Source organism: Dyadobacter sp. CY323 (genome assembly GCF_021390245.1).
Classification (GTDB): Bacteria; Bacteroidota; Bacteroidia; order Cytophagales; family Spirosomataceae; genus Dyadobacter.
Window position 1 is genome coordinate 1 of sequence record NZ_JAJUXH010000003.1, and the last position, 57671, is coordinate 57671.

At 43.1% G+C, this 57671-nt stretch carries 56 protein-coding genes and 1 tRNA gene (1 of these 57 running past the window's edge); 40 read left to right on the plus strand and 17 right to left on the minus strand.

Annotated elements, in window-relative coordinates:
- Positions 1–516 precede the first annotated feature (516 nt).
- The 5 genes from LZG72_RS06115 to LZG72_RS06135 form a co-directional block, all read right to left on the minus strand.
- Complete coding sequence (locus LZG72_RS06115) at positions 517–759, minus strand: hypothetical protein (RefSeq protein ID WP_233868911.1); 243 nt, start codon at positions 757–759, stop codon at positions 517–519.
- Between the two features lie 121 nt (positions 760–880).
- Positions 881–954, minus strand: a tRNA-Asn gene (locus LZG72_RS06120).
- An 84-nt stretch (positions 955–1038) separates the two neighbouring features.
- Positions 1039–1320 (minus strand): hypothetical protein, encoded by a 282-nt coding sequence (locus LZG72_RS06125; RefSeq protein WP_233868913.1) that lies wholly within the window; start codon positions 1318–1320, stop codon positions 1039–1041.
- Positions 1321–1342: 22 nt separating this feature from the next.
- Complete coding sequence (rsmG, locus tag LZG72_RS06130) at positions 1343–1963, minus strand: 16S rRNA (guanine(527)-N(7))-methyltransferase RsmG (protein ID WP_233868915.1); 621 nt, start codon at positions 1961–1963, stop codon at positions 1343–1345.
- Positions 1954–3084: a glycosyltransferase gene (locus LZG72_RS06135; RefSeq protein WP_233868917.1), complete on the minus strand. Its 1131-nt coding sequence runs from the start codon at positions 3082–3084 to the stop codon at positions 1954–1956. Before LZG72_RS06135 ends, rsmG begins: the two co-directional genes overlap by 10 nt.
- Positions 3085–3194: 110 nt before the next feature.
- Here LZG72_RS06135 and tgt point away from each other — a divergent pair, with 110 nt between their 5' ends.
- The 13 genes from tgt to LZG72_RS06200 all read left to right on the plus strand — a co-directional run bounded on the left by tgt (position 3195) and on the right by LZG72_RS06200 (position 19975).
- Positions 3195–4328 carry a tRNA guanosine(34) transglycosylase Tgt gene (gene tgt / locus LZG72_RS06140; protein WP_233868919.1) on the plus strand — a complete coding sequence of 378 codons (1134 nt, stop codon included), beginning with the start codon at positions 3195–3197 and terminating at the stop codon, positions 4326–4328.
- Between the two features lie 223 nt (positions 4329–4551).
- Entirely contained in the window at positions 4552–6006 is a 1455-nt protein-coding gene (locus LZG72_RS06145; RefSeq protein ID WP_233868922.1) for an OmpA family protein, read from the plus strand.
- Positions 6007–6118: 112 nt separating this feature from the next.
- Positions 6119–7222: a UDP-galactopyranose mutase gene (gene glf / locus LZG72_RS06150; protein WP_233868925.1), complete on the plus strand. Its 1104-nt coding sequence runs from the start codon at positions 6119–6121 to the stop codon at positions 7220–7222.
- A 139-nt stretch (positions 7223–7361) separates the two neighbouring features.
- Positions 7362–9689: a tyrosine-protein kinase gene (locus tag LZG72_RS06155; protein ID WP_233868928.1), complete on the plus strand. Its 2328-nt coding sequence runs from the start codon at positions 7362–7364 to the stop codon at positions 9687–9689.
- Positions 9690–9697: 8 nt separating this feature from the next.
- Positions 9698–10699, plus strand: coding sequence for an N-acetylneuraminate synthase family protein (locus LZG72_RS06160; RefSeq protein ID WP_233868931.1), 1002 nt, complete (start codon positions 9698–9700; stop codon positions 10697–10699).
- A gap of 1 nt (position 10700) precedes the next feature.
- On the plus strand, positions 10701–11852 hold the full coding sequence (gene neuC, locus LZG72_RS06165; protein WP_233868934.1) for a UDP-N-acetylglucosamine 2-epimerase: 1152 nt from the start codon (positions 10701–10703) through the stop codon (positions 11850–11852).
- Complete coding sequence (locus LZG72_RS06170; RefSeq protein WP_233868935.1) at positions 11852–12550, plus strand: cytidylyltransferase domain-containing protein; 699 nt, start codon at positions 11852–11854, stop codon at positions 12548–12550. Before neuC ends, LZG72_RS06170 begins: the two co-directional genes overlap by 1 nt.
- A 32-nt stretch (positions 12551–12582) precedes the next feature.
- On the plus strand, positions 12583–13911 hold the full coding sequence (locus LZG72_RS06175) for a CDP-glycerol glycerophosphotransferase family protein (RefSeq protein WP_233868937.1): 1329 nt from the start codon (positions 12583–12585) through the stop codon (positions 13909–13911).
- Positions 13899–15302: an O-antigen ligase family protein gene (locus LZG72_RS06180; protein ID WP_233868939.1), complete on the plus strand. Its 1404-nt coding sequence runs from the start codon at positions 13899–13901 to the stop codon at positions 15300–15302. The genes LZG72_RS06175 and LZG72_RS06180 overlap by 13 nt, the downstream gene beginning before the upstream one ends.
- Positions 15292–16269, plus strand: a complete 978-nt coding sequence (locus LZG72_RS06185; RefSeq protein ID WP_233868940.1) for a hypothetical protein — start codon at positions 15292–15294, stop codon at positions 16267–16269. Before LZG72_RS06180 ends, LZG72_RS06185 begins: the two co-directional genes overlap by 11 nt.
- Positions 16270–16622: 353 nt before the next feature.
- A complete protein-coding gene (locus LZG72_RS06190) occupies positions 16623–17375 on the plus strand; it encodes a TerC family protein (protein WP_233868942.1) in 753 nt (250 codons plus the stop codon).
- Positions 17376–17379: 4 nt separating this feature from the next.
- The gene (gene dnaG / locus LZG72_RS06195; protein WP_233868943.1) at positions 17380–19410 is read left to right on the plus strand and encodes a DNA primase; all 2031 of its coding nucleotides are present in this window, start codon (positions 17380–17382) and stop codon (positions 19408–19410) included.
- A 22-nt stretch (positions 19411–19432) separates the two neighbouring features.
- Positions 19433–19975, plus strand: coding sequence for a DUF4136 domain-containing protein (locus tag LZG72_RS06200; RefSeq protein ID WP_233868944.1), 543 nt, complete (start codon positions 19433–19435; stop codon positions 19973–19975).
- 56 nt (positions 19976–20031) lie between these two features.
- Here LZG72_RS06200 and LZG72_RS06205 read toward each other — a convergent pair whose 3' ends face one another.
- Positions 20032–20334 (minus strand): YtxH domain-containing protein, encoded by a 303-nt coding sequence (locus tag LZG72_RS06205; protein WP_233868945.1) that lies wholly within the window; start codon positions 20332–20334, stop codon positions 20032–20034.
- A 133-nt stretch (positions 20335–20467) separates the two neighbouring features.
- Between LZG72_RS06205 and LZG72_RS06210 the strand changes: the two genes are divergently transcribed.
- A complete protein-coding gene (locus LZG72_RS06210; protein ID WP_233868947.1) occupies positions 20468–21541 on the plus strand; it encodes an oxidoreductase in 1074 nt (357 codons plus the stop codon).
- Positions 21542–21550: 9 nt separating this feature from the next.
- Here LZG72_RS06210 and LZG72_RS06215 read toward each other — a convergent pair whose 3' ends face one another.
- Positions 21551–22558 (minus strand): YpdA family putative bacillithiol disulfide reductase, encoded by a 1008-nt coding sequence (locus tag LZG72_RS06215; RefSeq protein ID WP_233868949.1) that lies wholly within the window; start codon positions 22556–22558, stop codon positions 21551–21553.
- A gap of 119 nt (positions 22559–22677) precedes the next feature.
- Between LZG72_RS06215 and LZG72_RS06220 the strand changes: the two genes are divergently transcribed.
- The 8 genes from LZG72_RS06220 to LZG72_RS06255 all read left to right on the plus strand — a co-directional run bounded on the left by LZG72_RS06220 (position 22678) and on the right by LZG72_RS06255 (position 30238).
- Positions 22678–23682 (plus strand): aminodeoxychorismate synthase component I, encoded by a 1005-nt coding sequence (locus LZG72_RS06220; RefSeq protein ID WP_233868951.1) that lies wholly within the window; start codon positions 22678–22680, stop codon positions 23680–23682.
- Entirely contained in the window at positions 23660–24262 is a 603-nt protein-coding gene (locus tag LZG72_RS06225) for an aminotransferase class IV family protein (protein ID WP_233868953.1), read from the plus strand. The genes LZG72_RS06220 and LZG72_RS06225 overlap by 23 nt, the downstream gene beginning before the upstream one ends.
- Before the next feature lie 39 nt (positions 24263–24301).
- On the plus strand, positions 24302–24532 hold the full coding sequence (locus LZG72_RS06230) for a hypothetical protein (RefSeq protein ID WP_233868955.1): 231 nt from the start codon (positions 24302–24304) through the stop codon (positions 24530–24532).
- Positions 24523–24819 carry a type II toxin-antitoxin system RelE/ParE family toxin gene (locus LZG72_RS06235; RefSeq protein WP_233868957.1) on the plus strand — a complete coding sequence of 99 codons (297 nt, stop codon included), beginning with the start codon at positions 24523–24525 and terminating at the stop codon, positions 24817–24819. The genes LZG72_RS06230 and LZG72_RS06235 overlap by 10 nt, the downstream gene beginning before the upstream one ends.
- 35 nt (positions 24820–24854) lie before the next feature.
- Positions 24855–27350: a primosomal protein N' gene (gene priA / locus LZG72_RS06240; protein ID WP_233868959.1), complete on the plus strand. Its 2496-nt coding sequence runs from the start codon at positions 24855–24857 to the stop codon at positions 27348–27350.
- Between the two features lie 25 nt (positions 27351–27375).
- A complete protein-coding gene (gene pyk / locus LZG72_RS06245) occupies positions 27376–28815 on the plus strand; it encodes a pyruvate kinase (RefSeq protein ID WP_233868961.1) in 1440 nt (479 codons plus the stop codon).
- Between the two features lie 145 nt (positions 28816–28960).
- Positions 28961–29584, plus strand: coding sequence for a Uma2 family endonuclease (locus tag LZG72_RS06250; RefSeq protein ID WP_233868963.1), 624 nt, complete (start codon positions 28961–28963; stop codon positions 29582–29584).
- A gap of 30 nt (positions 29585–29614) precedes the next feature.
- Positions 29615–30238, plus strand: coding sequence for a Uma2 family endonuclease (locus LZG72_RS06255; protein ID WP_233868965.1), 624 nt, complete (start codon positions 29615–29617; stop codon positions 30236–30238).
- Between the two features lie 196 nt (positions 30239–30434).
- Here LZG72_RS06255 and LZG72_RS06260 read toward each other — a convergent pair whose 3' ends face one another.
- The 4 genes from LZG72_RS06260 to LZG72_RS06275 form a co-directional block, all read right to left on the minus strand.
- A complete protein-coding gene (locus tag LZG72_RS06260) occupies positions 30435–30584 on the minus strand; it encodes a hypothetical protein (RefSeq protein WP_233868967.1) in 150 nt (49 codons plus the stop codon).
- A gap of 132 nt (positions 30585–30716) precedes the next feature.
- Positions 30717–30926: a hypothetical protein gene (locus tag LZG72_RS06265; protein WP_233868968.1), complete on the minus strand. Its 210-nt coding sequence runs from the start codon at positions 30924–30926 to the stop codon at positions 30717–30719.
- 178 nt (positions 30927–31104) lie between these two features.
- A complete protein-coding gene (locus tag LZG72_RS06270) occupies positions 31105–31545 on the minus strand; it encodes a hypothetical protein (protein WP_233868969.1) in 441 nt (146 codons plus the stop codon).
- A 12-nt stretch (positions 31546–31557) separates the two neighbouring features.
- Positions 31558–32130, minus strand: a complete 573-nt coding sequence (locus tag LZG72_RS06275; protein ID WP_233868970.1) for a Panacea domain-containing protein — start codon at positions 32128–32130, stop codon at positions 31558–31560.
- A gap of 207 nt (positions 32131–32337) precedes the next feature.
- On the opposite strand from LZG72_RS06275, the gene LZG72_RS06280 reads away from it, so the two are divergent.
- From LZG72_RS06280 to LZG72_RS06295, 4 genes are all read left to right on the plus strand, one after another.
- Positions 32338–32712 (plus strand): BlaI/MecI/CopY family transcriptional regulator, encoded by a 375-nt coding sequence (locus LZG72_RS06280; RefSeq protein ID WP_233868971.1) that lies wholly within the window; start codon positions 32338–32340, stop codon positions 32710–32712.
- Between the two features lie 12 nt (positions 32713–32724).
- On the plus strand, positions 32725–34482 hold the full coding sequence (locus LZG72_RS06285) for a M56 family metallopeptidase (RefSeq protein WP_233868973.1): 1758 nt from the start codon (positions 32725–32727) through the stop codon (positions 34480–34482).
- A 3-nt stretch (positions 34483–34485) separates the two neighbouring features.
- Positions 34486–36348: a TonB family protein gene (locus LZG72_RS06290; protein ID WP_233868975.1), complete on the plus strand. Its 1863-nt coding sequence runs from the start codon at positions 34486–34488 to the stop codon at positions 36346–36348.
- Between the two features lie 91 nt (positions 36349–36439).
- Entirely contained in the window at positions 36440–37471 is a 1032-nt protein-coding gene (locus LZG72_RS06295; RefSeq protein ID WP_233868977.1) for a Gfo/Idh/MocA family protein, read from the plus strand.
- A 61-nt stretch (positions 37472–37532) separates the two neighbouring features.
- Here LZG72_RS06295 and LZG72_RS06300 read toward each other — a convergent pair whose 3' ends face one another.
- Together LZG72_RS06300 and LZG72_RS06305 are read right to left on the minus strand one after the other, a co-directional pair.
- Entirely contained in the window at positions 37533–37925 is a 393-nt protein-coding gene (locus LZG72_RS06300; protein ID WP_233868979.1) for a biopolymer transporter ExbD, read from the minus strand.
- Positions 37926–37936: 11 nt separating this feature from the next.
- Complete coding sequence (locus LZG72_RS06305; protein WP_233868981.1) at positions 37937–38617, minus strand: MotA/TolQ/ExbB proton channel family protein; 681 nt, start codon at positions 38615–38617, stop codon at positions 37937–37939.
- 267 nt (positions 38618–38884) lie between these two features.
- Here LZG72_RS06305 and LZG72_RS06310 point away from each other — a divergent pair, with 267 nt between their 5' ends.
- The 4 genes from LZG72_RS06310 to LZG72_RS06325 all read left to right on the plus strand — a co-directional run bounded on the left by LZG72_RS06310 (position 38885) and on the right by LZG72_RS06325 (position 42511).
- Positions 38885–39220, plus strand: coding sequence for a DUF6787 family protein (locus tag LZG72_RS06310; protein ID WP_233868984.1), 336 nt, complete (start codon positions 38885–38887; stop codon positions 39218–39220).
- A 128-nt stretch (positions 39221–39348) separates the two neighbouring features.
- The gene (gene ffh / locus LZG72_RS06315; RefSeq protein WP_233868987.1) at positions 39349–40671 is read left to right on the plus strand and encodes a signal recognition particle protein; all 1323 of its coding nucleotides are present in this window, start codon (positions 39349–39351) and stop codon (positions 40669–40671) included.
- 2 nt (positions 40672–40673) lie between these two features.
- The gene (locus tag LZG72_RS06320) at positions 40674–41177 is read left to right on the plus strand and encodes a hypothetical protein (protein ID WP_233868990.1); all 504 of its coding nucleotides are present in this window, start codon (positions 40674–40676) and stop codon (positions 41175–41177) included.
- A 92-nt stretch (positions 41178–41269) separates the two neighbouring features.
- The gene (locus tag LZG72_RS06325; protein WP_233868993.1) at positions 41270–42511 is read left to right on the plus strand and encodes an alkaline phosphatase family protein; all 1242 of its coding nucleotides are present in this window, start codon (positions 41270–41272) and stop codon (positions 42509–42511) included.
- Between the two features lie 4 nt (positions 42512–42515).
- Here LZG72_RS06325 and LZG72_RS06330 read toward each other — a convergent pair whose 3' ends face one another.
- Positions 42516–43181, minus strand: a complete 666-nt coding sequence (locus LZG72_RS06330) for a hypothetical protein (protein ID WP_233868996.1) — start codon at positions 43179–43181, stop codon at positions 42516–42518.
- A gap of 103 nt (positions 43182–43284) precedes the next feature.
- On the opposite strand from LZG72_RS06330, the gene LZG72_RS06335 reads away from it, so the two are divergent.
- Both LZG72_RS06335 and LZG72_RS06340 read left to right on the plus strand, forming a co-directional pair.
- Entirely contained in the window at positions 43285–44742 is a 1458-nt protein-coding gene (locus tag LZG72_RS06335; protein ID WP_233869000.1) for an NADH-quinone oxidoreductase subunit N, read from the plus strand.
- A gap of 102 nt (positions 44743–44844) precedes the next feature.
- Positions 44845–45150, plus strand: coding sequence for a LuxR C-terminal-related transcriptional regulator (locus LZG72_RS06340; protein WP_233869004.1), 306 nt, complete (start codon positions 44845–44847; stop codon positions 45148–45150).
- Here the strand turns inward: LZG72_RS06340 and LZG72_RS06345 are convergent.
- The gene (locus LZG72_RS06345; RefSeq protein WP_233869007.1) at positions 45134–45994 is read right to left on the minus strand and encodes a TraB/GumN family protein; all 861 of its coding nucleotides are present in this window, start codon (positions 45992–45994) and stop codon (positions 45134–45136) included. The genes LZG72_RS06340 and LZG72_RS06345 overlap by 17 nt on opposite strands.
- 8 nt (positions 45995–46002) lie before the next feature.
- Entirely contained in the window at positions 46003–47595 is a 1593-nt protein-coding gene (locus tag LZG72_RS06350) for a M28 family peptidase (protein ID WP_233869011.1), read from the minus strand.
- 125 nt (positions 47596–47720) lie between these two features.
- On the opposite strand from LZG72_RS06350, the gene LZG72_RS06355 reads away from it, so the two are divergent.
- Both LZG72_RS06355 and typA read left to right on the plus strand, forming a co-directional pair.
- Positions 47721–47990 (plus strand): DUF2442 domain-containing protein, encoded by a 270-nt coding sequence (locus tag LZG72_RS06355; RefSeq protein ID WP_233869014.1) that lies wholly within the window; start codon positions 47721–47723, stop codon positions 47988–47990.
- A gap of 207 nt (positions 47991–48197) precedes the next feature.
- Positions 48198–50012, plus strand: a complete 1815-nt coding sequence (typA, locus tag LZG72_RS06360; protein WP_233869017.1) for a translational GTPase TypA — start codon at positions 48198–48200, stop codon at positions 50010–50012.
- A 101-nt stretch (positions 50013–50113) separates the two neighbouring features.
- Here the strand turns inward: typA and LZG72_RS06365 are convergent, their stop codons facing one another.
- Entirely contained in the window at positions 50114–52555 is a 2442-nt protein-coding gene (locus LZG72_RS06365) for an outer membrane beta-barrel protein (RefSeq protein WP_233869020.1), read from the minus strand.
- A gap of 241 nt (positions 52556–52796) precedes the next feature.
- On the opposite strand from LZG72_RS06365, the gene LZG72_RS06370 reads away from it, so the two are divergent.
- The 6 genes from LZG72_RS06370 to LZG72_RS06395 all read left to right on the plus strand — a co-directional run.
- Positions 52797–53834 carry a sensor histidine kinase gene (locus LZG72_RS06370; protein WP_233869023.1) on the plus strand — a complete coding sequence of 346 codons (1038 nt, stop codon included), beginning with the start codon at positions 52797–52799 and terminating at the stop codon, positions 53832–53834.
- Position 53835: 1 nt separating this feature from the next.
- Complete coding sequence (locus tag LZG72_RS06375) at positions 53836–54243, plus strand: LytTR family DNA-binding domain-containing protein (RefSeq protein ID WP_233869026.1); 408 nt, start codon at positions 53836–53838, stop codon at positions 54241–54243.
- An 82-nt stretch (positions 54244–54325) separates the two neighbouring features.
- Complete coding sequence (locus tag LZG72_RS29325) at positions 54326–54553, plus strand: LytTR family DNA-binding domain-containing protein (RefSeq protein WP_233870464.1); 228 nt, start codon at positions 54326–54328, stop codon at positions 54551–54553.
- Positions 54554–54819: 266 nt separating this feature from the next.
- Entirely contained in the window at positions 54820–56094 is a 1275-nt protein-coding gene (locus LZG72_RS06385) for a Glu/Leu/Phe/Val dehydrogenase (RefSeq protein WP_233869029.1), read from the plus strand.
- Positions 56095–56309: 215 nt separating this feature from the next.
- On the plus strand, positions 56310–57401 hold the full coding sequence (locus tag LZG72_RS06390; RefSeq protein WP_233869032.1) for a cell wall metabolism sensor histidine kinase WalK: 1092 nt from the start codon (positions 56310–56312) through the stop codon (positions 57399–57401).
- Positions 57402–57430: 29 nt separating this feature from the next.
- Positions 57431–57671, plus strand: partial view of a Dabb family protein gene (locus LZG72_RS06395; RefSeq protein ID WP_233869035.1) — the 5' portion only. Its footprint extends 59 nt past the window's final position; the window shows 241 of its 300 coding nt (coding positions 1–241); its start codon is at positions 57431–57433; its stop codon lies off the right edge, out of view.

Below are 57671 nucleotides of genomic sequence, written 5' to 3' on the forward strand. Positions count from 1 at the left end.
ACAGGCCTCATCTTAGTCTCAAAATGATGACCCCGAATGCAGTACATAAAAAAGCCTTGGAGAAACACCCCAAGGCCTAAACTCAATCTAAAACCGTCAACTTATTTTAGGACGCGACAGTTAAAATGATTTCTATAAATTTCTGTTGAGTTTGATAGATTGATATACCGTAGAAAGAACGATTTATCAGCATCGATTTGCAATGATACTTTTTCCAAAAAGCGAAAGGCTTCAAAAAAATAAACGAGCGTGCATTGAAAGGTTATACGCCTTCGAGATAATTCCGATTTAGGATGTCGACAAACGTATTCATTTTATTTTTTGGAAATTGTAGAGTAAACCCCATATTTAATTAACGGTAAATTAGTTGAGTGATGATCAATTAATTAAATTTTATCGCTCCGTTAGATAAGTGGGATTTTCATTCGGCTTTGACTTACATATTCTTATAGTCATCAAAGTAAGTTTGTGCCGGCGTTAAACCTCGGTGATCCAGCTTTACTGATCATTGCCATATTAGCCCCTGACTGCAACCTGATCGTCCTGAATGAATGCTGGGCTGCATAGGTTGTAGGTTCCTCTCATTCCAAGACGCCGCGCAATCTTTGCCATATTCTTGTTTGCGAGGCAAATGAATTGCTGAATGGCTTTACGGATCCTTGATTGGCCCTCTTTTACTTGTGAGATAATAGAAAGCTCCGTCACGACAGCCGCTATTGTCCCAAAAAACAGGGTGGTGGCAATCGTTGTTTGCTTCATAATCTTCCATTTTTAAAGATTTCTCCGCTTACGGCTCGTAGGTTTAATTGCCACATAACAAAAAAAGCACCTAGCAAATTAATGCTAGATGCTTTCGGAGCGGCGAACCGCATTCTCAGGGCTCCCGAAGTTGGGCTCGAACCAACGACCCTCTGATTAACAGTCAGATGCTCTAACCGGCTGAGCTATTCAGGAATCTTAATCCGGTTGTTTACTCGAATTCTGGTGCAAATCTAAGAATTCAACTTATACAGCGCAAGAATAAGCGTTAAAAAAATCTCACGACTGCACCCTTTGCAAGATTAACTCCTTGACTTTCTTGGCATCTCCCTTTGTAAAATTATTGATAATAATTTCCGGGCGCATTCTCGGGATCACCCGAATCGTCGAAAAAAACATGCCGGTATCTACTTCCACCCCCGAAATGTCGGAATAAAATACAAAGTTGTCAGTACTTCTGAAAAGCTTGCTGACCTTGAATGTCACGCCTTTTTCTCCGAAAGTAACTTCATCAGGAAAAAATGGATTCATTAAACCGCTGGCGCTATAACGTTCGCTCATAAGGATAGGTAATTTTAAATTTTCACAAAGGTACGTATACGACCTTTTTGGTCTCAAAGAATTCTTCGTTAAAATAGCCCGAAAGCTCGTAAATACGTGATTTTTGGTTCAACTCGGCAAGTTCCTCACCCAGGTCACCACCTTTAAGATATAAAATACCATTCCTGAGTTCGTGAAAGGAATTACGGCTGATGTTTTTTTTCACCCAGCCCACGAACGGTGTTATGCGGGTCACGGCCCGGCTCACAACAAATTCGTAGCTGTCATCCAGTCTTTCCGCGCGGATCTGCTCCGCTTTTACATTGTCCAGTTTCAATGCCGCTGCAATTTCCTGTACAACGCGTATTTTTTTACCGATACTATCAACCAAATGAAATTGCGTCTCCGGAAAGAGGATCGCCAGCGGAATCCCGGGAAACCCTCCACCAGTACCTACGTCTAGTACATTCGTACCCGACTTAAATGCCTGGACTTTAGCAATTCCCAGTGAATGCAGTACATGTCTTTCATATAATGTATCAATATCCTGCCTGGAAATCACATTCACGCGTGCATTCCAGTATTGATATAGTTCTTCCATTTCTCCAAACTTGCTGCGTTGCTCGTTGGTGAGGTCTGGGAAATATTTGTTGATTAATTCCATGATTTACGGGGTCTTCTTCTTGTAAATGTCCGTATTCCGAAGACGAAGTAGTATACGAACAAAGCAAAGTCCATTAACAAAAAGCTGAACCATTCTACAGTTTTATCGAGCTTGATGTTGATAATAATTAGTAAAAACCATTGTATGATCCACCTGACGCCGAATAGGATCCCGAGGTACTGAAGAAACAATATATCTCGCGTAACCAGACCAAAGGCTAATGCAGCAATTCCGACCAGCCAAGCGAGAACATGTGTGCCGGAAAGCATTCCCAACAAAAACTTATTCCGCGGCTTGTAATATCTGCTCACGGAAATATGCCGCTGTTTCTGACGAAACCAATCCCGCCAGGTGGTTTTTGGGATGGAGTATACAAAGGAATCTTCTTCTATAGATATGGTTGTATTCGAGCTTGTTGAAACCTCGTTCAGAAAAATATCATCGTCTCCACCGAAGACGTGTTTATGGGTATAAAATCCTTTATTCGCAAAAAACACGGAACGCTTATATAATATATTGCGGCCAACGCCCATATAAGTCATTCCAGCGAGTGCAAAGGACAGATATTGGACAGCGGTATAAAATGTTTCACACCGGATAAACCAATTGAGCAACCCGGCCCGCCTCGCATAGGGTGAAAATCCCAATACGATTTCCTTGTCATCTGCAACCCGCGAGGTCATTGCTGTGATCCAGTGATTTGACGAGGGGCGGCAATCTGCGTCGGTCATTAATGCGATCGGATATTTGGCCTGCTTCATTCCGACCGTTAATGCATATTTTTTGGGGGTAACGTGGTCGAACTGGTCGTTGATGCGGATGTAGCGGATGTGCTTCCATTGCTGGATACTGGCTCTGATAAACTCTTCACTGCCATCGTCAGACCGATCGTCCAGCAGGATTACCTCAAATTCCGGATATTCCTGCGCATCGAGTAGCGGCAGCAATTCCGTCAGGTTTTCTCTCTCGTTCCAGGCACATACAAGTACAGTTACACCGGGCATTGCACTGCCATAATTTGCCCCTTTTCCGTAAAATGCCAGTCTTGTAAAAAAGAACAAATAGTAGAATAACTGAACACACACAAACGCTGCAAGCGCATAGAGTAGATAATCGGCCACAATAGAAGAGAGAAGTAAAATTTTACCATATTATACACAAATATACGGTCATTGTCAGGAATGTTCGAGACCTTCAACCTATTTTTGCGCATCAGCAATTTAAAACTTTAATGAAGTTTACACTACAAACTGAGGATCCCCAATCGAAGGCACGGGCAGGGTTTATAGAAACGGACCACGGGATTATTCAGACGCCGATATTCATGCCTGTGGGCACCGCAGGAACCGTAAAAGCGGTACATCAGCGCGAACTAAAAGACGATATTAAAGCTCAGATCATCCTGGGGAATACCTATCACCTGTATCTGCGTCCCGGTATGGACATTATGAAAAGAGCCGGTGGGTTACATGCCTTCAATGGCTGGGACCGACCAATACTGACAGACAGCGGCGGTTACCAGGTATATTCACTCGCCGGGACGGGCAGGAAGATAAATGAAGAAGGTGTGGTATTTAAGTCACACATTGACGGTGGGGTACACACTTTCACGCCGGAAAATGTGATGGATATTCAGCGTACAATCGGCGCAGACATCATTATGGCATTCGATGAATGCACCCCCTACCCATGCGATTTTACCTACGCGAGAAAATCCATGGAGATGACCCATCGCTGGCTGACCCGCTGCTGTGACAGGTTTGATAGTACGGAGCCGATTTACGGCCACAGCCAGACCCTTTTCCCGATTGTCCAGGGCAGTGTCTATAAAGATTTGAGAAAGCAATCCGCTGAGTTTGTTGCCTCTTGCAACCGGGAAGGCAATGCAATCGGTGGCTTATCGGTGGGTGAGCCAGCGGAAATGATGTATGAGCTCACAGAAGTTGTCTGCGATATTTTACCAAAAGACAAGCCACGCTATCTCATGGGTGTTGGAACACCTGCCAACATCCTTGAATGCATAGCGCTGGGTGTCGATATGTTTGACTGTGTAATGCCTACTCGCAATGCCCGTAATGGCATGATTTTTACAACAGAAGGGGTGATCAATATCCGCAATGAAAAATGGAGAGATGATTACTCTCCGATTGATGCCGGACTCGGGGGATATGTTAGTACTTTTTACAGTAAAGCCTATCTGAGACATCTGGTAAAATCGGGAGAAATGCTGGGGGCACAGATTGCCAGCGTTCATAATCTCACTTTTTATTTGTGGCTGGTGAATACCGCCAGGGAAAAAATTATCGAGGGTAGTTTTATATCGTGGAAGCAGGAAATGGAAAAAAAATTAATTCAACGACTTTGAAAGTTCACAAAAGGAAGTTTCTTTCGAGTAAAATTTGAATGATTTCTTAGGAAACTTTCCCATTTGAGTCAACTTCGGTTGATTAAATGATATTGTTAACCTATTTTTGTCGCACTAGGCATTTGGTTATTGTACAATTGGCCATGATCTAAAATATATAACTTTACTCATAATTGACTACCGATCAATCCTAGTTAATCTTAATAACGCTAACTTGAATAGTATGAAAAAAGTATCCCAGTTGATTTGTTCGTTTGCCTTGGGGGCAATGATGGCGCTGCCTTCATTGGCGCAACCACTAGTGCAACCGAATTCTCCGGATTACAATCCCAAAGCAACGTATGATGGTCCTTACAAACTGAACACCTGGTCAGTTTCTGCACATTTCGGCCCATCCATGTTCTTTGGAGATTTGAGAGAATATGATTTCTGGCCTGTTACAAAAACTACTTCTGACAGCCACAAAGAATCCGGAACATTTCAGGGTGGTTTGACTGTCAATAAGCAACTTTCATACTGGTTCGGAACTCGCCTTGATGCATCCGTAGGTGGATTAAGAGGTATGAAGCGTCGTATGTACAACCGTTATTTTGAGGGTAACTACTTTGATGTTTCGCTTGCAGGAACTGTGAACCTGAAAGGTCTTTTAATGGGGCCTAATAAAATGAAACGCTGGAAAGTAGACGCGTATGTTGGTGTAGGTCAGGTGTTTTATGACGCTACTGCATACGATCTTACAGGTGGCGTAAAACTTCGTGAAACGGGCAAAATGAATGATTGGATTATTCCAACAGGATTGAACGTGAATTATGAAGTAACCAAAAGAATTGACATCGGTCTTGACTTCCGTTTGAACCATACAAACTCTGACTATCTGGATGCTACTTACGGTGGTGACTACGACAGAACTCCAAACAGTTTTGTTATCGAAGATCAGAAAACTTCACGTAAGGGAAATTCTGAACTTGACAGCTACGGATACGGATCTGTTCAGGTGACATACAAATTGGGTAAAAACCCATTGAAAGTTGCGAAAGTAGATGGCAAATGGGATTACAAACCTGACGAGGGTGGTTATTATCACCTGCGTTACACAGATCCTAAAGTGTTGATCAAACCACCGAAAATCCTTACTCTTGAAGAAATGGATTCTGTGGCAAAAGCTAACCGTCCAAAAGATATCGACCCAAGATTGCTTCTTGATACAGATGGTGACGGTGTTTCTGACTTCTTCGATAAAGAACCTAATTCACCAGCAGGAAGTGTAGTTGACGGTAGCGGTCGCGTTCTTGATTTTGATTCTTACGTTAAAAATGCACTTGCATCCGGAGCAGCTTGCAGCGAGATCTTTGCTAACGTAACCTTCGATACGGATAAAAATACGCTCAAACCTGAGGCACAAGAAATGCTTAAAAATGTTGCGATGCTGATGAACAAAAACGGTTGCCGTCTGCAACTTGCAGGTCACACGGATCGTCGCGCTTCTGATCGTTACAACATCGCACTTTCTAAACGTCGTGTTGATGCAGTTAAAAACTTCCTGATCAACGAAGCAGGATTGTCTGACCCAAGCAAAGTGATCGTTGATTACTTCGGTTCATTCAAACCAATCGCTGACAGTGCGAAACGTGAAGGTCTTCAGAAAAACCGTCGCGTAGAATTGAAACTTCTTCCATAGTAACTGGAAAGCTTATAAAAAGAAAGGCTCCCTCACAGGAGCCTTTCTTTTTATAGACCCGGTAAATCCGTATTCAACAGTATCCATTTCACACATATTAAAAAACCAGTTAATGAAAGATTACGATTACCTTATTGTAGGCGCCGGATTATGGGGTTCAGTTTTTGCTCACGAAGCAACTAAAAAAGGAAAAAAATGCCTCGTTATCGACCGCAGGGAACATACTGGTGGTAATGTTTACTGCGAAAATGTGGAGGGTATCAATGTGCACAAATACGGCGCGCACATTTTCCATACGAATGACAAAGACATCTGGGATTATGTAAATTCGTTCGTCGAGTTCAATCGTTACACCAATTCCCCGGTAGCGAATTTTAATGGCGAACTGTATAATCTGCCTTTTAATATGAACACCTTTTACCAGTTGTGGAAGGTGCGTACCCCCGAAGAAGCAAAAGAAAAAATCCGGCAGCAAGTAGAAGAAGCTGGCATTAAGGATCCACAAAACCTTGAAGAACAAGCTATTTCACTTGTTGGGACGGATATTTACGAAAAGCTGATCAAAGCTTATACAGAGAAACAGTGGGGAAGAAAAGCGACTGAACTACCGGCATTTATTATCAAACGCTTGCCGGTTCGGTTTACATTCGACAATAATTATTTTAATGACAAATACCAGGGCATTCCAATTGGCGGTTACAACAAGCTGATCGAAGGCCTTTTGGATGGTGTGGAAGTCAGACTGGGTGTGGACTTCTTTAAAGATCGGGAGGCTTTAAGTGAGCTTGCAGATACCGTGGTTTACACCGGCCCCATTGACGAGTATTTCGAATTCCGTTTCGGACAATTGGAATACCGCGGATTACGGTTTGAAAATCAATTACTTGACCAGGAAAATTACCAGGGTAATGCGGTTGTGAACTACACAGATGGCGAGACTCCATTTACCCGGATCATCGAGCATAAACATTTTGAATTTGGGACACAACCCAAAACGGTGATTACCCACGAATATCCTGAGGAGTGGGTAAAAGGTGCAGAACCATATTACCCGGTAAACGACGACAAGAATACCGCAGTCTTCAATCAATATAAAGCTCTGGCAGAACAAGAAGAAAATGTGATCTTCGGTGGCCGGCTTGCCGAGTACCGATATTACGATATGCACCAGGTTGTAGCCTCGGCATTAAAAAAAGTAAAAGTACATTTCGCTTAAAAAGCCTGCATACGCATTCCCGACCCTGTTTATCCTTAAAAAGATCAGCAGGGTTTTTTATTTGAAAAAAAGTTTAAAAAAGTGCGTTACTTATTTTGCCTCCTTCCGTCTAAAACATACTACCATTTAAAAGTATGTGATGAACGGACCGAATTTAGAAACAGTCACAAGTCATAACGGGAAAACCGCTCCTCTGAACTTCCCTGTTTTCAGAGAAGTCCTGGCAAATTGGTACTGGTTGTTGACTTCCGTTGTCACCTGTTTCTGCATTGCGACTTTCTTTCTGCGTTACACGACGCCTGAGTATCTCGTTACCGCATCTCTGCTTATCCGGGACGATTCGCGCGGCGCGGAATTCAATGATACTGCATTACTGGAAGATCTGGGACTTTCACCCAATACAACAAGTGTGGACAATGAGTTGGAGATCCTGAAAAGCAGGAAGTTAATGGAAGAGGTAGTGGACGACCTTCAACTTCATATTCGCTATTACGCGACCGGGAGGCTCAAAACGGCCGAAATCTATGACAAGTCCCCCATTCGACTGATCCTACTTGGAAAGTCATCCATCGAACAGCCAGGCATTTATCGTCTTGACATTTTAGATCGCAACCACTATCGGTTATCCAACCACAAGAACCGTTTTAACGGTTGCTTCGATGATACCATTTATTTGCCCGAGGGTCCCGCGATTTTGAAAACCACTCATTACCAAAAGGCTGCAGAAGATCAGTATAGCATTATTATTTCGCCCAGGGACGAAACAGTCAGGGAACTGCAAAAGACTTTTTCGATAACAGCCACCAACAAACTGGCCAGTACAGTTGACCTGTCGGTTACGGAAATACTTCCTGTCAAAGGAGAAGATATTATTGAGAAACTTATCGAGATCTATCTGAAATTCAGTATTAAGGATAAAAACAGGTTAGCCGATAGCACTTTGGCTTTTATCGACGCGAACCTTACCGACGTTTCGAAGGATCTGGCGGAAGTGGAGAGAAATATAGAACGATTCAGAAAAGAAACGCAGCTTGTGAATTCCGAGGAAAGTAGCAGGCTGATGCTCCAGAATGAAAATCGCTATCAACTTGAAAAAGAAGAACAGGTTTTGAGATTGAAGATTGTGGAAGAACTGGAATTGCATTTGAGAGAAAATCCCAATCAACTAGTTCCTTCTGCATTTTTCAGATATGAATTGAGTTTCATTGAACTCGCCCGGAAATACAATGAGGTTCAGCTTTTGCGGGAAAATTCATTAACAACTACGCCGGCTTTTCACCCATTGATGCAATCGCTGGATGTTCAGATTAAAACTTTAAAACGAGATCTGCTGGCAGCTCTCAAGTCTCAGAAACGAGATCTCGAAATCAATCTAAAACTTATCAATCGCCATCAAAATCACGTAAAATCGCGAATTAATAAGATTCCCAGTTTCGACAGGGTATATGTAGACTACTCGCGACAACAGCAAACAAAACAAGAATTATACCTCTTTCTGCTTAAAAAACGGATTGAAACCGCTATTTCAAGATCATCTAATGTCGCAAATGCCAGGGTAATCGATCGTCCCAAAGCCGATACAAATCCGGTAACTCCCAAAAAGCAATTGGTACTCTTGCTTTCCGGATTTATCGGAATGGCATTTCCCATTGCATGGATTTATCTAAAGGATATTCTTAGCAACAGGGTTAAGAGCAAAAGTGAGGTTTTTGCACAAATTAATGCACCGATCTTATCCGAAATCAGTCAGCAGCAAGGTTCCACAAAAACCTTTACATCTAATCCACATAGCATAGTTGCGGAACAGTTTCGGGCACTGAGAACCAATATTCAATTCTTGTCAGGCCCCAAACCGCATCAGATTATATTAGTCACATCGAGTATGGGTGGAGAAGGAAAGTCATTCGTTGCCGCGAATCTCACCTATTCCCTGGCATTGACCGACAAAAAAGTGTTATTGGTTGAGTTGGATTTAAGGAAGCCTACACTTTCAAGACTTCTAAATTTAAGGGATTCAGGCTTTACCGACTTCATCCGGTCAAATCAACCAATATCGGGAGTCATTCAAAGCTGGCAATGCGATCATCCTTTTGATGTGGTGGTCGCGGGCACTATCCCTTCCAACCCTGTTGAATTGCTTTCTTCTCCTAAACTTTCAGATTTCCTGACCCGGCTCCGTCAGCAATATCAGTATATCATTATAGATACTCCGCCGATTGGTCTTGTAGTCGATGCACGCATACTGGGCTGCCACGCTGATCTTTCGCTTTATGTGATCCGTCAAGGCAAAACCTTTCTTCACCAGCTTGAAGATATCAGCCAAATTCATCGCGAAAACCAATTACCCAACCTCAACCTGATTCTGAATGGTAAAGAACGTCTCGGAAGTTATCAATATGACTATGGATATAAGCCAAAACAACGGACCCGGTTCTTTTCCAAAAAATTGACAAAACAAAACTTTTAACAAACCAAATGGACAACATTTACATAATTGGAGAAGTAGGTCAGGCACATGAAGGAAGTATTGCGCTGGCACATTCGTACATCGCAGCTCTGGCCACCACCGGTGTCGACGCCGTTAAGTTTCAAATGCACATCGCGGAAGCTGAAAGCAGCATTCACGAGCCATTTCGACAAACCTTGCCGTATCAGGAAAAGACAAGGTTTGATTATTGGAAAAGAATGGAATTTTCTAAACAACAATGGCTTGAATTAAAGCAGCATTGTGAGTCGAGAAAGCTGGATTTTATCGTTAGTCCGTGCTCGATCGCGGCAGTAAATATCCTGGAAGAAATTGGAATGCTGACTTTTAAAATCGGTTCGGGGGAAGTCGGCAATATATTAATGCTGAACAGAATTGCCCGATCCGCAAAGAATGTGATCCTCTCATCCGGAATGAGTTCGCTTACTGAACTGGACCAGGCCGTAGATATTTTAAAAACAGGCAAATCCGACATTTCCATCCTGCAATGCACTTCCGCATATCCGTCAAGACCGCACCAATGGGGCATTAATCTCATCGCCGAATGGACAGACCGTTATCAGTTACCAGTGGGGTTTTCAGATCATTCGGGTGACATTTTTGCTGCTCTTGCGGCCGCAACTGCGGGGGCGAAGCTTATTGAATTTCATGTCGTGTTTGATAAAAGGATTGCCGGGCCGGATTCCTCATCTTCACTAACGGTAGATCAGGCGATCACATTGGTTACCGGCATTCGCCAGATAGAAATCGCACTTAAAAATCCGGTCACTAAAACAGATAATGAGCATACCGAGAGGTTGAAATGCATTTTTGGAAAATCCCTGGCTGTGAATAAATCCTTAACGAAAGGGCATATACTAACCGAAAGTGACCTGGAATCGAAAAAACCGAAAGGATATGGAATCGCGCCGAGCCAGTATGAGCGCATTCTTGGAAAACCTCTAAGAAATGATCTGGAACAATGGGATTTTCTCACTGAATCACACATATAACATGCGAAAAATTTGCGTAGTCGTCACAGCGAGAGCCACTTACGGGAGAATAAAAACAGTATTGAGTGCCATTCAATCTCATTCTCAGCTGGAATTACAACTGGTGGTCGCAGCCAGTGCATTATCAGACAAGTTTGGCTCGGTGGTCAATTACATCGAAAAAGATGGCTTTGACATTACTTCCCGAATATCCAATCTGATGGAGACGGGACATTCGACATTCGCTGCTAAAACGACGGGTTTAGGGATCATCGAGCTTGCCGGTATTTTCGAGAATATCCGCCCGGACGTAGTAGTCACCGTTGCCGACCGTTTTGAGACCATGGCAACCGCCATTGCTGCAGCGTATATGAACATTCCGCTCGTGCATATCCAGGGTGGAGAGGTTACCGGTAATATCGATGAAAAAGTGAGGCACGCCATAACCAAACTGGCTGATTTCCATTTTGTTGCAACCGCAGCTTCTCGCCAAAGGGTGATCAGGTTAGGTGAATCTGCCGAAAGGATTTTCTTTACCGGCTGCCCGTCCATTGACATTGCCATTAAAATATTGAATAATAAAGACTTACCATTTGATCCTTATGAAATTTACGGAGGTGTGGGACCGAAACCCGATCTTTCTAAACGCTATCTGGTCGTCATGCAACATCCTGTAACAACCGAGTCCGGATCGTCCAAAGATCAGATCGACCAAACGTTGGCTGCGATCCTGGCGATGGATATTCCAACATTATGGTTTTGGCCAAATGCAGATCATGGCACATATGAAACGTCCCACGGCATCCGGGTTTTCCGGGAAATGAATGAGCACGCTCCCATTCATTTCTTCAAAAATATGACGCCCGAACATTTCCTGGTGCTACTGAAACAATGCTCCTGTCTTGTTGGCAACTCCAGCGTGGGAATTCGGGAAGGTGCTTGCCTAGGTGTGCCCGTTGTGAATATTGGAAGCAGACAAAATGGGAGGGAAAAAGGCAGTAATGTGATTGACTGCCGGCCAGCTGCAAACGAAATCACCCAAAGCATTTGGCGCCAGCTTAACCATGGCCGGTACGAACCAGATTTTCTGTATGGAAAGGGAAATTCCGGTTCTAGAATCGCGGACCTGTTGGTAGAAATTCCTCTTTTGTTTGACAAAAAAATCACCTACTAATGGCGGGCTTTCCTATAATTCTGGCCCTCATTCCAGCCAGGGCCGGCTCAAAAGGTGTTCCCGGCAAGAATATGAAGCAGCTGGGCGGGAAACCACTCATTGCCTACACCATAGAATCGGCGCTGCATTCCGAAATGCTCGCCCGGATTGTCGTATCCACAAACTGCATGGAAACCATTCGTTTCGTCAATGGATTTCCGCGCATTGAAACGCCGTTTGTGCGGCCGGATGCCATTTCGCGGGATGAAACGCCCATGCAGGAAGTGGTCTTGCACGCGCTGGAATACTTTGCAGATCAGGGCATTCAGTTTGAATACGTGCTTCTGCTTCAACCCACTACCCCATTCCGGACTGTTGATCTGATTGACCGCGCAATCCAAAAAATCATTGAATCCGAATCGGACAGTCTGGTTACCATTCAAAAAATTCCCGACAAGTATAATCCATATTGGGCTTTTGAGTACCAAAACGATACACTAATAACCCCGGTAATTCCTGATAAACGTCTGACTTCGAGGCGACAAGATCTGCCTGAAACCTACTATCGCGATGGGAGAATCTACATTTCTAAAACCTCGCTGATTAAACAAGGAACCTTTCTGGGCGGGAAGATCTACGGAATGCTTACAAATGAAATCGACATAAACATAGACACACTGGAAGATTGGAAAAAAGCCGAAATGTACGTGAAAGAGTAATTCTAATAGTGATTACTAACAGTTTTGCCGCCATGAACCTGATTCACAGTGGTTTGCTGAAAAGGCTTAGTGAAAAATACCGGATTCATCTGCTTTCGACTTTGATCGGAAAACCAGAAATCCAACAGTTAAACCGATATCACGAAATGAATGTGAATCTGATTGACGCTAAAATAGCGCATGAGCATTTCCTGTTAAAAATACTCCGCCGATGCGAAAAGCTATTGTTTTCCTTTGTTTTCGAGATCGAAACCCAGGAAATCAAATTGCTGTGTAGGAACAAAATGTTTCAAAAAGGGTTTTCCTGCGTGAGAAATGCTCGAATCCTGCGTTTTATTGCTGACATCTCGCTACGATGGTTTAGGAACGCCATTATTCTTTTGTCAAAACGCCTGACTTCCTTGCCGGAACTTGCAGGTTACCATTTCGACGGGGTTATTTCAACCTCACCACTCGACATTCGCGAGAATTGTATTGTTAACTTCCTCGTTACAAACAAAATACGATCAATGGCAATGGTCATTAGTTGGGATAATCTGACTTCGAAAGGGATGATGAACGCCAATCACGAATACGTTTTGGTCTGGAATCAACTCATGGCTGCCGAGTACCACCGGTTCTACAATGCATTCGGTTTCCCGGCGAAAGTCTGCATTACAGGTATTCCCAGATTTGACAGGTACTTCGAAACTTCAAATGATACTCGATCAAAGAAGGATTTTTGTCGCCAATTTCAAATCCCCGAAACACACAAGATCATCCTTTTTGCTACAAGTGCACGAAAGCATTTTCGATCTCAAATGCTCATTGCCAAACACGTAATCGAATATCTTCAATTACATACAGATCTGACGCTCGTTATCCGATGCCACCCCGACGATCCAATCGATGCTTATCAACAGCTGGCGGAGCCAAGAATTCGAATCTGGCATCCTGGAAATCGAACATATCTTAATGCGCGAACTTTTTCCGATTGGCTACCACCATTCGACTTCTTGCATTCACTTCACGAAATGCTTAGAAACTGCGATACATGTATTCAGGTAGCTTCAACGATCCGGCTCGATGCAGCAGCATGTGGCAAACCCATTATCAGCATCGCATATGATGATCCCGAAGACACTCCATACACGGAATCGGTGAGAAGACTTTATGATTATTCACACCAACTCCCTCTCAATCAGCTCCATGTCGATACAATGGTGCACAGGAAGCAGCAGTTGTTTAATGCATTGAATAACGCATTGGCAAGAACCGAGCTCCTGAACAAGCCCCAGGATAAAATCAGGCTTTTTACCCATTTCACCCAGCCAAAGTCAGTAGAAACGGTTCTGAAATACGTGGACGAATGGTTGAAATAGCACTTGAAATGATCCGCAAGCTTCTGATTGCACTGACCCTGGTGGCGGTTTCAGGAATCTTATTCGAGGATTTACTGAGCTTTGGGGAAGGTCCCATTCAAACGAGTGTTGTGCTTTCGTTCTATGTATACTGCTTGTTATCCCTGTTTTACCGGACAAAACACCGGCTATTCCATGTGTTGAGCATTCCCATTCTGACTCAATTTCTCCATTTATTCCAAAAATATTCATTCGCTGCCGGTGCCAATTCGCTGTGGCGGCTGCTTCCATTTGTTTTGCTTGATATTTACTTTCTAAACTTTCTATTCACTAAAAATTTTCGGCTGTCTCCCCGGGAAAAACTTTTCATAACATGCTGGATCGTCTTCAATCTTGGATTTATGATCATTTCACCTAATCTCGAAAATATACTTTTGGGCGGCCCACTCCTGTACCTGGTCACGCTACCGATGTATTTTTTGTATTTGCAAAATGCATTTTCGGCTAAGGATTTCACTTTGGAGATCGAAAAATACTTTTTCCTTTTATACCTGATTCTCGGGGTCGGCACGTTTGGCCTTGTGATTACAGGTGCTGCATATAAAGGCTCAGATAATTTGCTGGTAACGCGTAATATTTCTGACACGAATGTTACAATGGCGTATTTCATTTTGCTATGGCCACTCGCATTACTTTTTGCCCGACGGTGCCAGGCTGCATTACCAATCATCCTGGGACTTGTGGCCATTTTTTCGGGAATCGTCATTTTTTCTTTTTCGAGAGGCGCCGTTTTCATTATCATACCGTACTTGCTAATCTCTATATCCTTGGTTTTCAAGGCAAAGAATATCAGGTGGTTAGCATTTATTTCCTATATTATACTGTTACTTATTCCCGGGTCGGGTATCTCTTTCACCGATTCAACCCTGGCTTATTCCTGGAACCTCAGATTCGGTGATTTTCAGTCGATCAACAACCTTGTTCAGAAGCTGCAACTGGCAAGTGGTCGCGATGAAATACATGCGACTGCCTACCAACTATTTTTGGAAAATCCGGTTTTCGGACATGGAATTGGGAGTTTCGAAATACTGGGGCCCGGGTATCGTGAGGCGCATTCCTTGTGGTACACATTACTTGCAGAACAAGGACTACTGGGTTTGCTTCTCATCTACCCGCTATTTGCATTTCTGGCAATGTGCTTTTTAAAAGCAATTTACGTCGACAAACTGTACCTGGTACTTCTTCTTTCACTTTGCTTTTATCTGCTTTTTATTCATACCGTGGGCTCTGTTTTCGTCATTATTCCCGCCAAAAGCCTCACAATAAACTGCATTGCCCCTATCCTTTTGCTCTGCCTTTATTTTTATTGTAAAAGTGTGACGATAAAAAGCGAACATGAGAATGGCCGCTAGCATTCTGATCCTGGGGAGTATTCCGCCACCCATCGGAGGAGTGACTACGCACGTGAGCAGGTTGCTAGCAAATCTTGGGAAAAGCAATTTTACCAGGTATGCTTTCTGTGATTTACGCAACTCAAATCGTCTTGAAGTTTGCATTAACATATTGAGATACAAAACCATACATCTTCACATCTCCCAGCCTTTCTTACAATTGGGGCTGGCTACCTTCTGCATGTTGGCCGGGAAAAGACTTTTGATCACCTACCATGGGAACTGGGGCCGTTACGGAGCTTTAGGTAACTGGGCAATCAACATTTCAGCGGGATTATGTGCAGTGCCCATTGTGCAGAATGGTGAAAGTTTCAGGAGAGCATGTTTTTGGAATAGAAAAGCGGCACTCATCTCTACACACCTTCCCGCCCCACCAATTTCTGAACTGGCTGACTCCATTCTACATGCATTAATGGATTTTAAGAAAAGTTATAAAACAATTCTTTGCACAAATGCGTGGAACGTCACTTTTGACAAGAACGGAAAGGAAACTTACGGCGTTTTACCAATTATAGAATGCATTGAAAACTTAGTGCAAACTGCACTGATCATATCCGACCCATCGGGACAATATTCCAAATATGCAGCAAAAATGCTCGGAACGTTGCCTGGCAACGTCTTTTTCGTCAGCGAGCCGCACGACTTCCGGAACATCCTGAGTTTGTCGGATGCATTCATTCGCAACACCACGACGGACGGTGTTTCCTTATCTATTCACGAAGCGATGGAGCTGAACGTACCTGTGCTGGCGTCGAATGCGGTCGAGCGGCCGGTGTTCTGCAAAACGTTCGACAAAATAAATCAGGTAAGTTTTGAAAAAGATATTCCTCTGGCCAGGAATTTGCTAGCGTGTGGTCCGCCGGATTTAAAAGCTTGTGACCCGGTAAAACGCTTGATAGAGATTTACTGTGAGCAACTTAGACCGTGATATGGGATTTTATAGGGTGGATAGCAAAAAACAAAGGCATAGAAAAATTTCCATGCCCTGTTTCACACTATACACACACTATATTTTTAATATCTATATCTCGTATCTTGAAGATTTCTTAATCATGTTTCAATACCGCAAAATAACAAACTAAAGTAATTAGAAAAAAACTTTCGTTTGTGAATTTCCAAATTCTAATAAGAAATTAACAGACAATTCTTAAGAACTTTTTGGCACACACTACCCTGACTTTTGATCAGGGCACCAAATTTACGGAAATATTATTTAATTATTGTTCAAAGTCTGATACCTGATTACTTTCGTACATCCAATAAATCCCATTATTTTCATCCATGGAAGCATTTTTTACGGCTGATGCTCTGATAAGCCTGCTTACCCTCACGTTATTGGAAGTCGTTTTAGGAATTGACAATGTCATTTTTATTACGATCGTAGCCGGGAAACTTCCTGAATCACAACGAAAAAAAGGGCAGAATTATGGGTTACTGATCGCGCTTGTTCTTCGGATCGCGCTCCTTTTTGCGATTTCATGGGTTATCGGACTGAAACAAGACCTCATTACACTGTTCGGACAAGGTTTGAGTGGCCGCGATTTAATCCTGTTGTGCGGCGGACTTTTCCTTTTATATAGTTCAACAAAAGAAATCCATCACAAGCTCGAAGGCGAACCAGAAGATCTGCCTTCTGCCAATCTGCCTAAAAAAGGAGCGTTAACATTTCGCAGCGCGCTGGTTCAGATTGCATTGCTTAATATTATCTTTTCTTTCGACTCGGTTTTAACGGCCGTCGGATTAGTAAAAGACATTCCGATTATGATCCTGGCAGTAATCGCATCCACGTTTATTATGATTCTTTTTGCCAGCAAAATCGGTGATTTTGTGAATAATCATCCCTCGATTAAAATTTTAGCGCTGTCGTTTTTGTTAATGATTGGGACCTTGCTGGTAGCAGAAGCATTCCATTACGAGATCCCAAAAGGATATGCCTATTTCGCGATGGCATTTTCGTTCATCGTGGAGCTGCTGAATATGCGTTTGGATAAAAATATAAAGGAACCCGTAAAACTACATGACCAAGTAAGCTGATATCATGCGCATTAACCCCGAGACAGTCGACCGAATTAAGCAAACTGCGGATATCGTAGAAGTTGTCGGGGATTTTGTATCTCTTAAAAAAAAAGGAGCTAATTATTCTGCATGCTGTCCTTTTCACAATGAAAAGACGCCATCCTTCAATGTAAATCCGGCCCGACAGATCTATAAATGCTTCGGATGCGGTGCCGCCGGAGACTCCATTAAGTTCGTCATGGACGTTGACGGGATCGGATATGGTGAGGCATTGCGGTATCTGGCCAATAAATACAACATTGAAATACTTGAAGAAGAAGTTACAGATGAAGAAGCTTTGCGCCAAAATGAGCGTGAAAGCCTCTACATTGTTCTTAATTATGCCAAAAATTTCTATCAGCATCAGCTTCTGAATAGCGATGAAGGTCAGGCGATCGGACTGACTTACTTCCGCGAAAGAGGTTTTACAAGCGAGATCCGCAAAAAGTTTGAACTGGGTTATAGTCTTGATACCTGGGATTCGTTCTCAAAAGAAGCATTGGAAAAAGGGTACTCGGCTCAATTGCTCGAAAAAGCAGGATTGCTCATCCATAGGGAAGGAAACCGCCCGGCAGACGGACATTCCGCTGGTTATGACCGGTTTAGAGGAAGGGTGATTTTTCCCATCCATAATATTGCAGGAAAGGTAATTGCATTTGGCGCACGGATTCTCAAGTCCGATAAAAACAATCCCAAAGCTGCCAATCAGCCTAAATACCTCAACTCACCCGAAACGGACGTTTATCACAAGAGTGAGGTTTTGTATGGGGTTTTTCAGGCGAAAAACGCGATTCGTCAGCAAGACCATTGCTATCTGGTAGAAGGATATACCGATGTAATTTCACTCCATCAGGCTGGGATTGAAAACGTGGTAGCCTCTTCCGGGACGTCACTTACGGTGGAGCAAATACGTTTGATCGGACGATTTACACCAAATGTGACAATTCTTTATGATGGTGACATGGCGGGCATTAAAGCCGCATTGCGTGGGCTCGACCTGGTTTTGGAGGAAGGACTGAATGTAAGTGTCGTGCTTTTTCCGGATAACGATGACCCGGATAGTTATGTTCGTAAGGTAGGTGCTGAGGCGTTCAAAGCCCATTTAAAGAACGCCACAAAAGATTTTATCACTTTTAAAACTGAGGTTCTTTTACAAGACGCAGGAAATGATCCTTTCAAACGGGCGGAACTGATCGGTGAAGTTGTAAACAGCATTGTAAAAATCCCTAACCCGATCAAAAGGCAGGTATTTTTTCAAAGAACATCCGAAATGCTGCGCGTGGATGAGCAAATGCTCATTACCGAAGGCAACAAACTTCTCCGCAAACAACAAAGCGCACAAAAAACCCAGGATCGAACCTCCCGTCAGTCCGGTAATGCGCCAGATTCGCCAAATGAGTTCATAAATGCATTTGAAGGTGGATTTCAGGGAGATAATGCGGAAATCCCAGTCGATTTTTTTGCTCCGGATAAAGACCAGTTCGAGGCTCCGCAGCGAAGCAAATTGTCTTATCAGGAAGAAGCATTTGTGAAATTACTGGTGATTTACGGGACGAAGGAACTGGAACCGACCATTACGGTTTGCCAGTATGTTTTAGGGCAGATAGAAGGAATTGAGTTTACAGATACGATCAGCCAGCACATTCTGACCTTGTTCAGGGAAAATTACAGCCGCGGACGTATTTTGCCTACCGAATATTTCCGGGACCACCATGAGTCCGAAATTCGCTTCAAGACGATAGACTGGCTCACGCCGAAATACGAATTGAGCGAATTGTGGCAGCAGAAGCACGAAATTTACGTGCCGTTGGAAATTGATGTTTTGGATAGGACCGCTTTTAATAACATTCTCCGGCTTAAAAAGGCTTTTATCGAAGAAAAGATGAAAGTATGCCTGCAACAGGCGGTCCATGCCAGATCGGAGGAAGAACAAAGTGCCATTATGACTGAATTCATGCATTACAAATCAATTAGTATGGCTGCCGCGAAAGAACTGGGCAGTGTGATCGGATAATTAACTTCAATCTTTTCCGGCTATGAAAAACGTATTTTTTTGTCTCGCTTTCGCTTTGATTCTTTCGGGTTGTAATTCTTCTTATAAAATCCTGAAACCGAAACAAGAAGCTGATTTCAGGCTTTCGGGTTATCCCACTTTTGGATTTTACGACATTGAGGCGGCTGGGGACACCATACCTAAGAATTTTGCGCAAAATGTTGAAATCATTAAAACCGCGATTGCAAAAAATATGCAGGCCCGTGGTTTGGATGAGGCCCGTGATGCTACTCTTAAAGTCAATATTGCGATAACGGTGAAAGACCAGGTTCAAACCCGCCAAACTGATTTTCGGACAGATGGCCTGCCGCGTTATATGGGGCAGCGGAGATATAGCTGGAAAAGTGAGGAGGTAGTGGTCGGCAGATACCGGGAAGGGACGATTATGATCGATCTGGTCGATGCAACTACGAATAAATTGGTATGGCAAAGTGGCGCTTCCGGAATTATCCCCTCGAAAAGCAAAAATTTTGAATCCGATATCAATCAGGCGATCAGCGAGATCGTAGCAAGCATTCCAAAATGACATAAAAAAGGCTGTTCCATTTGCGAAACAGCCTCTTTTTTATGTCATTTTAAGATTTATACATTGTTGTTCACAACGCTGCGAACTTTATCGCTCGCATTATCAGCAACACCTGTCGCCTTATCTTTCACAGTATTTACATTTTTCAAAAATCCGTCCTTCAGTTTGTCTGCCAAAACCGACAATTCTTCAAGGCTCTTTTCATAAGTATCCTTTGCGCTGCCACTCAGGTCAGTAGCTTTGTTTTTAATTAACTTACGAGTGTCTTTTCCGTTTTTTGGAGCGACTAAAAGGCCAATTGCAATGCCTGTAATCAATGCACCGATTGAGCCTATCAAAAATTTTTGATTCTTGTTCATACAATTTCCTATTTTGTGATTATAATTTCCTAGAACTGTATACGATAAAAATACTGTGCCAATTTATCAAAGAAATTCTCTCTTTCAACCATTTGGATGGCTTTTCTGGCTGACATTTTTGCTTGCAAACATCATGTCCGGAGAAGCATCTGCACAATGGAAGGTAATCGATCTTAAAACCGGCATTCATATGCGTGCGGTTCATGCTGTAACTCCGGGTACGTGCTGGATCGGCGGTACAAACGGCACGGTGCTGAGAACTACGAACACAGGTAAGACCTGGAAAACCTGTAAAGTTTCAGGGGCAGATTCGCTCGATTTTCGGGACATACATGGCTTTGATAAGAATGTCGCGGTCGCAATGAGCGCAGGGTTGGCAGAAGCCGGAAAAGCAAGGATTTACCGTACTGAGGACGGCGGAGATAGCTGGAGTCTTGTGTACCAAACTACACAAAATGGGGTTTTTCTGGATGGAATCGACTTTTGGGGTAAAAATAAAGGCATATGTGTCGGCGATCCGCTGCAAGACCATCTGTTTATTCTAACTACTGAAGATGGCGGTAAGACCTGGCAGGAACTACCAATTGAAAAACGTCCCGCAACCGAGTCAGGCGAAGCATGTTTTGCTGCGAGTGGTACTTCCATTATCGTAAATGCCAGGAGTTCCGTTTTTATTGGAACCGGTGGCAGCAAATTCGCACGGGTTTTCAGATCTGATGATTATGGACAATCGTGGGAAGTCTCGGCCACGCCACTTGCAGCCGGACCCACCAGCGGTATTTTTGGGTTACGTTTTTGGTCTAAAAAACGCGGGATGGCAGTGGGCGGCGACTATAAAAAGACTGTAGATTCCACTCAAAACGTATTAATGACACAAGATGGTGGTGTTACCTGGACGCTCTCGGGAATGACCAAGCCCGGCGGGTTAAAAGAGTCGGTTGCACTCTATCAAAGCACTACCGCAATATGGAATGGCGAATCCCAGGTCCGGTTGGATGATTATGCATTGGTAGCATCCGGCCCCTCAGGCAGCAGCGTATCCGTTGACATGGGAAAATCCTGGAAAGCACTTGGGAATGAAGGTTTTCACGCCCTGAGTTTTGCCGGACCCGTGGGCTATGGCGTAGGTGCCAAGGGTTTGATCGGGAAAATTGAAAAGATCTCGATGAAAAAGAAAAAGAGAAAATTGGTGTTGGTTGAAGAATAAAACGGCTTGTTAAATCCTGTCGATCAGCTCTTTTACTTTCCGGATTTCCTTTCCGGTTAAATGGTCTGCAATGGCAGCAGCGTGTTCGCGTCCATTTTCAATAAAAACTTTTTCCGTAAATACTCCCGCCATAACGGTACCACACAGATAAAGGCCAGGGACATTTGTTTCAAAATTATCTGGATTATAGGTAGGTACTTTCGTAATGGGATCGAGAGTAACCCCGCAGCGTGCAATCAAATGTTCATCAGGCAAATAACCTACCAGCAAAAAGACAAAATCCGCAGGCAGCCATTCCATTTTTCCTGTTTCTATATTCCTGATCTGAATGCGACCCGGCTCGATGGCCTCGGTAACGCAGTTAAAACGCGTATGAATCTTGCCTTCCTTCACCCGGTTTTTCACGTCGGGCACCAGCCAATATTTTACTTTCGTTCTGAAATCAGCTTCTTTATGCACAATGGTAACATGCGCATCGTGGCGGTATAATTCAAGCGCAGCCTCGACCGAAGAGTTAGAGCCGCCCACCAAAACCACATTGGTGAAGGAGTATTTAAATGGCTCATCGTAGTAATGCGAAACGTGCGGCAGGTTTTCGCCGGGCACATTCAGCATGCGCGGAACATCGAAATAACCGGTTGCGAGGACTACGTTTTTAGACTGAAACACTTGTCCATCATTCGCATAAGTCAGAAAAGTACCATCGGCCTGCTTTTCAGTGCGATCTACATCGACAAAAAGTTTGAAGTTAAGGTGGTAATAACCAGCGACTTTACGATAATACTGCAACGCCTCATTCCGGTTTGCTTTTACTTCCGAGATTGCAAAAGGGATTCCTCCGATTTCAATATTTTCAGCGGTTGAAAAGAAACGCATCCGCCTCGGGTAGCGGCGAATGGATTCGGTAAGATTCCCTTTTTCGAGGATTAAATAGTCGAGGCCGCTTTTGGCGAGCTCCACGCCCATCGCTAATCCGCATGGTCCGCCTCCGATAATGATAACGTCGTGAATGTGCATTTTTCTAGGTCAACCGGCTTTCTGCCGTCGGTTTATTAACCCCCTAATTTAGATATTGGTTTCTGAACTTTGTAAATTAGCTGACTGTTCAAAATGTTCAAATCTATCGTTTTTCGAGGTTGACAGACACTGTTCGCAATTTCGTTGGGAATCTGAATGCGTGGGGAAAGTCAAAAACCCCATTTGTTTTTTTTGTGGATTATCAGATTCAAAATCCGGTTGCGATGAAACTGAGTGAAGTCGATCCATTACAAATGCATTTTGATTTTAATGGCTTTACAAATCTTCCCGCAGATACTAAAAAAGAACTACCTGCCGATTTCTATTTCAACAAATTTCCGATACCATTTAAGGTTTATCAGGAAAAATTCGAGCACGTACTCCGGAATCTCAAAGCCGGGAATTCCTTTCTCGTGAATCTGTCCGTACCCACGCCAGTTGACACAAATCTCAGTCTTTCAGATATTTACCAAAACAGTGAAGCACTTTACCGATTGTGGTACCGAAACCAGTTTGTTTGCTTTTCGCCTGAAATTTTTGTTAAAATAAAAGGTAACCGCATTTCAAGCTTCCCAATGAAAGGTACCATAGACGCCTCCATCCCGGATGCTGAAAATGTGATACTGAATGATTATAAAGAAGCTGCCGAGCATGCTACGATTGTCGATCTGATCCGAAACGATCTCAGTATGGTTTCGGAAAAAGTGTGGGTAAACCGGTACCGGTATATCGACCGCATTCAAACCAGCGACAAAACACTTTTGCAGGTCAGCTCCGAAATTGCGGGCACGCTTACAACTGATTTCGACGGACAGTATGGCAGCGTTTTGTTAAAATTACTGCCAGCAGGATCAATAACCGGCGCACCCAAACCAAGTACGCTGCAAATTATCCGGGATGCAGAAGGCTATGAAAGAGGCTATTACACCGGCGTAATGGGGTACTTCGATGGCGAAAATTTCGAAAGTGCGGTAATGATCCGGTTTATAGAAAATCAAAATGGCAAGCTGGTTTTCAAAAGTGGCGGCGGAATTACTGCATTAAGTAATGCCCAAAATGAATATCAGGAATTAATCGATAAAGTTTATCTTCCATTCAGTCATGTCCCACACGCTGTGTATTGAAACGATTTGTGTTAAAAATCGTGAGCTCAAAAATCTGCATTATCACCAGGCTAGGTTGAATAAAACCAGAAAAGAGCTTTGGGGCTATTCGGATAAATGGGACTTGCCGGAACTGATCATTATCCCGGATAGCATTGAAAATGAGTTATATAAATGCAGAATCGCATACGGAAAAGAAATCGATAACATTAAATGGGAACCGTATTCGCCGCGAACCATTCGTAAGATCCAGAAAGTGTACGACGATACCATCGACTACTCCTATAAATACGACACCCGCGACGAACTGAACACTTTATTTGCCCAGCGGGAAGATGCGGATGAAATACTGATCATCAAAAATGGCTTGGTAACCGATTCATTTTATTGTAATGTCGGTTTTTTTGATGGTGAAAAATGGTTTACTCCCACCAGCTACCTTTTGCCTGGTACGCAACGGGCATTATTACTGGATTCCGGGATTATTTCAGAAAGAGAAATCGCTGAAAATGATATTCAGAATTACAGTCATATCAAACTTTTCAATGCGATGGTCGGCTGGGGAAATGCGGCGATGTTGCCGGTTAGCGCGATTGGGTAGTAAGTGAACGAGACATTAAATAATTGTATATTTGATATTATGGATATACAGACCGAAAAAATCGAATTGGCCAAACGGCTGCTAGATACTGAGGATCAGAACATTATTAATGCTGTCAAATCAGTATTTAAAAATTTCGATATCGAAAACAAATGGGGTGATTTACCCGAAAAAGTGGTATTGGATATTGAAGAATCGCTGAAACAGCTCGACGCGGGAATAGGCATACCACATGATAAAGCCAGAGAAATTTATACGAAATGGCTTTAGACATTATCTGGTCTCCCCGGGCACTCGATAATTTTCGAGATGTAATAATTTATCTGGACGAGAATTGGACGGAGCAGGTAAAACGAGACTTTGTCAAGCGAACAGAAAAAATACTTGATCTGATTGCTGAGCATCCACATATGTTTAGACAAGTTTCAGAAACTACTTCTGTTCGTGAAGCAGTGATTACAAAACACAATTTATTGATATACAAAATTCAGAAAAATCAGATTCTAGTTTTGGCAGTGTTTGATACTCGTCAACACCCGAAAAGAAAAAGTATTTAGTAAGAGTTTATCTCCATTAGAATCCTCAAAATTCAATGACCTCACTTTTCGAGGAAGAAATCACATTATTTGCCGACCTGATTTTGCCGGTCCCGGTACCTGCGTTGTTTACATATCGGGTGCCTAGGGAGATGAGCGGTGCCATTAAAGTTGGCGCACGGGTAATTGTTCAGTTTGGACAAAAACGGGTGATTACTGCAGTAGTTGCCAAAGTACATTCCACGCCACCCGTCAAATATCAGGCGAAGTACATTCTAGAATTACTTGACGATCAGCCGATTGTAACATTGCATCAACTTGAACTTTTCAGTTGGGTATCAGAATATTACCTGTGCAACATTGGTGAAGTTATGAATGTGGCATTGCCGGCCGGACTCAAAATTTCTAGTCAGTCGAGAATACAGGTTAATCCTGAATTTGAATATGATGATATTCTCACGGACGAGGAGCGGATCGTCATAGATGAAATCAGGCGGCAGCAAACCTTGTCGTACGAGGAAGTCGAGCGTTTGTTGCAAAAATCGAATATTACCAAAATCATCAAATCGTTGGTCGGCAAACGGGCGGTCATTCTATTTGAGGAAGTAAAAGAAAGATACAAACCCAAAGTGCTGAAAAAGATAAGGTTAACAGCATCTTACATTACCAATGAGGCACTCTCCAAGCTGGCAGTATTGCTCGAAAAAAACCAGAAACAACAGGAAATCCTGTTGAAGTATTTAAGTTACATTCCAGTCTATAACAATCCCCACCTCAACCAGAAAGGATTGGATAAAACGATTTTCGGCCAGGATGATTCTATTTCGAGTGCATCTTTAAACACATTGATCAAAAAAGGCATCTTCGAGCAATTCGAAATTTTTGTTTCCCGGTTTGATGATCTTCCCGCGGGAAATATGGCGAACATTACATTGACCGAATCTCAAAAAGAAGCTTCCAGTCAGATTGAGGCTCTTTTTAAAGAAAAAGAAGTAGTACTACTTCATGGAATTACGGGTAGCGGTAAAACAGAGGTTTATATTGAATTAATAAAAAAAGTACTGGAAGGCGGCTCGCAGGTACTTTTTCTTTTACCTGAAATTGCATTAACGACTCAAATCGTAGTCCGGCTGCGGAAAGTTTTCGGCGATGCAATGGGTATTTATCATTCCAAATTTTCGGATAATGAGCGTGTAGAGGTTTGGAAAGGGATTTTAGACGGAAAATTTCAGTTTGTCGTCGGTGTACGGTCCGCTATTTTTCTTCCTTTTGACAATCTCGGATTGATCATTGTGGACGAGGAACATGAAACTTCCTACAAACAACACGATCCGGCGCCCAGATATAATGCGCGCGATGTGGCGGTGGTCATGTCTTACATGCATAAAGGAAAAACGCTACTCGGCTCCGCAACTCCCTCACTGGAAAGCTATTATCATGCAAAAAGCGGCAGATATGGATTGGTGGAAATGAAGCAGCGTTTCGGAAATGCGGCATTACCTACTTTTGAACTGATTGACACTAAAAAGGAGAAGAAACAGAAGAAAATGAAAAACGAGTTTTCTTCTGTTCTGATCGAACAATTACAGCATAATCTAGATCACAAAGAACAAACCATCCTTTTCCAAAACCGCCGTGGTTACTCTCCGTATTTGCAATGCGAGGAATGCAGCTGGATTTCGGAATGCCCGAATTGCGACGTGAGCCTTACTTATCACATGAAAGTGAAGGAGTTACGTTGCCATTATTGCGGACATAAAGAAGAAGTGCCCAGAACCTGCCCGAATTGTGGTTCACCAAAAGTGAAGACAATGGGTTATGGTACCGAAAAAATTGAGGATGAACTTCATATAATGTTTCCCGAGGCGCGCGTGCAACGAATGGACCTGGACACGACCCGCGCGAAGAATGCATACCAGCAGATAATTCAGGAATTTGAGACTGGTGGCATTGATATTCTCGTCGGGACTCAGATGGTAAGTAAAGGTCTGGACTTCGATAATGTAAGTGTGGTGGGCATTTTCGATGCGGACCGCATCATCCATTTCCCCGAATTCCGGGCTTCTGAGCGTGCTTTTCAAATGCTGACGCAGGTGAGCGGCCGGGCAGGACGACGTGCCGATAAACCTGGAAAGGTGTTGATCCAAACTGCCAATCCTTCTCAGCGACTTCTCGGCAGGATCGTCGAAAATGATTATGAGGGAATGTACGAATCGGAGATTGTGGAACGTGAGAAATTCAATTATCCGCCATTTACGAGACTTATAAAGGTGACTGTCAAACACATAGACGAAGCTGTTTCGAAGAGAGCCGCCGAAATATTGGCAGGAAGCTTGACGGCAAATTTAGGCGCGAGCCGGGTTTTGGGACCGCAGCCTCCATTGGTCGAAAGGGTAAGAAATCAGTTTTTGTTCGACATTCTCATCAAACTTGAAAGAGAAAAGATTAATTTTAAGGCGGCAAAGTCCTTTATACAGGAAAAAGTAATAGACTTGTTAACCGATAAGACTATCAGAAGCATCCAGGTCGTCATCGACGTGGACAGTTTATAAATCATTTCTTACTGCAAATCCATCTATGTCTTCCAAAAAAACCAGAATTGTTGCAACCGTAGGCCCCGCCTCCGAATCAAAAGAAACTTTATACGCATTAGCAAAAGCAGGTGTTAACGTTTTCCGTCTGAATTTTTCGCACGGAACCCACGCAGATCACCTTATGAGACTGAACACCATACGTGAAATTAACGAAGAATATGGCTTGAATCTGGCAATCTTGCAGGATTTGCAGGGACCAAAAATCCGGATCGGCCTCGTAGCCGAGAAAGATGGTGTGCTGATCGAACCAGGCAAAAAACTGATCCTTTCCAATACAGAAGTTCTTGGTACCGCCGAAAAAGTAAGTACACCATATGACGGGATGTACAATGACGTGAAGATCGGCGACCGTATTTTAATGGACGACGGAAAACTGGAAGTTCTGGTAACCGGAATGGACGGAAGCGACGTGGTGACCGAGGTGATTTACGGAGGTTATCTAAAATCCAAAAAAGGTGTCAACCTGCCTAATACAAAGGTTTCCATGCCGTCGGTTACCGCTAAAGATTACGAAGATCTTGACTTTGGACTGGAACATGATGTGGAATGGGTGGCACTTTCATTCGTGCGTACCGCTGCGGAAATCACCAAAGTGAAAGAATACATCGCAAATAAAGGTAAAACGGCTCGCGTTGTCGCGAAAATCGAGAAGCCCGAAGCGATCGTTAATATTGACGAAATCATTGAAGTAACGGATGCGATCATGGTTGCCCGCGGTGACCTGGGAGTGGAACTTCCGGCAGAAGAAGTGCCAATGATCCAGAAAATGATCGTTGACAAATGCAACAAAGCCGGCAAGCCGGTAATTGTTGCCACTCAAATGCTGGAAAGTATGATCGACAGTCCGCGCGCGACACGTGCCGAGCTGAATGACGTTGCGAACTCGGTACTGGATGGCGCCGACGCCGTGATGTTGAGCGCAGAAACGGCCTCGGGAAAATACCCGCTTTTGGCCGTTGAAAGCATGACGCGTACGATTGAAAGGGTTGAATCAGAGACGAATAGCATTTATTTCAAGCACCACGCCATGGTGAATGATAAATCAGGAATTTACAAACTGAATGATAATGTAGTGATGAGCGCGTGCCGATTGGCCCGTGATACGCAGGCGGCTGCCATCATCGGAATTACACGTTCGGGATATACTTCTTTCCGTTTGTCCCACCACCGCCCGAAAGCGAATTTGCTGATTTTTACCTCTAATAAGATGCTTATGAACCAATTAGCACTTTACTGGGGGACGAAAGTGTACTATTACGACCGCGATCAGGGAGTTTCTACGGATGATCTGATCGAAGACATTAAAGTATTCCTGGTTGAAAAAGGCGAATTGCAAAAAGGAGATGTGTTTATCAACACATTGAGCATGCCAGTTTCGAGACAACGTAAAACGAATACTGTGAAGTTGAGTGTAGTGGAATAAACAGTATATAAGACTAAGATTAAAGCAGCGGGCCAGCCTCGCTGCTTTTTTTATATACCAAATGTTCAAAAATGACGCCGGCAGCTAACTGGATAATTCTTGAATTCAAGAATCGTTATATTTGGTAAAGTAAAAAGACTCGACTATGATGGCTTCCCCAAATCCGCGCAATGTTTTGCCAAAAGTTTCGGCGAAGAGAGTACCTGACGTTCTGGTTCATGAAATAATCGATGGCATTCCTTATTACCGCAAAGGTTATAAAGAGGTTTTAGCCAAAACCAAAACGATTCAGGACATAATGGGTTCAAGTTCCTTGCAGGCTTTTATTATTACCTACCTGATTGTCACGATCGGAAAGCAGCTGGACGAGGCACTTTATAGCTTACTCGCGAACGAAGCCGGACTGCATCTTGATAAGAGAAATAACGTAGCTGGCGATCTGTTGATTTTCGATAACAAAACACTTACAATCAATCAGATCAATAAAAAATACGCGGCCGTACCTCCAAAAATATGCATGGAAGTAGACGTTGATATCGTCACGGAACATGCAGACGAAAGCATTTATATTATGTTGAAAACCAAAAAACTCCTCGATTTCGGAGCGGAAAAAGTGATCTGGTTTTTTACTGAATCGAAAAAAGTAATGATCGCAACTTCCGATGCAGACTGGCAACTGCACGATTGGAACAACGAAATTGAAGTTTTGGACGGGATTACTTGTAATGTAGGTAAGTACCTGAAAGATAAGGGTTCAGAGTTTGCGTAAGTATATTATCGAGCCAAATAGCTAATTCCTATGATCGCTTCACCAAATCCAGGAAAGGTTTTTCCAAAAGCTTTTTCCAGCAAAATACCCAACGTTCTGATTCATGAAATAATAGACGGTAGGCCTTATTATCGAAAAGGCTACCGTGACGTTTTGGCCAAAACAAAGACCTTAGACGATATTATGGGTTCAAGTTCGTTGCAGTGTTTTATCATTGAATACTTCCTCAGGCTACTTTTTGTTGGCTTAGATCCTCAAAAATATCGTATTGCGACAAATGAGGCCGGCCTGCATTTAGATCGCAGGAATAACCTGGCTGGCGATATCCTGATCTTTGATTCGCAGGTGCTCACCATTGATAAAATCGACAAAAACTATACGAAGGTACCTCCGAAGATAAGTATTGAGATTGATCTGAATATTGATCTGGAAACCACCACCGAAAACAGTTACATGAATCTGAAAACCAGAAAACTCCTGGATTTCGGTGCCGAAAAGGTAATCTGGTTCCTGACAGAACCAAAAAAGGTAATAGTAGCGACTTCGGATGCGGAATGGCTAACACTTGACTGGCACAACGAAGTCGAAATTTTGGACGGAATCACTTGTAATGTAGGTCAATACCTGAAAGACAATGGCTCCGAGTTCGCGTAAGTGTATCCTTTGAGCGAAATTTTTAAATGCAGCTCAGTCGCGCCAACAACGCGACTGAGCTTTTTTGTGTCAAATGCTTTTAAGCTTACCATGATTTTCACCCAACTGAGCGACTAACGTCGCGCGAAGCTGGTTTACGATGTGGATCCGCATTTCGGGTGTAACTTCTCTTAGATTTGGAGTAAACAGGAAATCCTCAACCATCCTGAAGTGATCCGATCATTTCACCTACGCCGTCGGTTTTGAAAAACTGTTCGACAATGCGGGACTGATTGGCCAACGCCCACTCCCGACTATTAAAATTCATTTTTCCACCATTGTTTGTTGACTCTGAAAGTGTGTTCATTGATTTTTGAAGGTTTGATTGTTAAATTGATTTAACCGACCCGGGTTTCGTTGTTGGTTGACGTAGTTCCGGGTTTTCTCTTTTATATAAATTGTCTATTTTCCGACAAAAATTTAATAAATAAAAAAGCCATTAAGGCTCGTAGGCGATAGACGTTTGTATCTTAAAGTGACCAAACTCTATCAAAATTTCTCTCATGCGTTTTTCAGATATTCCCTGCTTATAGGTATAGTCTTTCCATGCTCTAACGGCTTTGCCCTTCTTTAAATCGGGACTAAGTGACGGATAAAGGTTCTTGATCCACCAGTCAAAAGCCTCAGGTACTGTCTCGAATTCCTTCATTTCTCAAATAAAGTTATTTGTCTAATATCCGACAAATATTTTCTTATTCTTTTTGATAACTTGGTTATTGCTGAGATGCATCAGCTCCCGAAGATAAGGGGGTTTGCCGTTTAATACAATTTACAGTCCAAACTGCTAGCTACTTACAAAACTCGTTGATATCCTAAGATCATCAAGATTAATCAACCAAAAGCATCCTCACTTCATCCTTAAACTCCTCGTCAACCCGCCTGCTCACCAGAAATCCCTTTATAATTTTCTGAAATTCAAATACTGTCACTGCTCCGCAAAAGGGAATATTTCGCTTGGCATTTAATGACAACAATTCAGCCTCTGTGTAAGCGAAATAACCATTACAATTGACATATGTAAAGTCATGCAACCCATTATCCGATGTTTCATGATCAATACTAACCAATGTATCCAGACTTTCGCGAACCCGGGTAATGTGCTTTAGATTTTTCTCAAACTGAGAAGTGCAGCAAACGGTCGTCAAATAACCACCATCGATTTTCTTGATGAAAATGTGATAATGCGGAATACCGTTGGCGATTTGCGGGTCTGATATATAAAGGATGTTTCCCGAGATGAAAGCGCGTCTTAATTCTTCTGCCGTCATTTTATCCGGCTACTAAGCGTTTGCAGTTTCGAAAAATAGCTCCTTTGCTATTTCCAAATCTTCTTTATCGTCGTTGAATAAGCCTTTATCATCAATGTAGTTTTCGAAAAAATCATTGATATCCATTTTATAGCTGGAACCTGATCTTTCAATTTTTTCCTGAAATCGTTTCCATTCCGGAAAATAATGGGAGTAATTGGCTAGCTCAAACTGGTCTAACCCGTTATAATTTTTCAATATCTCATCTGCAATTTCCAGGTCAGTTTCTGAAAAAACTTTTGCATTCACTTCCTGGACAGAAATGATCATATGCCCGCTCAAACTCAGGTATTGATCAAAATATTGCTTTTCGATCGACTGGGGATCAACTTTCCCTTCAACAAAATTTTTGGTATTGGATGGAACCGCGCCCCATTCCATCGCGTAATGAGTGTCGCCGGTCACAGTTCGGGCGTATCTCCTGAGATGTAGCCTGTTAACCAACCAAATTAATTTGAATGCTTTCATTTTATTGATAGCACCCTGATTGTAGGCGGCAAAATAGTTGATTAACTGAGCTGCCTTCTTATGGTTATAGTCTTTCATAATTTGTGCGTGATTTTGAAGCGCAAATATATCATTTCCCACACAAATAGCTGCCATTTCCCCCAGCAAACCAATTACTCAAATTTAGATATAACGGATCATCCATTGTCATTTAAGCAATAACTAATAAAATAGTTTTGAAACTAAATAAATAGTCTTAACTTTGATTTACTGGATTTCGAAATCTCTAACAGAACACAATTGAATATGGACATTCGCACGCTTACAAGAGCAGAAGAAGAGATCATGAGGATTCTCTGGCAACTCAAAAAAGCATTTGTAAAAGATATTCTGGCCGAAATGCCCGAGCCTAAGCCGGCTTATAATACGGTTTCCACAATCGTCCGCATCTTGGAAAAGAAGGAAGTGGTGGGCTATACTGCTTACGGAAAAACGCATGAGTACTTTCCATTGATCACCGAGGAAGAATACAAACGTCACGAGATGAAACAATTGATGGTCAATTACTTCGATAATTCGCTCTCCAATCTGGTTTCTTTTTTCGTGAAAGATAATGACCTCAAAACCAAAGATCTGGACGAGATTATGCGACTGATCAATGACCACAAAAACGAACAATAAAATCGATTAGCCATGGACACTTTCATCTATATCGGCAAGGTCAATTTGTACTGGATTATGCTTTATGCCTGCTACTGGCTCATGTTGCGTAATCATACGTTTTTCAAATGGAACCGGCTTTATCTGCTTGGCTCTCTGATGGTTGCATTTGCATTGCCATTTGTTATCTATCCTGAAACGGCACCGGTCCTGGTGCAATACGAGATCTCCGCGGAAGCATTTACATTGGCTGCCGAGGAAACTGTCGAACAACCGTTTATTACCTGGACACAGATTGTCTGGCTGCTCTATGGAGCTGGCTTTTTAGTGGCGGCAATGCGATTAATCCGGCACAGTATTGAGCTCAAAAACTTTTTGAACGCGGGTGAAATCATAGACCTGGACGACTGCAAGGTGGTTTTAATTGATTCGGATAAAATTGGCTCATTTTCATTTCTTAAATGGATCGTGATCAACCGGAGTGATTATGAGAATCATTTCGACGCCATTCTCCGCCACGAAATGGTGCATACCCAGCAGCTGCATAGTCTGGATATTCTCTTCATTGAGATTCTCAAAGTGGTATTCTGGTTTAATCCATTTTTGCTGCTTTACAAAAGGTCTTTCCAGGAAGTGCACGAATTTCTGGCTGACGAGCAAGCGCCGAATCGCGAGAAATATGCCCGTTTTCTAGTAGCATATGCATTAAATGCACCCGTAGCCTCTCTTACCAATCATTTTTTCAAACCATCTCAAATTAAAAGCCGGATCAAGATGATTTACAAGAACAGAACATCGAAATGGATGCTGGGCACCTACGCCATTGCATTGACATTAATCGGAACCGTCGCGCTCGTTGTTGCGGGTTGTGAGCAAAAAGAAGATTCGGCAATAACAGAATCGGAAAAAGACGCGAAAACAGTTGAAGTGGTGGAAATGAGAGGTGACAAGGTTTTTTCCGTTGTTGAGGAACAGCCAGAGTTTCCGGGCGGCACGCAGGAAATGTACAAGTTTATGGCAACTAAGATCAGATATCCTTCGGCGGCCGTGAAAGCAAACATTTCGGGTAGGGTATTCCTTTCGTTTATCGTAACCGATGATGGCAATATTTCTGAGGTGGAGGTGCTGAAAGGCATTGGTTATGGCTGTGATGACGAAGCTGTGCGTGTGTTGAAAATGTTTCCTAAATGGCAACCCGGACGTCAAAACGGAATTCCTGTAAATGTGAAGTACAACTTGCCGATCAATTTTCAATTAGAAGATACAGATTCGAAAAAATCCGCATTGAAATTGAAAACAGATCCTGCAAAAGAGCCATTGATGATTGTGGACGGAAAAACAATGAACGCTGCCCAGGTTGAAAAGCTGGATCCGAATACGATAAAGAGTGTCAATGTTTTAAAAGATAAACTCGCCTCAACGACTTACGGTGAGAAAGCCAAATACGGTGTGGTGGAAATTCAGACGAAGGGTGGCAAACTGGCGGCAAACTCCAAACCTGCATCCGTCGAGAATCAAGGCACAGTGGTCACCGCGTTCCGGTCCGATCTTGGATTCACCAACGCTGACGCTGGCCTCGCGAAGGTGACAATCAAAGGCAATGCAAATATTGGCTCGTTACCGCTAGTTATTTTGGATGGTGTTACACAGGAAAAACGGGGTGAGGCGGCGTTCAAAGACATTAACCCTAATGATATTCAAGCGATTAGCGTACTCAAAAATCAAAGCGCGGTTTCAGCCTACGGAGAAGAAGGTCGGGACGGTGTTGTTGTGATCACCACAAAAAAATAGATCATGGAAACGCTCCTCTATCTTGTAAAAATCAATGTATTTCTAACCGTTTTTTACCTTGCTTACTGGCTGCTTTTTCGCAATCATACCTTTTTTGTATGGAACCGGTTTTATCTTTTGGGCTCGCTGATCCTGGCTTTGATACTTCCATCCATTACTTTCACGGAAACGTATCGTCCCGAAATTGCGGAAGAAGCAAATGCGATTCCCGCTACACAACCTGCGACGGTTTCTCTCCCATTGCAGGATCAGGGAATTGATTGGGTGACGATCATTCTGATCTGTTACGCGATTGGTGCGGCGATTATGTTTGGCAGACTAGTGGCTTCATTTTATAAGATGTTTACGGTTGTAAAACGGGGTGAAAGTTTTGAAACCGGCGAATACACCTTGATCTTACTTGACAAAAAACAACCCGGAAACAGCTTCGCCGGCTCTTTCTCTTTTTTCAAATGGCTCATTGTTTCAAGGGACGACTATGAGCACAATCCAGACGTAATTCTCCGGCATGAATACGTTCACGTCCGGCAGCTGCACAGTCTGGATATTATTTTGGTTGAATCTTTCAAGGTTATTTTCTGGATTAATCCGGTAATCTGGCTCTACAAGAATGCGATGCAGGCCGTTCACGAATTTCTGGCCGACCAAAATGTCTCTGATCGCGAATCTTACGCCAGGTTTCTTGTTTCTTACGCTTTGAATGTTCCAAGATCCATGGTGGCCAATCATTTTTTCAATTCTTCATTGCTTAAAAGCCGGATCCATATGATTTACAAGAATCGCACGCCGCGCCGGGCACTTGGTAAGTACTTATTAATTCTGCCAATTACAGCACTGGCCGTTTTCCTTACTGCTGCACGGGAGCGCATCGCCGAGCAAGTTCCAGCGACTGCAACAGCCCAAAAACAAAGTAGGCCGGCGTTGGCTGATAATGATCCAAAACCAGTTCAAAATGAAACTATCGACATTCACGGAACGATCATCGACGAAAACGGCCGGTATGTAGCAGACGCGATTGTTATACTCGCGGGCTCAACAAGAGGATTTGCAACTGATAAAGAAGGGAAATTCGAGTTGAAGGAAGTCCCGGCGGATGGGAAACTCGTAGTAAGTCATGTGAATTTCAAATCGGCTGAAATATTCATCGAAAAAAATAAAACAACGTACGGCATTACGCTTCATAAAAACACAGAAGTCATTTCGGGTGGAGAACTTACAAGACCAAAACCGGGAGAGAAATTTACCAACTATCATGCAGGAAACGTGACGGAAACCACTTCGGCAGCCTACAAGGTAACGGAGCAAAAACCGCAATTCCCGGGTGGGCACGAGGCAATGCTCGGCTATTTGCGTGAAAACATCAAGTATCCGGACGCCGCATTAAAAGCTAATGTTCAGGGTGTTGTACTTGTTCAGTTTACGGTGGATGTAGATGGAACACTGGGAGATGTGGTGATCATAAAAAGCGTGGGTTTTGGACTCGATGGAGAGTCGATCCGATTGGTAAAGAAAATGCCAAAATGGGAACCGGCCATTCAAAACGGCAAACCGATCAGGTCGAGCCAGGCGATCGAGATCAACTTTGATCTTGAAGAAGCAAAATCGAAGAAACAACAGGGTTATCTGAATGTTCAAAAATCCGAAAATCTATTCACGATGGATGATTTGGGAAAACGTTTTAATAAAGTCTTTGATTTCTCGGCCATTGAGGAGGTTCCAAAAGCTGCAAAAAGTGATACCGCGCGTACTTACTCTACCAATTACCGGTACAGCCCATACAAGATCGCTACTCCTGGCTTTGTAACCAGGCCAACCAACGCTGTCTTTCCCAAATACAGAACAGTAATGAAATACCAAAAACCCTGATAAAACGCATGCACGTTCGGTTAATGCGTTTGTGTTAGTTAAATAATGTTTCGATATTTTCAACTTCGAAACATTATTTAATTGTATTTGGATGTCACTTCTCAAAGCTGCCATTATCGGCGGCGGCCACATTGCCGATCAAAATCATATTCCGGCATTAAAAGCATTATCTGATCAGGTCGAAGTTGTGGCCATTTGTAGTCGCGACAAGAATAAAGCGAGAGTACTTGCCGACAAACACGGAATTCCGTTTGCATTTGACGATGCGCTTGAAATGTATTCCAGCGAATGCAAACCCGACATCATCGTCAACTGCACCGCCAACAACCTCCACTACCCTTTCACAATTCAGGCACTTGAACACGATTGCCATGTTTTATGTGAAAAACCACCTGCGATGAGCGGCGCGCAGGCCAGAGAAATGGCTGAGTTGGCAAAATCCAAAGGCAAAGTTCTGGCCTACAATTTCCAACTGCGCCAGACAGACGAATACCAACTCCTGCGCAAATGCCTAGAAACCGGACAGTTAGGTAGGGTTTATCACATTAAAGCAAACTTTCTGCGGAGACGTGGGATTCCGGGCTGGGGGAATTTTACAAATAAATCCATTCAGGGTGGCGGCGCACTGATTGACCTCGGCGTGCATATCCTCGATCTTGCATTAAGTATTATGGATTATCAAATGCCTGACCGAATCGTCGCCAATACCTATGATTACATTGGAAAAGCAGGTGGCAAAGGTTTAATGGGAGAATGGGATCCGGAAAAATTTGAGGTTGAGGATAGCTGTTTTGCGCATCTTTCGTTTCCTGATAATTCCAGCATTGCATTATCATCGTCTTTTGCATTAAATACCAAAATGCAAAAGAACGTCAATCTTGAAATCTTCGGAACGAAAGCTGGCGCGCTGCTGAACCCATTTACATTGTATACAGAGTTTGCCGGAGAACTTACCGATATGAGCTTTCCGCATTTGGAAGAGCCGGATATCCAGTTGAAAAACACCGCCGCATTTCTTGACTTATGCGCCGGGAAACCAAGTAATATCTGTAATGCAGATCAGGGAGCTGTTTTGCAGGAAATTGTTGAGAAGATCTATCTGAGTGCAGAAACTCAATCCTAAAACAAAAAAGCAGCCCGGAACATGTTTTCCGGGCTGCTTGGAACTAGTACTTTAAATTTTTCTATTTGGCGGTAGCCATTACCATTTTAATGTCATTCTTCGCTCCCAGTTCCAGTACATCTACCAGATCCTGAACTGCTAGATTTTTATCCACTCTCAATACAATTGTTTTTTCCTCCACATTGGCAAAAAGACCTTGTAACTCAGCTTCCAGACGATCGAATGGAACCGGTTCTTTATCAATGAAGTAACCTTTGTTTTCGTCAATGGAAAGTGTGATCTGCTTTTTGTACATCTGCTGCGTGGCCGACGCTTTCGGTAACATCAGCTTGATCACATTCGGATTGGACATCGTAGAAATGATCAGGAAAAACAGCAGAAGGAAGAACATGATGTCGTTCAGAGAGTGCGTAAACACCTCCGGAGCGAACCGGGCCTTGCGACGTATTTTCATATTTTTAAATTTTACTTAGCAGCAACCGGCTTTTGTAGTACATCCAGAAAATCCGACGCCGCCATTTGCAGTCTCAATGCAAAACGGTCGATTTTCATATTCAGCAAGTGATAGCCTGCGTAAGCAATCAGACCAATAATCAAACCGGAACCGGAAGTGATCATTTTTTCATACATACCACCCGCAATGGTGCTGATATTGAAGTCATTAGAAATAGAGATATCGTAGAAAATCCGGATAATCCCAGAGATCGTACCCACAAAACCGAGCATTGGCGCGATACCTGCGATAACTCCGAGATAAGGTAAATTCCCTTCCATCCGCTGTATCTCGATCTGACTCGCATTTTCAATGGTAGTCTCAATGTCTTTGATCGGGTAACCAATTCGTCCAATCGCACGTTCCAGAATCCTGCCGGCTGCATTGCGCTGATTTCTGCATGAAGATTCAGCAGATTTAAGATTTCCCTGCTGAATAAAATCTTTCACATTATCGACAAACTGCGGCTCGATCTTCGCATTCGCACCAATTCCCAGAAACCGCTCGATGATTAAAAAAAGTGTCGACAGTAAAAGAAGTCCGAGTGGTAACATTACCCAACCCCCTTTGGCAAGAAGATCTATAACGGAAAGCCCCTGATCGGCAACGGGCGCTGCCATAGTAGAGTCAGTAAGTGCTTGCAGAAGCATCATATGAAAGATAAAAAGTGAATGGTTAAGCTAATGTAATTGAGGTCAATTCGGTGTAAAAACAACTTTGATCTTAAACGGAGCAAGCAGCCCCATATTGTTTAAAGGCCAAATATAGGAAAATTACTGTTAGAGGACGGAACCATGCACTTTTAACCTTCGTAAAAACCACTGACTAATGTCATAATTAAACATTGATTAAAATCAAGGAAAATTGGGATGTGCGTTGTTTCTTTGTGGAAATTTAGAGAATCAATCAGAAGGATATATATGCAAGGCGGAGAGAAAAATGCGCAGCCCTGGTTGGGTAAAATGCAACAAAAATGGGGCCTGGAAACGACCATGCAGGTACTTCTGGTACTGGCGGTATTTAGTCTGGCAGGTTCGTCGGTTGTGTTTTTGAGGAAAAGCTTCTTCCATTTACTGGGTTACGATGACGCTACTCCGATGTGGCAGAAAACGATCACCTACATTCTTTTTATCTTCCCTACTTACCAGGGTTTACTTTTGTTTTACGGTTTTCTCCTCGGCCAGTTTTCATTTTTCTGGGAAAAAGAAAAGAAAATGTTCCGCTGGATCAGCAAGAAATTTAAAGGCGAAAAATAGTCGCTGACTTGCCGATTTACCTACTTAAAATATTGCAGGAGTACAGGATTCACATTCCTGTACTCCTTTTTTTATTTATACCTTTGTGACTTATTTCAATTCAGACTCAGACTCATACTTATTATTCCATGTTCGAGAACTTACAGGACAAGCTTAATAACGCCTTCCGCACACTAAAAGGCAAGGATAGGATATCAGATATAAATGTAGCCGCTACTACCAAGGAAGTCCGCAAAGCATTGGTCGACGCCGATGTAAACTTCAAAATAGCCAAAGACATTACCGATCGCATTCGCGAAAAGGCACTGGACAGAAAGATATTGATCTCGGTCGAGCCGGGACAAATGTTCGTCAAAATCGTCCAGGAAGAGCTGACTGAGCTCATGGGCGGCCAGGCCGAGGGAATTAACATAAAGGGTGACCCGGCTGTGATCCTGATCGCAGGTCTGCAGGGTTCCGGTAAAACCACTTTCTCTGGAAAACTTGCCACGCTTCTTAAAAAACAAGGCAGACAAGTACTTCTGGTAGCCTGCGACGTGTACCGTCCTGCAGCGATCGACCAGCTGAAAGTGCTCGGCGAGCAGGTAGGCGTGGAAGTTTACTCAGAACCAGAAAATAAAAATGCCGTCAACATAGCTTCCAATGCCGTAGCACACGCCCGGAAAACAGGCAAGAAAATTGTCATTGTCGATACCGCCGGCCGTTTGGCGGTGGACGAGGTGATGATGAAAGAAGTGGAGGATATCAAATCTTCTGTAAAACCTTCCGAAATCCTTTTCGTAGTCGATTCGATGACCGGGCAGGATGCGGTGAACACAGCCAAGACATTCAACGAAAGACTTGATTTTGACGGAGTTGTATTAACGAAACTGGACGGTGACGCACGCGGTGGAGCTGCGTTATCCATTCGTCAGATTGTTGATAAACCGATCAAATACATCAGTACCGGTGAAAAAATGGAAGCCCTGGATTCGTTCTACCCGGATCGTATGGCGAGCAGGATCCTCGGAATGGGTGACGTTATTTCTTTGGTTGAACGCGCACAGCAGGCATTTGACGAGGACGAAGCAAAACGCATTAATGCAAAAATGCGTCAGAACAAATTCGATTTTGACGACTTCCTCGGCCAGCTTCAGCAGATTAAGAAAATGGGTAATGTGAAAGACCTGATCGGTATGATCCCGGGAATGGGTAGTGCGATGAAGGATCTGGATATCAGCAATGAATCGTTCAAACCCATTGAGGCGATCATTCAGTCGATGACTAAAAAGGAACGCGAAAATCCGGATATGATCGATGGAAGCCGCAAAAAACGCATTGCGGCAGGTAGCGGAACGTCTATCTTGCAGGTTAACAACCTCATCAAGCAATTTGACGAAATGCGCCGGATGATGAAGAAAATGAATACCATGCAGGCAGCTGGCAAACTGGGAAAAGCCATACGTCGCTAGTAATGAAAAAAATCTTACTTGTTTTTGTTTTCTTACTGGTTTGCAGTTTTGAAACGCTGAAAGCGCAGGCGTCGGTGGGTTACTATCCGTGGAGCAGCTTGTTGTCGATCAGTACCAATTCCAGAAAAGCCATTTGGCTCGATACCCGTTTTCAGACCAATTCTTTATTCAGCAGTCTGAGCGTCGATCTGCTTCCGATGATCAATTTAAAGAGAGGCGAGGTAGTTCAATGGTATCTGGGCGGCGGTTTACGTTTGAATCCATTATACCGCATTTCTGATGCGGATGCAGATTTGATCACCATTGACGGCTACTCCATCAATGTAGGCGCACGGATTTCCCCATTACCCAAAAACCGCAACATCCAACTTGCCCTCGAACTCAATCCCTACGTAAAAGACAAGTTTGACAGCGGTGTGCTGAAAAGCCATTTCGGATTGGTTTATGTTTTTGGCAAAAAGAAAAAAGAAGGATCAGAGGTAATAACTCCGGAGACAAATCCTTAATAATTTCATAGTGTTACAATGCTCCCAAATCCGGTAAAATTGCCGTTATTTTGGGAGCATTTTCTTTTTTATGCCCCCTTTGAATTCAGGTTATGAAAGCATTTTCCCCAGCTACATTCACTTTCTTTCTTTTTCTATTTTTCGGATCAAATGCATTTGCCCAACAAAAAACGAAAAAAGTGCTTTTTGTGATCGTCGATGGCATTTCAAGCGACAGTAAAGAGAAAATTCCTACGCCAAATCTGGATGCAATTGCGAAAGTGGGCGGCTATACGCGGGCGCATGTCGGCGGCGGAAAAGATACATACTCTCAAACCCCAACCATTTCCGCGGTTGGCTATAATAGTTTGCTCACCGGCACCTGGGTGAACAAGCATAATGTCTGGGACAACGACATTAAAGATCCAAACTATCATTACTGGACGCTTTTCCGGTTTATGGAAACGCAATATCCGCAAAAGAAAACGGCTGTATTCTCGACCTGGCTGGATAACCGCACGAAACTTGTTGGCGAGGGTTTAGCAGAAACAAATAAGCTGCAGCTCGACTATTCGTTTGATGGATTTGAGCTTGATACCATACATTTTCCACACGATAAACAAGCTCTCTACATTCATAAGATCGACGAAAAAGTAGTGGACGAGGCGGCTGCTTACATTCACGACAATGCGCCGGATATGTCGTGGGTTTATCTCGAATATACCGATGATCTGGGCCACCGATATGGCGATAGCGAGCAATTTCACCAAGCAATTCAGATGATGGACGATCAAATGGGCCGACTTTGGAAAGCAATTTCATACCGTGAAAAGACATTTAATGAAGATTGGCTGATGGTTGTCACCACTGATCACGGCCGCGATAGTAAAACCGGAAAAGGCCACGGTGGACAATCAGACCGTGAGCGCGGTACATGGATTGTGACGAATGCAAAAGGTTTGAACCCGGTTTTTAAATCAAATCCGGGCATTGTTGACATTATGCCGACTGTGGCGAGGCATATGGATATTCACATTCCGAAAGAACAGCAGTTTGAAGTGGATGGTGTCGCATTTACAGGAAAAATCTCCATATCTGATCCGGTTTTAAAGAAAGAATCCGGCAAAATTCTGGTTTCCTGGAAAGCATTAAACCAGGAAGGAAACGTGAAGATCTGGCTGACTACGACTAATCATTTTGCAAAAGGCGGAAAAGACATTTACCATTTGGCCGATGAAATAAATGTGGCAAATGAAAAAGCCGAAATCGATATCAGTAAATATCCTTCCGGCTTTTTCAAAATCGTGCTCGAAGCGAAGTATAATAGTGTAAATCGCTGGATTGTAGAGAAATAGAAATCTAGTTTCCTCCCCGACCGGCTTTATAAGAATCGTATTCTTCCATTAATTTGATCAGATCATCTTCGGCGGCAAAGTCCAGCTGCTGTTCTCGGATGACGTAGTTCAGCTTGTTCTTTTCATCCGTCATTAGTTTCATGAAGCTGTTCCGGTTACTCAGTTGAACCGGGTTCATTTTATTATCTTTCAAAATGTAAAGTTTTGCGGTCGGGTCCATGGTCATCGTTGCGCTCGCTTTTTCCACTTTAATGGGCTTTGTATATTTTTTTAGCAGCTTCGTATTGCCATCATAAAGTAATCGGTAAAAAGTTTTATCCGAATACTCCCCAACTGCCGGGTAACCACTTTTGAATGTATAAAGGTCCGTTCCGGTAGGAAGGTTGAACTCAGTAACATTTGCTGAAACCCTGTAAATGGCAGAATCGGCTTTGTATTCCACTTCATCTTTTGCCAAATCGTATCTTATTTTAACGCCGTCGTGCACTTTATCATCGCTGGTCCGCACACTTCCGGAATACCATTCTTTGAAAAGATAATGCGAACCATCGGTTGAAGCAGACGCCTCTTTATAAGGTGTACCCGCCAAACCGGTCGAATCCTGCTGTGACATTGCAAAATGAGCGATCAGTAACGGTGACAGCAAAAAAAATCTTCGTAAATATTTCATGATTTAAGTTGGTTAATTTGATAAGTTCGAAGTCTGGAAACCGCAGCGTTTAGTTTCCCTGCCATCTTTCTTTACTTTTGCCAAAAAAATTATACCCGTTCCATTGGATATCAGCGAACAGCTAGTACATATACGTCAAAGTCTTGCAGGAATCGTCCCTGAAATATTCCTGGCGGTTCTTTTCTGTATTTTCCTTTTTGCAGAATTGATTTTCATAAACCGGTTCGAGAAACAAAAAGTCTCTGCATATCTCAACAATATAGCGCTTGTCGGTAGCATACTAACACTATTTCTTCTTTTGGGACAATGGAACGCAGAACCTTCATTCCGCTTTCACCCGCTTCTTTTCCTGGATCGCCAGGCCGTTTACTTTAAACTATTAATCACAGTCTGCTGGATATTCACATTAATCCACGTACGCGTTCTCAAATACGACTTCCCGCCCGAATATAATGCATTGCTGATCGCCGCAGTGGCAGGGATGAACCTGTTGAGTATGTCCACGCATTTGTTGTCGATTTACCTTTCCCTCGAACTCATTTCCATTAGCTCCTACTTGCTCGTCGCATTGTCTCCGAATCGAAAAGCTGCAGAAGGTGGGATTAAATATCTTTTGTTCGGCGCAGCGAGCTCAGCAGTAATGCTTTACGGTATTTCCTTTATTTATGGTCTCACTGGGACCATGGATATTACAAATGATGCCATGACAACCGGATTGACTGGCAATCCTGATCTCGTGGTAACGGTTACCATTGTACTGACACTCGCCGGACTGCTTTTCAAACTGTCGCTGGTGCCATTTCATGTGTGGACGCCGGATGTTTATGAAGCTGCTCCTACACCTTTGGTCTCTTTTCTTTCCGTTGCGCCAAAAGCAGCCGTTATTCTGGTTTTAATGCGTTTTGCGGGCATTTTACCAGCTCAATATTTCCCCGTTTTAGGAGGTATTGCGTTAATAAGCATGACGGTCGGAAATGTGGCAGCGCTTTTCCAGAGCAATGCGCGGCGTCTCCTCGCCTACTCGTCCATCGCGCAGGCAGGCTACTTGCTCGTCGGGATTGCTGCTTACAGCCGGTTTGGGTTCGAAGCAACCGTTTTTTACACTTCGGTTTATGCCGTTATCAACTTGGCTGCCTTCTTTCTGATCGATTTATTACAGCCAGATTCCGAAACAAAATTATCTGATTATGAGGGTCTTGGCCGGCATTTTATATGGATATCTGGTATTTTAACGATCATCATGATCGCACTTGCCGGACTTCCCCCAACGGCAGGGTTCACCTCCAAACTTCTGATTTTCTCGGCACTCTGGGAAAGTTACCGCGAGCAGCAATTCCCCTGGATGTTGTGGCTTCTGGTAGGTGGAATCCTCAATGCCGCCATTTCCCTGGCCTATTATCTTAAGCTGCCGTATTTGTTGTTTTTCAGGAATTCGCAAAAATCAGATTTCAAAACCAATGCAAGTATGAGGGGCAAAATGATCGCAGGATTTCTTGTATTGACCGTCCTGGTCCTGTTTTTCAAGCCAGAGTGGCTCACTAAATGGATTTCCGTTTTTTAATTTTATGATTAATTAGATTTACAGATAGTCGCATATATTTGCATTTACAACTACTCAGCGTGTCAAAAAGCAATCGCTTTATTTCAACACAAACACGCTATAATGCATTTAACAAAATTCCCTTCCTTCCATTCTAATGCTGTTATCGATGGTTTTTCATGTTTAAAACCCCGCGAATGGAAAATCCTGGTTTTGATCGTTAATGATTTTACCAACAGTGAGATTATGAATGCTTTAAACCTCAAACGACGAACCATTTTGAATCTGAGGAATTCCATTGGAGACAAGCTTGGTTTGAAAGACGAGCATACCCTGGCAATATTCGCTAGCGCGAATCGTGACGTTATTCTTTTCAGGTATAACCTTTACAGAGCAAAGTCTGGGAACCAGGCTATTGTACTGCCCTAACCTGGTAACCCTCTTGCCTCAGCAGCGCAATTACCCCTTTCTCTCCTCCCAAATGCGCGGCGCCGACACCGAAAAAAGTAGGTTTTGTGCTCATGATTTTCTGAATGCGCGAGATCCATTTTTTGTTCCGGTCAAACAGCATTATCTCCTCATTACCATCCATCCCAAACTCGCTTTTCATCGTGAGGCTATATAAGTCATTGATTTTTTGAGACTTATATAGAGAAACAAGATCTTTGAATTCTTTTCTCGCTTTTGGCAGACTGTCTATCATCGTGAGGATCATCTTCACCTGATCTGTATATGGAATTGAATCGAAAATCGCCATTTGTTCTTGCAGCGTTTCAATGCCGATTACTTCTGATTTCTGCCTTTTTGCAAGCTCAATGAGCGACATTTCGTACGATTGCGGCTGACAGGATAACACCGCATTAAAAAGCGGCCCCATTAAAACAAAAGGTTTGGCTTTTTCGAACATTTCTAAACCCATCCCAACCGAGTCTTTATAAAACTTGTTGAGTCTGGCATATTCGTCCGGAGAAATGAGCTTGGACAACCCATTATCGCCTTTCATATTCATGGTTTGCATCATGGTCGCCATCATCCCCGGATCGTCCATATCAATCTCCAGAGCAACCTGCTCCGTTTTGGCAATGGACGCTTTGAGCGAATCACTCAAAACAAAGTCAGCCGGACAGATCAAATGGATCGTACCAAAAAGATAAGACGGCCTGGCATCACCGGGCGCCTTAATTTCCCAAAGCAACGAATTTTCGGTAGGTACCTGCGCCCAACCCGCACCAACAACAAGACTCAACAAGCTAACCCACCACACTTTTCGCATACCCGCTCTTATTCTTTGTGACTATCTACTACGATTCGTTCTTCCCGATTTACAAGATCCCAGGCTGTATAAAAAACCAGCTTTACGATTTCTGATTGTTTATCAAACAGGATCTTTTCCACGTCATCCCCGGGACGGTGATAATCTTCATGCACACCCGTAAAATAGAAAATGACCGGTATTCCTACCTTGGCGAAATTGTAGTGATCAGAACGGTAATAAAACCGGTTCGGGTCTTTCGGATCATTAAATGTATAGTCGAGTTTGTAATTGATGTATTTCTTGTTCGCTTCCTCACTGATCTCATGCAGTTTAGATGAAAGCTTGTCAGAACCAATCAGATATACATATTTGTGATCATTTTTATGCGCCTCGTCCACCCGGCCGATCATGTCAATATTTAGATTGGCGATCGTATTTTTTAGAGGATACAAAGGATTTTCAGAATAAAATTCCGAACCGAACAAGCCTTTTTCTTCTCCCGTCACATTGAGAAATAGAATACTTCTGCGCGGGCCTTTCCCATCTGCCTTTGCTTTGCTGAATGCCTCGGCAATTTCCAGCAGCGACACCGTTCCAGAACCATCGTCATCGGCGCCATTATTGATCTCACCATTTGGAGAAATACCAATGTGGTCCAAATGCGCGCTGATTACCAATACTTCTTCCTTTTTGTCAGATCCTTCCATGAAAGCCGCCACATTCTCCGTTTCAATTGTTTCGCTCACCCGTTGCGCTTTTAAAGAAACTTCACCGTTTATTTTTTTAGACGAAGGTTTTCCCGATTTATCAATCTCAGATTTACTTTTCAGCAGTTTTTGTGCCGAAGTATTCAGTATCTGGGCCGCTATTTCCGGAGAAATAACAAATGCGGCAATATTCTGCGGATTCTCCTGAACCGGTTTCAGGGTCGGAGCATTAAATCGTCTGCTCATCACCGCACGCTGACGGATTTCTTTGTCACGGTCCTCGCCGGTCTTGTCGGTAACGATGAATACATATTTTGCACCCTTCTCGTGTGCTAGCTTTACTTTAGTCTGCCAGCCAACCGTAGCACTCCATTTTGTCTTCTCCTGACTGCCACTGAGCCAGTATTTGCCATCGGCTGCTTTCGGTTCACCCTCGTAAATAAGTACAGATTTTCCTTTCAAATCCAGGTTCGCGTAATCGCTATATTCTTTATCCTCAATACCATAGCCGGCAGTAACGACAGAAGAAGTGATTTCTTCGGGGATCGTCAACAACCCATTGAGATAAAAATCCTTGTTAAATTCATACGTTTTGTTGCCAGCCTTTACATACACTTCCCCCCAGCTGCGTTTGTACAAATTATATTTTTGCAAAAAGCTTTTGGAGCCATCCTTTTCAGTGGCAGCTGGTTGTAGTCCGTATTCTTTGAAATATTTCGATACGTACTCAGCCGCTTTTTTCTGACCAGGCGAGCCGGTGTCTCTTCCTTCCAGACTATCAGCGGCGATGATTACCAAATGCTTTTTTAGGTCCGCAGGCGAAATGCTGCCTCCGTATTTAGCGGCATCATCCTGCGCAAAGGCAGATACTGCAAGAAAAAGCAACAATCCACCTATTAAATTCTTGTTCATTTTGAAGTTTTAGTATATGTCAATTCTTACAAAGAAAGCAAAGGATGGGGCGATTGCAAAATGGGGGGTTTACAATGTATATTTGAATTTTAAACCGCACACTACATGTCTGAAATAACTATAAGATGCTGTATTACATCAAAAAAATTGTGGCTGTCCAGGATTTCAAGGTTTCGTGCCTGTTTAATACGGGTGAAACCAGAACTGTGGATTTACGTCCGATTATCGAAAAATACAGCAAAATACAGGATGGATTAGTTAGCAGACTTGCCGACACAAATTATTTCCGAAAAGTAAAGTTGGATTCCTACGGGACGTTATCATGGGACAATGGCGTCGACTTTGACCCGGATAACCTTTACAAAATGTCGAAAACGGAAATAGAATCATTCTGATATATTTCTTCACTTTTTGCACTTCTCTCAGTTTAAAGGCTCTTTTTCAGCTATTAACAATAATTTAATTGTAAATTACTGTTATTCAGGTAAAAGTCCGTACATTTGCACCTTATTTGACGAAACTTCAGTCAAACAAACACAACGGTTCTGTTAAACAATCTGTTACAGGTTAATTGAATCGTCAACAATTCATCTAAAAGAACAATGCAAGCCATTCGCAACATCGCAATTATTGCACACGTTGACCACGGTAAAACTACCTTGGTTGACAAAATCATCCACGCTTCAAAGCTTTTTCGGGAAAATCAGGAATTCGACGATTTGATACTTGATAACAACGATCTGGAACGTGAACGTGGAATTACCATTACTTCCAAAAACGTATCTGTTCGTTACAAAGACTTCAAAATCAATGTAATTGATACTCCGGGTCACGCAGACTTTGGTGGTGAAGTGGAACGCGTACTTAAAATGGCAGATGGCGTATTGTTGCTGGTCGATGCATTTGAAGGCCCGATGCCACAAACCCGTTTTGTACTTGGAAAAGCCATCGATTTGGGTTTAAAACCAATTGTAGTTGTTAATAAAGTAGATAAAGAAAACTGCCGCCCCGAAGAAGTTCAGGAAAGCGTTTTTGATTTGATGTTCAACCTGGGCGCAACCGAAGATCAGCTTGACTTCACGACCGTTTATGGTTCATCAAAACAAGGCTGGATGGGGCCGGATTGGCAACACCCAACGGATAATATTACCTTTTTGCTTGATACCATCATCGCATCGATCCCGGCACCGGTGATTGACGAAGGTACTCTTCAAATGCAGATCACTTCTCTTGACTACAATGCATTCGTTGGCCGCATCGCCATCGGTCGTGTAAAAAGAGGTACTATTAAAGAAGGATCCACATTGTCACTTTGCAAAGCGGACGGTGTGATCAAAAAAGTGAAAGTAAAAGAACTTCAGACTTTTGAAGGTCTTGGACGTGTGAAAGTGGCCGAAGTTACCGCCGGAGATATTTGTGCTGTAACGGGTATCGAAGACTTCGAAATCGGTGATACTCTTGCTGATCTTGAAAACCCGGAACCAATCGCTCGTATTGCCGTGGATGAACCAACCATGAATATGTTGTTCACCATTAATAACTCTCCATTCTTCGGTAAAGAAGGCAAGTTTGTAACATCACGCCACTTACGTGACCGTTTGATGAAAGAAACCGAGAAAAACCTTGCATTGCGCGTTGAAGCAACGGATACAGAAGATAAATTCCTCGTTTTCGGACGTGGTATCCTTCACTTGTCGGTATTGATCGAAACCATGCGTCGTGAAGGTTACGAATTGCAGTTGGGTCAGCCACAGGTACTTTTCAAAGAAGATGAAAAAGGCGAACGTCTTGAACCAATTGAAACATTGGTGGTAGATGTACCTGAATCAACAGCTGGTAAAGTAATCGAATTAGCGACTCAGCGTAAAGGTGAATTGCTAGTGATGGAGCCAAAAGGAGATTTGCAACACCTTGAATTCCTGATCCCGTCAAGAGGTTTGATCGGTCTACGTTCGAATGTATTGACTTCGACACAAGGTGAAGCGGTAATGACCCACCGATTTAAAGAATTCGGTACATTCCGCGGACCAATTCCTGGACGTATCAGTGGTTCGATTATCTCGAAAAATACAGGACCTGCGACAGGTTATACAATCGATAAATTGCAGGATCGAGGTCGTTTCTTCGTGGAGCCGGGCGATGAAATTTACGGTGGACAAGTTATCGGCGAGCACAACCGCCCGAACGATATCGTGGTAAACCTTCAGGAAGCGAAAAAATTGACCAACATGCGTGCTTCAGGTACGGATGACGGTTTGAGGATCGCTCCGAAAATCAATTTCTCTCTGGAAGAATCGATGGAATACATTCAGAAAGATGAATATCTTGAAGTTACGCCGCAAAGCATGCGTATGCGCAAGATTTATCTGGAAGAAAACGATCGCAAGCGCAATTCCGGCAAAATGGAAATGGCTTAATCCAGATCTTAAATTAGTATATGTAAAAACGGAGGCGCAAAACGCCTCCGTTTTTACATATACACAGACCCATTTTCCATTTCACCTCTTACTTCTCACCTTCAAAGCCTCTCTTTCTCTTCATCCGATGCATTGTTATTATGCCTGCGCTTCCGGGCAAATGTATCTTTCCCAAAACGGTAAGTAAATGCAGCCCCGATTCGCTGGGTATCTGTTCTGCTTGTCTGAAAATACTCCGAATTGATCAACCCGATTGACCGGTTATGATAAACCCAGGAATGGAAAATATCCTCGGCCGACAATCTGATACTTCCTTTTCCGTCCCAGATTTTCTTCTGGATCGACGCATTCACACGCAACATTCCATTGGTGACAGTCTGGCCGGTGAAATCGCGGCTGGCATAATAACCCCCCAGCTCGGCGGAAACCGTTTTCCCGAGGGTGAAATAGTTATTGACTTCCAGCCTGGCGATGTTGCTTTTGAAATCAAGATCTGCATCCAGTACTTTTCCTTTTAAACCAACTCTTGAAAGACGTAACGTCGTATTCGTGTACCACCATTTGTTGAGCGAAGCTGAAACGCTGGTGTTCAGCAACACCATAAATCCCCCGGCAATGTTATCCGGTTTGTTTACAAAAATAGTATCGATCGTCTGCGTAGTCGGGAAAATGGAGTTCGTGAATTTATTGTAACTCAAACCCATATTCAGCCACTGTTTCCGCTGATATTTCAGTTCAATGCGGCTTTGATATTGGGGGTTTAGATCGGGATTACCAGAACTGTACGTGTATTGATCACGAAGAAAAAGAAATGGATTAAGTAATTGATAATTAGGTCTACTAATTCTCCTCACCGCCATTAATCCCAACGTATTATTTCCTTTTGCATCCGGTTTGAAACTCAAATATGCACTTGGGAAAATACCGGTATAATGTTTTGTAAATGTTGACCCCGCTATTTCCGCATTGCCCAGCTGATTCCCTTCAATATTCGTATTCTCAACCCTCATTCCCAGCTGGATTCCAATCCGTTTCCAGGATTTTTGCCCATTGAAATAAGCTGCATTGATATTCTCATTGTATTTAAAATGATTGGACTGGGTATTATTCAAAGTTTCCCGGCTGCCTTTCACATCATAATAATTGAACACATTATCGGTATTAATCAAGCTCGATTTAAACCCGGCTTCCAGCTTTGCCTTATTCTTCAATGGATGCGCGTAATCAGCTTTGGCGGTATAAATGTGAATATCAGACGGTATGCGATAGATAAAATCCTGCTGCTCCAGAAGTTCGCCACCCGGTTCAAATGCACGATTTTGCAAAAACTGGTTTCCATTGTTGAGGTAATGCAAATAGTTTACATCCACCGAAAGATCTCTCCCGCCCGTATTGAATTTGTGCAGCATGTTAAAGTTGACTCCCGTATTATCACGTTCATCCCCGCCGGTTGTACTTCCTGAGCCAGTAACCGCCAGCTGGTTCAGCGCATCGTAATTTTTGCTTTCATACTTAAATACTCCGCTTCGTTTCCCTTTGTTCAAATTAAAAATCAAACCATAAGTCGTTTTCGGAGTTGCTGCAAAATCAAGTCCTGCATTTATATTAATGCCGTTGTTTTTATAAACCTGATCATTGGTTAAATCAACAGAAGAAAGCAGTGTTGATGACGCATTATAAAACCGGCGGTCGAACCCATCCTGGCTGTAATTCTTCTCATAGCTATAACCCAGATTGACAAACAAATTCACTTTCTTGCGCGAATAATTCAGGTTCAGCGCATCGTTGCTTCTCGCATATCTGCCCTGACTCATTCCGGCTGAAATACTGCCGGTGAGGCCGCCGGCCCGGTTCTTTTTCAAACGGATATCAATTACCGCATTCCCCGCTGCATCATATTTGGCGGAAGGATTATCGATCAGCTCAATTTTGTCAAGAAGTCCGCCGGGTACGGACTTCAAATATGCCGCCAGATCCGCACCCGACATATAGGTACTTCTTCCGTCGATCAGAACCAGCACGCCATTTCTTCCATTCAGGCTGATTTCGCCATTTGCATTCACGGAAACGCCGGGTGTTTTCTCCAAAACTTCCATGGTATTGCTCGTCGCGCTGCTGATCATCGACTCCACATTCACAATCGTCCGATCAATCGCCTGCTCAATCAGTGGTTTTTTGGCTTTTACCGTAACCTCTTTTAATTCAACATTTTTGGCGGAAAGAAGAATAATGGCAGGTAAAACAAGGATTTGATGCGCACTGTCCATCATCAGAGGTGCACTGACAAATCGCTTTTGTCCCAATGCCGAAATGTCCAGCAGGTAACTCCCGTTTTCCAAACTGCTGACCTTAAATTTTCCCGAAGCATCTGTAATCTCACCTTTGACGAAAGTCGAATCCGGTGCTTTCAATACTCGGACAGTGGTTCCGGGCAATACTTCATTGCTAAAATCTTTTACCGTACCGGAAATGCTATTGCTAGTTTGCCCGTGTGCGCAGAATGAATAAAAAAGAATGATCAAAAATGTGTTTAACGTTTTCATGGCTTCATAAATTAAAGGTTGTCCTTTTGTATGAAGCAAATTTTGGCAATGTAGTCAAGCAGGGAAAATAATAGTGTTGTAACTTCCCAAATCGCTGACAGAATAGGACTGAACGCTGACAAAACAATTCGAAAGGTATTTGGAGGTCTTCGTCACGGATCAAACCATTTCCATCCACAGCATTTTGAATGCGGGATAAAGAGATGGAGATTTAGACCTTAAAGATTTAACACTGAAATCAATGAACGCCCCGAAGGATCTTCAAAATCACGAATTTTTGGTCAAGGCCCCGGTAATTATCGTTGCCGCCATTGCATCGGTACCGATTTGGATCGCCATGGATTTCCTGATGAACTCCATAGGTGTGGGCCACGACGAAGCTATCGCCACGGCAGTTACCATCTTTTTTATGGCTTCCATTTTTGTCGGCAGATACTTTGCAGAGCTTTTGATGATTAGGATAAAAAATCTCAGAAACCTTGCATTAGCCGTTCTTTTAACACTGATTATCAGTTCAATCGCGCTATTTGCCCAGCTTGCGTTTCCCTTCGAAGGTTCGGCCGCATTGCATTTGCTGCTTTACTGGCTTCCATTTCTGATCAGCAGTATTACTTTGGGAATGTTGATCAAGATTGTCAGAAGCATTGGAAAAAAGGAATTACAGGAAGCCAGGAGTGTGGCGGCGCATAGTCAAAGTGAGTTGCACCTTTTACAATCGCAATTGAGCCCCCATTTTTTGTTCAATACACTCAATAATTTGTACGGACTTTCTATCACCCAGCATGAAAAGATCCCGCCTCTTTTACTGAAACTTTCGGATTTGCTGCGTTACTCGGTGTATGATTCGGGTGAAAATTTTGTCCCGCTTAAAAGTGAACTAGAATACATTGATAATTACATTGAATTCGAAAAAATAAGGATTGGAGAAAGACTTGTATTGAAAACAGACATTGAAAAAGCGACAGATACCAACATTAAAATCGCCCCGATGTTGCTTATTGTCTTTATCGAAAATGCATTCAAGCACTCCAAAAACACGGCCGACGATCTGATTTATATTGACATATCACTGAAAACCTGGAACAATCTAATTTTGTTTTCCATTAAAAATTCATTCAGTAAATCATCCGAAGAAAATAAGTTGCTGAATAAAAACAGCGGTTTCGGGCTGGCGAATGTGAAAAAGCGGCTGGACTTACTGTATCCAAATGACTATGAATTGACGATAACAGAAGACGTGACATCCTATCAGGTAATTCTTCGACTGAAAGTAAAATGATATGAACAAAATCAGCTGCCTCATCGTCGACGACGAGCCGATCGCCCGTGACATTATTAAATCATACTGCGCACATTTACCTTATCTGACAGTTCTGGCTTCCCTCGGCAATGCGTTGGAGGCCAAAACATTTTTGTTCCAACAGAAGGTTGATATCCTTTTCCTGGACATTAACATGCCGGTGCTCGACGGTGTCACTTTTTTGAAAACCTTAAAAAATCCGCCGCAGGTCATTTTTTCTACCGCCTACAAAGAGTACGCAATCGACGCATTTGATCTGGCAGCCTGCGATTATCTCTTGAAACCCTTTTCCCTCGATCGTTTTATCATCGCTGTCGATAAGGCAATGGAACGGATACAGCCAGCAGCCGCCTTTACCTCCGGAAATTCAGGATCAAAACGCCGGTGATTATATTTTTATAAAAGCCGATGGGAAAATCTTCAAAATCGGCTATGATGACCTTCTCTATGCAGAGGCCAGCGGCAACTACATCAAAATCGTAACAAGCCAGCAAACCTTGATGCCATCCATGACTTTTTCAAGTTTCGAAGAGCTGATTCCCCGCTTAAAGTTCGTCCGTATTCACCGTTCTTTTATTGTGAATAAATCTAAGATCGATCATATTGAGGGTAACAGGCTTTTTGTGAATAAATCGGAACTCCCGATCGGGAGTAACTACCGGGAGGGATTTTTGAAAGAACTTGGCCTCAATTCCTAGTTCGGGAGTAGAAAAAAAATAGCTTCAGATACCATTTTTCTACATTTTATAATTCCTACAAAACCTTCTATCATATTTGGTATTATCGCCACTTACTGATAGTTCCTTTCAGGCATCCGCAAACTCTTAAAACAATCTCTCTTTATTATTTTATTATACTATTTCAAGAATTTTTAGTTTTTTGTTATTATAAGGTCAAATGGTGTAAGTTTACATCGTAAACCAGAAATAATTCATTAACAAACTAATTATCAATACTTTAAAAAATGTCATACATAGAACCGGCTCCCATTAAGGATAAAGAAAATCCTCTGGAGTCAATGATGCAGCGATTTGACAAAGCCGTGGAAATCCTCGGAATTTCGGAGGAAATGTACCACATATTAAAAGTACCGCGCAAACAGGTGATCGTTGGATTGCCCGTCACCATGGATTCCGGCCAGATCCGGACTTTCGAAGGTTACCGCGTTATCCATTCCACCATTCTGGGGCCAAGTAAAGGCGGCATCCGTCTCGATCCCGATGTGAATCTCGACGAAGTTCGTGCACTGGCGGCCTGGATGACCTGGAAATGTGCCGTTGTCGACATTCCTTATGGCGGAGCAAAAGGCGGTGTAGCCTGTAACCCGCGCGAAATGTCGGCTGGGGAGATTGAACGTTTAATACGTGCTTATACCACTGCATTACTCGATGTTTTCGGACCTGATCAGGACATTCCGGCACCGGATATGGGAACCGGCCCGAGAGAAATGGCCTGGCTGATGGATGAGTATTCCAAGTCAAAAGGCATGACCGTCCCCGCCGTGGTGACCGGAAAACCATTGGTACTCGGAGGTTCACTCGGACGGACCGAAGCTACCGGACGTGGCGTAATGGTTTCGGCACTTTCCGGAATGGAAAAATTGCGGATTAACCCATATAGAGCCACCGCAGCCGTGCAGGGTTTTGGCAATGTCGGTTCGCATGCTGCATTACTTCTCCGCGAGCGCGGCGTTTCCATTCACGCCATCAGCGATATTTCGGGTGCATATTATAACAGCAAAGGAATAGACGTCGCAGCCGCAGTGGCCTACCGCGATGCAAACAGAGGTTCACTCGAAGGATTTTCAGGAGCAGAATTGATCGAAGGCGACGATCTGCTTTGCCTGCCTGTGGACGTACTCGTGCCTGCCGCTAAAGAAGACGTGATTACCCGCAAAAACGTAGCCGGGATCCAGGCTAAGATGATTGTAGAAGGAGCTAACGGACCAACTTCTTCGAAAGCCGATGACATAATTAATGAAAAAGGCATTATGGTGGTCCCGGACATCCTCGCAAATGCAGGCGGCGTAACGGTTTCCTACTTCGAGTGGGTACAAAACCGGATTGGCTACAAATGGACATTGGAGCGCATTAACCGCCGCACAGACCGCATTATGAAAGATTCATTCGATAAAGTATACGAGATCTCTCAAAAACATAAAGTCTCGATGCGCATTGCAGCTTACATTGTTGCAATCGATAAAGTGTCGAGCACTTACAAGTATAGGGGCGGGTTTTAAGGGTCATTTATTGCCATTTTTAGTCAGAAGGTCATTTATTGTTTTGGGATTCCGGAAACAGTAAATGACCTTTTCTGACAAGAAATGACAATAAATGACTTTCTGACCATAAATGACCAATTATTATTACCAAACCGTTAACAATCCTGCCCAAATAATAAATCAGTCTTTCTTCGGGGGAGAAATGTTAACTTTATAGCAATAATGTTAACGTTATGTCACTGAGCCCCCGTTTCATCGCCATTATTCTGGCGTTTTTAATATCACTGATCACCACCACTTTTCTGGCATTTGTTGACGGCGTCTCAAAAGGGATGCTTTTCGTGGTTTCCATTTCGGCATTTATTACGTCCTTTTTTCTGGTTTTGTATACAGTTGACATCCTGGTTTTCAGGGAGGTTAACAAAATGTACCGCACGATCCACAAATTAAAAATGAAGGACTTCAACATGACGCCGCGGAAAAAGCTGATCATTGAATCCAATCCGTTGAAGACCATTAACGACGAGATTTTTGTTTATGTAACCAAAAAACAAAAAGAGATCGACGAACTCAAAAAGCTTGAATTGTTCCGCAGAGAGTTCCTGGCCGATGTTTCCCACGAGTTCAAAACCCCGATTTTCGCCGCCCAGGGCTTTATTCATACACTTCTGGACGGGGCAATGGAAGACGAAAATGTCCGCGAACGCTTCCTTAAAAAGGCTGCAAATAACCTGGATAGCCTGGATGTTCTGGTGAAAGATCTGCTGGTACTATCTCAGATGGAAACGGGCGATATCACCATGAATCTCGCCCCGATCGATATGAGGCTGCTCGTGACCAACATTTTCAGCCGGCTCGAAAACATTGCGGAAGATCGCGGCGTTTCCCTGAAAGTGAAGCCGGATGATATGATGGAAGTTTGGGTGACTGCCGATGCAGACCGAATGGAACAGGTCATGCTGAACCTGATTGAAAATGCGATCAAATATGGCAATGAAGGCGGAAAAGTGATTGTGCATTTTAATGAAGGTAAAAAGTACATCGAAGTAGCAGTCAGGGACAACGGCCCGGGGATTCCACATGAACATCTGAACCGTATATTTGAACGGTTTTATCGGGTGGATAAAAGCCGGAGCAAAGAAATCGGAGGTACCGGCCTGGGGCTGGCGATCGTAAAGCATATCCTGAATGCACATAACACGAAAATCGCTGTCATGTCCAAACCAGAAAAAGGAACTACCTTCTCATTTAAACTTGAAAAAGCGTATCTCTCGGTTTCAAACGAACTTACCGAAACTGAAATCCCATCGCAACTGAATTCGTAATCTATTTATAACAACTTAAATCCTGTTTCATGTTTGTACATAATGTATTTTTTTGGCTAAAAGACAAAGACAGCGAAGAGGCAAAAAGCGCACTTCTTGCGGGTATTAAATCTCTCGAAGCCATCGAATCGATTGAAAAAGCATACATCGGTACCCCTGCCACTACCCGCAGACCCGTGATCGACGCTACGTATGATTTTGCGGAAATCATGGTATTTGCAGATGAGGCCGCGCACGATGTGTACCAGGTGCATCCGCTTCATACCAAAT

Excerpts from the sequence above, each read along its gene's own strand:
- LZG72_RS06115 (WP_233868911.1), bottom strand. The coding sequence starts at position 759 with ATGAAGCAAACAACGATTGCCACCACCCTGTTTTTTGGGACAATAGCG.
- LZG72_RS06125 (WP_233868913.1), bottom strand. The coding sequence starts at position 1,320 with ATGAGCGAACGTTATAGCGCCAGCGGTTTAATGAATCCATTTTTTCCT.
- rsmG (WP_233868915.1), bottom strand. The coding sequence starts at position 1,963 with ATGGAATTAATCAACAAATATTTCCCAGACCTCACCAACGAGCAACGC.
- tgt (WP_233868919.1), top strand. The coding sequence starts at position 3,195 with ATGAAGTTTACACTACAAACTGAGGATCCCCAATCGAAGGCACGGGCA.
- LZG72_RS06145 (WP_233868922.1), top strand. The coding sequence starts at position 4,552 with ATGAAAAAAGTATCCCAGTTGATTTGTTCGTTTGCCTTGGGGGCAATG.
- glf (WP_233868925.1), top strand. The coding sequence starts at position 6,119 with ATGAAAGATTACGATTACCTTATTGTAGGCGCCGGATTATGGGGTTCA.
- LZG72_RS06155 (WP_233868928.1), top strand. The coding sequence starts at position 7,362 with ATGAACGGACCGAATTTAGAAACAGTCACAAGTCATAACGGGAAAACC.
- LZG72_RS06160 (WP_233868931.1), top strand. The coding sequence starts at position 9,698 with ATGGACAACATTTACATAATTGGAGAAGTAGGTCAGGCACATGAAGGA.
- neuC (WP_233868934.1), top strand. The coding sequence starts at position 10,701 with ATGCGAAAAATTTGCGTAGTCGTCACAGCGAGAGCCACTTACGGGAGA.
- LZG72_RS06170 (WP_233868935.1), top strand. The coding sequence starts at position 11,852 with ATGGCGGGCTTTCCTATAATTCTGGCCCTCATTCCAGCCAGGGCCGGC.
- LZG72_RS06175 (WP_233868937.1), top strand. The coding sequence starts at position 12,583 with ATGAACCTGATTCACAGTGGTTTGCTGAAAAGGCTTAGTGAAAAATAC.
- LZG72_RS06180 (WP_233868939.1), top strand. The coding sequence starts at position 13,899 with ATGGTTGAAATAGCACTTGAAATGATCCGCAAGCTTCTGATTGCACTG.
- LZG72_RS06185 (WP_233868940.1), top strand. The coding sequence starts at position 15,292 with ATGGCCGCTAGCATTCTGATCCTGGGGAGTATTCCGCCACCCATCGGA.
- LZG72_RS06190 (WP_233868942.1), top strand. The coding sequence starts at position 16,623 with ATGGAAGCATTTTTTACGGCTGATGCTCTGATAAGCCTGCTTACCCTC.
- dnaG (WP_233868943.1), top strand. The coding sequence starts at position 17,380 with ATGCGCATTAACCCCGAGACAGTCGACCGAATTAAGCAAACTGCGGAT.
- LZG72_RS06200 (WP_233868944.1), top strand. The coding sequence starts at position 19,433 with ATGAAAAACGTATTTTTTTGTCTCGCTTTCGCTTTGATTCTTTCGGGT.
- LZG72_RS06205 (WP_233868945.1), bottom strand. The coding sequence starts at position 20,334 with ATGAACAAGAATCAAAAATTTTTGATAGGCTCAATCGGTGCATTGATT.
- LZG72_RS06210 (WP_233868947.1), top strand. The coding sequence starts at position 20,468 with ATGTCCGGAGAAGCATCTGCACAATGGAAGGTAATCGATCTTAAAACC.
- LZG72_RS06215 (WP_233868949.1), bottom strand. The coding sequence starts at position 22,558 with ATGCACATTCACGACGTTATCATTATCGGAGGCGGACCATGCGGATTA.
- LZG72_RS06225 (WP_233868953.1), top strand. The coding sequence starts at position 23,660 with ATGTCCCACACGCTGTGTATTGAAACGATTTGTGTTAAAAATCGTGAG.
- LZG72_RS06230 (WP_233868955.1), top strand. The coding sequence starts at position 24,302 with ATGGATATACAGACCGAAAAAATCGAATTGGCCAAACGGCTGCTAGAT.
- LZG72_RS06235 (WP_233868957.1), top strand. The coding sequence starts at position 24,523 with ATGGCTTTAGACATTATCTGGTCTCCCCGGGCACTCGATAATTTTCGA.
- priA (WP_233868959.1), top strand. The coding sequence starts at position 24,855 with ATGACCTCACTTTTCGAGGAAGAAATCACATTATTTGCCGACCTGATT.
- pyk (WP_233868961.1), top strand. The coding sequence starts at position 27,376 with ATGTCTTCCAAAAAAACCAGAATTGTTGCAACCGTAGGCCCCGCCTCC.
- LZG72_RS06250 (WP_233868963.1), top strand. The coding sequence starts at position 28,961 with ATGATGGCTTCCCCAAATCCGCGCAATGTTTTGCCAAAAGTTTCGGCG.
- LZG72_RS06255 (WP_233868965.1), top strand. The coding sequence starts at position 29,615 with ATGATCGCTTCACCAAATCCAGGAAAGGTTTTTCCAAAAGCTTTTTCC.
- LZG72_RS06260 (WP_233868967.1), bottom strand. The coding sequence starts at position 30,584 with ATGAACACACTTTCAGAGTCAACAAACAATGGTGGAAAAATGAATTTT.
- LZG72_RS06265 (WP_233868968.1), bottom strand. The coding sequence starts at position 30,926 with ATGAAGGAATTCGAGACAGTACCTGAGGCTTTTGACTGGTGGATCAAG.
- LZG72_RS06270 (WP_233868969.1), bottom strand. The coding sequence starts at position 31,545 with ATGACGGCAGAAGAATTAAGACGCGCTTTCATCTCGGGAAACATCCTT.
- LZG72_RS06275 (WP_233868970.1), bottom strand. The coding sequence starts at position 32,130 with ATGAAAGACTATAACCATAAGAAGGCAGCTCAGTTAATCAACTATTTT.
- LZG72_RS06280 (WP_233868971.1), top strand. The coding sequence starts at position 32,338 with ATGGACATTCGCACGCTTACAAGAGCAGAAGAAGAGATCATGAGGATT.
- LZG72_RS06285 (WP_233868973.1), top strand. The coding sequence starts at position 32,725 with ATGGACACTTTCATCTATATCGGCAAGGTCAATTTGTACTGGATTATG.
- LZG72_RS06290 (WP_233868975.1), top strand. The coding sequence starts at position 34,486 with ATGGAAACGCTCCTCTATCTTGTAAAAATCAATGTATTTCTAACCGTT.
- LZG72_RS06295 (WP_233868977.1), top strand. The coding sequence starts at position 36,440 with ATGTCACTTCTCAAAGCTGCCATTATCGGCGGCGGCCACATTGCCGAT.
- LZG72_RS06300 (WP_233868979.1), bottom strand. The coding sequence starts at position 37,925 with ATGAAAATACGTCGCAAGGCCCGGTTCGCTCCGGAGGTGTTTACGCAC.
- LZG72_RS06305 (WP_233868981.1), bottom strand. The coding sequence starts at position 38,617 with ATGATGCTTCTGCAAGCACTTACTGACTCTACTATGGCAGCGCCCGTT.
- LZG72_RS06310 (WP_233868984.1), top strand. The coding sequence starts at position 38,885 with ATGCAAGGCGGAGAGAAAAATGCGCAGCCCTGGTTGGGTAAAATGCAA.
- ffh (WP_233868987.1), top strand. The coding sequence starts at position 39,349 with ATGTTCGAGAACTTACAGGACAAGCTTAATAACGCCTTCCGCACACTA.
- LZG72_RS06320 (WP_233868990.1), top strand. The coding sequence starts at position 40,674 with ATGAAAAAAATCTTACTTGTTTTTGTTTTCTTACTGGTTTGCAGTTTT.
- LZG72_RS06325 (WP_233868993.1), top strand. The coding sequence starts at position 41,270 with ATGAAAGCATTTTCCCCAGCTACATTCACTTTCTTTCTTTTTCTATTT.
- LZG72_RS06330 (WP_233868996.1), bottom strand. The coding sequence starts at position 43,181 with ATGAAATATTTACGAAGATTTTTTTTGCTGTCACCGTTACTGATCGCT.
- LZG72_RS06340 (WP_233869004.1), top strand. The coding sequence starts at position 44,845 with ATGCATTTAACAAAATTCCCTTCCTTCCATTCTAATGCTGTTATCGAT.
- LZG72_RS06345 (WP_233869007.1), bottom strand. The coding sequence starts at position 45,994 with ATGCGAAAAGTGTGGTGGGTTAGCTTGTTGAGTCTTGTTGTTGGTGCG.
- LZG72_RS06350 (WP_233869011.1), bottom strand. The coding sequence starts at position 47,595 with ATGAACAAGAATTTAATAGGTGGATTGTTGCTTTTTCTTGCAGTATCT.
- LZG72_RS06355 (WP_233869014.1), top strand. The coding sequence starts at position 47,721 with ATGCTGTATTACATCAAAAAAATTGTGGCTGTCCAGGATTTCAAGGTT.
- typA (WP_233869017.1), top strand. The coding sequence starts at position 48,198 with ATGCAAGCCATTCGCAACATCGCAATTATTGCACACGTTGACCACGGT.
- LZG72_RS06365 (WP_233869020.1), bottom strand. The coding sequence starts at position 52,555 with ATGAAAACGTTAAACACATTTTTGATCATTCTTTTTTATTCATTCTGC.
- LZG72_RS06370 (WP_233869023.1), top strand. The coding sequence starts at position 52,797 with ATGAACGCCCCGAAGGATCTTCAAAATCACGAATTTTTGGTCAAGGCC.
- LZG72_RS06375 (WP_233869026.1), top strand. The coding sequence starts at position 53,836 with ATGAACAAAATCAGCTGCCTCATCGTCGACGACGAGCCGATCGCCCGT.
- LZG72_RS06385 (WP_233869029.1), top strand. The coding sequence starts at position 54,820 with ATGTCATACATAGAACCGGCTCCCATTAAGGATAAAGAAAATCCTCTG.
- LZG72_RS06390 (WP_233869032.1), top strand. The coding sequence starts at position 56,310 with ATGTCACTGAGCCCCCGTTTCATCGCCATTATTCTGGCGTTTTTAATA.